This is a genomic window from Nocardiopsis rhodophaea, assembly GCF_039530945.1.
GTDB lineage: Bacteria > Actinomycetota > Actinomycetes > Streptosporangiales > Streptosporangiaceae > Nocardiopsis_C > Nocardiopsis_C rhodophaea.
This window is the reverse complement of record NZ_BAAAPC010000029.1, coordinates 1-57,671: the sequence shown is the minus strand read 5'-3', so window position 1 is coordinate 57,671 and position 57,671 is coordinate 1. Positions and strand designations below refer to the sequence as shown.

Here is a 57,671-nt window from a genome sequence, read left to right as displayed (position 1 = left end):
AGGTGTGGTTGTAGACGACGTCCATCACGACGCGCAGCCCGGCGCGGTTCAGCCCGCTCACCATCTCGCGGAACTCGGTGACGCGCGCGGTGCCGTCGGGGTCGCTGGAGTAGGAGCCCTCCGGGACCGTGTAGTGGACGGGGTCGTATCCCCAGTTGAAGGCGTCGTCCCGGGCGGTGCGCTCGACACAGGCCTGCTGTTCGGCGGAGTCAGGGGGGAAAGACGCCAGGTTGCAGGCGGGGGTCTTCTGCGCGGAACGGTGCTCGGGGACGGAACCGAAATCGAATGCGGGCAGCAGGTGGACGTAGTCGACGCCGTCGTCGGCAAGTGCCCGCAGTTCGGTCATGCCCGCGCTGTCCTCGGCGGCGTCGCCGCTGTGCCGGAACGCGCGATAGGTGCCGCGGTGGGCCTCGGGAACGGTCGTGTCGGAGGCGGAGAAGTCCCGGACGTGCAACTCGTAGATGGTCGCGGCATTCATCGGAGTGGGTGCGGGCTTCCTCAGGGAGTCCCAGCCCCGCGGGGCGAGTTGCGGGGACGCCAGGTCGACGAGCAGGCTGCGTTCGAAGTCGGCGGACAGGGCGAGGCTGTAGGGGTCGGTGACCGTGTTGGTGACGATTGCTCCCGCGGTCGGCGAGTACACCCGCACCTGGAAGGCGTAGTACGTCCCCTTCCAGCGGGCTGGGCCGCGCGCCGACCAGATGCCGGTCGGGGAATCGGTGTCGCGTTTCATCCGCATGGTGCGGACGTCGGCCGAATTCGGACCGTCGTAGAGGAGGAGCTTCACGTCCTGGGCTGTGGGTGCCCACAGCGAGAGGGTGGGGCGGCCGCCGTCCCAGACCGGGCCGAGTGTGGCGTCGGCCGCCGCCGCGTACACGTCGTCCAGCACGCCCGGGATCTGGGCTCCGGTCGCGGCGACGAGGCGCCCGTCGCCGTCGCGCTCGACCACGACGACTTGGCCGCGCAGGGCCTCGGCCACCTCGGACCGGGGGACCCCTGCGCTGTGCGCCGCACCCGTCGTTTGGCGCCGGCCCCCGCCTTCGGCGCCGATACGGAGGGCCGTGCGGGTCGCCAGGTGCGGCCATTTGGCGCGCTGCGTTTCGGTGAGCCCCGTATCGGAGAGCCGTAGCGGGATGGTCCGGTAGTCGCCAGTGAGCCGACCGTTCTCGACGCCGATCGACGCGTTGGCGGAGTGGAGCAGGTCGTAGGAGTGGGCATCGGCCGCGGGGCTCGGCCACGCGATCGTGGTGCGGTCGATCCAGTGCGCCTTGGCCGTGCCGAGGTCGTGGCCGATGGGTTTTCCTTCGGTGGTCGGCTGCGCGGACCCTGGCGGGTGCGCGGCGTTCGCGGTGGATGTGGTCAGGTGTGTCGTCAGCAGCGCAATTGTCAGCAGCGTAATTGTCAGCAGTGCGGTCGTCAGGCCGAGAGGGCGAAGGCGTGCGACGCTCGACGCGCGCCGCGGCCGTGAACAGAGGGACGGCATGGGGGAGGGTCCTCTCGCTCTGCTGTCGGCAGGTTACGCGAACGCTAATGAGCGTCCAGCGATACGCGCAATAGTTTGCAGAGTATTTCTGAAATTTTTCAAATGTTGCTCGGGGCACGGCGTCGAGCACGAGGGCCGTGTGGCGGTGGATGCGGTCACCCTGCAGCGGTCGGCTTGCTGTGGAAAACCGACCGTTCGCCATGCCCGTAGGGCATCGCTGCGGTCGGCCGGAGGGGTGCGGAACATGGTGGACAAGTTCTCTGCCTCGCCGCCGGCGTGCAGGGAGACCGCACGTCACCTGGGTATTCCGGAGTCAACCTCGAATGGCTAATTGAACGAGGATGGCGGAGGATGGCGGAGGAACACCGCTGGTACACGGCGTCGAACCAGTGAAACTCGGGGCTCCCTCGGTGCCGTTCATCGCGGTCATCGAGGCATGTGTACTCCCATCTCTGCGGGAACCCGGCCTCAGCAAACAGGCGATCTGTGAGGCAGCCACCACGGTTAGGCGAACTCGCCGCCCTGGCGCATGGGCCGTGTGTGCTTTTCCGTCTCAGTGGTGCCAGGCGCAACGTCGTGGAGAAGACCACAAGATTCCAGCACACGCGTCGCGCGATAGACCGGGCAATCACCCGTGAAGGTCCCGCCTTCGGCAAGGTCAATGAGGATCGGATCGAAAAGAAATGGCCGTAGGCCAACCTGATGGCGCGTTCTGAAATGGTCGAACGGTCGGCCTTGGGCCCGATCTTCTCGACCGGCGTGGTCCAGGTGAAGGGGCGGGCGCGGTCGTTCCGGCCCCTTGTCGGTCGAGCGCCTGCGGCGGCCGCTAGGGTTCGATCATGGAGTGGAGTTTCCTTTCAGCCGAGGCGCTCACGGCCGCCCTGCGCGCCGGCGAGGTGACCTCGGTGGAACTGACCGACGAGGCGATCGTCCGCATCGAGCGGGACGACAAGGCGATCAACGCGATCTGTGTGTCGGACTTCGACCGTGCGCGGGCCGCCGCGCGCTGGGCCGACGAGGCACGTGCCAGCGGCGAGGAACGGCCGCTGCTTGGTATTCCGGTAACGGTGAAAGAGTCCTACAACGTTGCCGGACTGCCCACAACCTGGGGGATGCCGCAGTACGCGAGCTATCTGCCCGCCGAGGACGCGGTGGCGGTATCGCGATTGAAGGCATCGGGCGCGGTGATTCTCGGCAAGACCAATGTGCCGTTCATGCTGCAAGATTGGCAGAGCTTCAACGAGATCTACGGCACCACCAATAATCCGTGGGACCACGGTCGAACGGCGGGCGGATCCTCCGGTGGATCAGCGGCGGCGCTGGCATCGGGATTCGGCGCGTTGTCTATCGGCTCCGATATCGCGGGTTCACTGCGCAACCCGGCGCATTTCTGCGGTGTCTACGCGCACAAGCCAACGTTCGGGCTGGTGGCGAGCCGCGGGATGGTGCCGCCGCCAGCACCGGCGTTGCCGGTCGAGGGCGACCTCGGCGTCTGCGGTCCGATGGCGCGCACCGCCCGCGACCTCGCGTTGCTGCTGGACGTGATGGCGGGACCGGACGCGCTGACGCTCGGCGTCGGCTACGATCTGACGCTGCCGCCCGCACGCCACCAGCGGCTCTGCGACTTCCGGGTCCTGGTCCTCGACGAGCATCCGCTCATTGCGACCGGGTCCGCTGTGCGGGCAGGGGTGAACCGGGTCGCCGACGCGCTCGTCGACGGCGGGGCCAGCGTCGAACGGCAGAGTCCACTACTGCCCGATATGACCGAAGCCGCCACGCTCTACATGCAGTTGATGGGTTCTAGCCAAGGCGCGCGTATTCCCGCCGAGAAGTACGAGCAGCTGCGGTCCCTCGCCGCCGAGCCGAACGCGGACGACCAGGATCTGAGCGCTGCGCGGCTGCGCGGCATGGTCTTTAGCCACCGCGAGTGGATCGAGGCGGACATCCGCCGTGAACTGCACCGCCGCAGCTGGCGGCAGCTGTTCGCCGACTTCGATGCCGTGGTGTGTCCGATCACGTCAGTTCCCGCGTTTGCGCACGATCACACCCCCGATCTCGCGGAACGACGGATCGACATCGACGGCGTCGAGTACCCGTATATCGACCAGGCCGCCTGGGCCGGTCTGGCCACCATGCCCGGACTGCCTGCGACCGCCATACCTGCCGGCCGGTCACCCGACGGGCTTCCGGTAGGAGTGCAGCTCATCGGTCCGATGTATGAGGACTACACCCCGCTGCGGCTGGCCGAACTGCTTGAGTCGGCAATCGGCGGCTTCCAGGCACCGGCGTAGGGGTGTCCGTTGACGATCGTGTCACCAGGTACATGAAGCCGTGATCGGCCGGGCGGCGGCCGACACCACTCTTGTTCGGTTGCCGGAATTCGCCACTGTATGTTCCTTTCAAAACAACTTCGATGGAATGATTTCCGGAGCGAACGCCGGTCGAGAAGCGTCCTGGTCCGCCTCCTGCGGGCGACCCGGGCGCGGGAGATCCGCCAACCTGCCCAGACCGCGGGGGTGGGCCCGGACGAGGAATGGTCGGCAGCTGTTACCGATGCGGGCCCCGCTCCAGTCGGAGCAGGTGCCGCTTGCGTGGGAGACCGCCGCCGTAGCCGGTGAGGGCGCCGTTGGCGCCGATGACCCGGTGGCACGGGACGATGATCGAGATCGGGTTGCGGCCGTTGGCCATGCCGACCGCGCGGGAGGCGGTCGGGCGGCCGAGCGCCTCGGCGATGTCGCCGTAGCTGGCCGTGTGGCCGTAGGGGATGGTCGTCAGCTCGCGCCACACCCGCAGCTGGAATTCGGTACCGCTGGGCGCCAGCGGAAGGTCGAATTCGCGCAGGTCTCCAGCGAAGTAGGCGTCAAGCTGGTCAATGGTCGCCCGGAAGCTCTCCGGGGCGTGCTTCCAGTCGGCCTGGATCGGGCTCGGCTCAGAGCCGGGTTCCGGAAGCATGTACAGGCCGGTCAGTGCTACGCCGTCGCTGGTCAGCAGCACATCACCGATCGGGGATGGCCGGGTGGTGTAGAGGGTCGGCCCGTCGCCGGGGCGGGCGAACTCCACGGGGGCGACCGGCTCGGGCGCCTCCGTGGCCGGTACGCCCAGGGGCAGCGGGTCCTGGTCGGTCAGTGAGCTCATTGTGTGTCCTTGGTCGTCGGGTGCGGCGGGTGGGGGTGTGCGGATCCCGGGCTGGCGCGCGGTGGTGTCGGATCAGGTGTCAGGTCCGGTGTCCGGGCAGGTCTGAGCTGCGGTCACAGGGCCGCCCGCGCGTTCGATGCCCACAAGTGGTGGCTGGCGTACGAACGCCAGGGACGCCAGGCTTGGGCGGTCGTCGCGGCCGAGCGGCCGTCGCCTGGGTGGCCCAGGCGTTCCAGGGCGTGGCGGACCCCCAGGTCGGTGGGGAGGAAGACATCGGGGTCGCCGAGCGCCCGCATCCGGATGTAGTCGGCGGTCCACGGGCCGATACCGGGCAGTCGGCGCAGTCCCTCGGCGGACGCGTCCCGGTCGGCGCCGGGCCCGAGGTCGATGTCGCCGGACGCGAGCGCGCTCGCCAGAGCGACCAGCGCTTGGGAGCGCCCGCGCGGCATCGGCAGCTCCCGCGGGTCGGCCTCGGCCAGGGTTTCGGCCAGTGGGAACACGTGCGTCAGGCCGCCACCGGGCCCGGACACGGGCACGTCCAGCGGCTTGCCGAAACGTGCGACCAGACGACCCGCGACCGTGCGGGCGGCGGCTACCGATATCTGCTGCCCGATAATCGCGCGCATCGCGAGCTCTTCCGGATCGACGTGGCCGGGGGAGCGTAATCCCGGAGCCGCGGCGACGAGGGGCCCCAGGAAGGTATCGGCTTCCAGCACCTCCGCAACGGCCTGCGGGTCGGCGTCGAGGTCGAGCAGCCTGCGGCAGCGCTGGACGGCGGTGCCGAGGTCGCGCAGTTCTCCCAGGCGCAGCCGACACCAGACGTATCCGGCGCCGTCCCCCGGGGCGAGTTCCGCGATGCCGGTGCCGTGCGGGAGGCGCAGCACGCGCCGGTAGCCGTTCCGCGTCGCCTCCTCCACGCCGGGGACCGCACGGGCGCCCAGGAAGCCGAACGTGTGCTCCAGGTCGTACGGCGCCCGGTAGGGGAGCCGGAGGCTGATCGTGCCCGCCAGCGGGCCGGTGTCCGGGTGGCCGACGGTGAGCGGGCGCGCCGGACCATCGCGGCGGGCGGAGCGTTCGCGCAGCTCTGTAGGTGTACACGCGAAGATCTCGCGGATGGTGTCGTTGAACTGGCGGATGCTCGCGAACCCGGCGGCGAACGCCGCATCGGCCATCGGAAGGGCCGTCGTCTCCAGCAGCACGCGGGCTGTCTGCGCCCGCTGCGCGCGGGCGAGGGCCAGCGGTCCCGCTCCGAGCTCGGTGGTGAGGAGCCGTTGCAGCTGCCGCTCGCTGTATCCAAGGGCCGCCGAGAGCCCGGCGACACCGCCGCGGTCCACGGCGCCGTCGGTGATCATCCGCATGGCGCGGCCCACGACGTCGGCCCGCGCGTTCCACTCCGGTGATCCGGGTGTGGCGTCGGGGCGGCACCGCTTGCAGGCACGGAATCCGGCGCCCTGCGCTGCCGCGGCGGACGGAAAGAAGACGGCGTTCTCCCGCTTAGGCGTTACGGCGGGGCAGCTCGGCCGACAGTAGATGCCGGTGCTGGTCACCCCCACGAAGACCATGCCGTCGAACCGCGCGTCGCCGCTGCGAACCGCCAGGTAGGACTGGTCGTCATCCATCACGGGACCATCCTCGCGCGCTCCGCTTCCGCAGGCTAGCGGATTTCCGACACGTACGTCGGTGGCGTGGGGAGGTGAGGTGCGGCGGCGATGGCGGCAGTATCTCGAACAGCCGGGAAGCAGTGTCTCGGTCAGCGGCGGAGAGCGAACGCGGCGCGTTCTCGGCCGCTAGGAGTCGGCGATGCCGTTGGACTCCGCCTCGGGCCTGGCGACGTCCGTCGCGTGCCGGGAGAGGTAGTCGATGTAGAGCGGGCGCAGCGCCTCCTGGACCTCGGGGTCGCCTTCGGCGGCCAGCGCCTCATGGAACAGTCCGGACGCCTGGGCCACACTGGCGTCGCTGGCGTCCAAGTGGCCGGCGGCGGCCTCGGCCGCGGGGAGGCTCTCCAGCAGGTGCCAGAAGAACCTCACGTCCCACCGGCGCTTGGCCAGTGCGACCGCGCGCTCCCGCAGTTCGGTGGTCGTCAGCTCGTCGATCCGGGGCAGATCATCGGTCATGTCCTTGAGGTACCCGCCCACCCGGTCCGTTCAACAGTGAGTGAGCTGCGTTACTCTGCTCACAAGTTCATCCGACCCGCCCGCGCGCGGCGCACGGCTCACAAGGACGGCGGCACGGCGCGGGACGCCGTGGGACGGTGCGAGCAGGTGAAGAGAGGCTGGCTGGGCATGGGCGCGTCATCAGCTGTACGGGTCGTCGTCGCCAAACCGGGGCTCGACGGTCACGACCGGGGCGTGAAGGTCGTGGCTCGCGCGCTGCGCGACGCCGGTGTCGAGGTCATCTATACGGGCCTGCGGCAGACTCCGGAGATGATCGTGAACGCCGCCCTGCAAGAGGACGCCGACGCGATCGGCCTCTCGGTGCTGTCCGGCGCGCACATGACCATGTTCTCCCGTGTCCTGGAACTGCTGGAGGAGAACGACGCTACCGACATCATGGTCTTCGGTGGCGGCATCATCCCCGACGAGGACATCCCCGAGCTGGAGCGGCTCGGCGTCGCGAAGATCTTCACCCCCGGGGCGACCACGGCCGAGATCAGTGACTGGGTGCGGGACAACATCCGGTCCGCGCACACGGCCGGATAGGGGGAGGCGTCGTCGGGCCGACCGCGGTCGCGGGAGACGGCGCGTCGAGCGCGACACGCCTGGCAGGTGGGGGCTGGGGCGTCCCGCGGGGCGGGGCTCCGGGACGGCATGGCTGGAAGGGCGGGGTCTGGCGGACCGCCGCAGGGCCGGGACTGCGGGCCTGGCTACGTTCCTCGTTACAATTCTGGCTACAAAACTGGCTACAAAATTGGCTACACTGCCCGTCTTGTGACACTTCCCCTTCTTGTGCCGGTTCGCGGTTGGTCCGCTTCTGTCCCGGCCGCCCGGTAGTCGGCCGTGGATTTCGGCATCGACCTCGTCGGCACCGACCTCATGGGCGGTGATGTCGTAAGCAGCCATGTCATAGGAATCCTGCTGGTCGCGGCGGCAGCCGCCGGGTGGATCGACGCGGTCGTGGGCGGCGGCGGGCTGCTTCTCCTCCCCGCGTTGATGGTCGCCTTCCCCAGCGCCCCGATCGCCCCCCTCCTCGGCACCAACAAGCTCGCCGCCATCTTCGGCACCTCCTCGGCCGCGATCACCTACGCCCGCGGTGTGCGGCTGGAGCCCCGGATCGTCTGGCCTACCGCCGGTCTGGCGCTGGCCGGAGCGGGCGGCGGGGCCGCGCTCGCGGGCTCCGTCTCCTCGGACGCGCTGCGCCCCACCGTCATGGTGGTCCTCGCTGTGGTGCTCGTGCTGGTCATCGCGCGGCCCGCGCTGGGCGCCGCGGCCGATCCGACACGCCTGACGCGCTCCCGCGTCGTCACCGCGGTCCTGCTGGCCGGGTGCGGGGTCGGCTTCTACGACGGCCTCATCGGGCCCGGCACGGGGACGTTCCTGATCATCGCCCTGACGACCGTCACCGGCCTGGACTTCGTGAACGCCTCCGCCTCCGCCAAGATCGTGAATACCGCGACCAACGTCGGCGCGCTTGCGGTCTTCGCCTGGAACGGCGACATACTCTGGGTCCTCGGGCTTGGCCTTGCCGTGTGCAACATCGTCGGCGCGCAGGTCGGCGCGCGCATGGCGCTGAGCCGGGGCACCGGGTTCGTCCGGGGCGTGCTGGTGGTCGTCGTGCTCGCTCTGCTGGTGAAGCTCGGCGCCGAACAGTTCGCGTGAGATCGCGTACCGTCGGTGTAGGGGCGATGTGACTCGTCACACGAATTCTCACCGCCGTCCCTGGCAGAAGCGGGTCGGATGGTGCCTCTTGGGGATGGATTGACTGGTCAACACGGCCCCGGTGTCCGATGTCAAGGGCCAGGAGGACTAAGCTTCCGCATGTTGCGGATGGCTTTTTCAACGAACTTCCAACGCGGCAGATCCGGCTAAAGGTTCCCCGGGTTGAGTGACACGACCTCCGCAAGAGACTGCAGCCAGCGAGCAACAAGGACGGACCCTCGTGGACCTTGTCGAGTACCAGGCGAAGGAAATCTTCGCGGAGTATGGGGTCCCGGTACCCCAGGGAAAGGTGGCGAGCACCGCTGCTGAGGCGCGTGCGATCGCCGAGGAATTCGCGGCGGCCGGTAAGCCCCGCGTAGTTGTCAAGGCGCAGGTCAAGACGGGCGGCCGCGGCAAGGCCGGCGGCGTCAAGCTGGCCGATGGTCCCGAGGACGCTCAGGCGAAGGCCGAGCAGATCCTGGGCATGGACATCAAGGGCCACACCGTCCACCGCGTCTACATCGAAGAGGCCAGCGACATCGCTGAGGAGTACTACTTCTCCTTCCTCCTCGACCGCGCTAACCGCACTTTCCTGTCGATCTGCTCCCGCGAAGGCGGCGTGGAGATCGAGGAAGTCGCGGAGACCAACCCCGACGCCGTCGCCAAGGTCGCGATCGACGCCCTGAAGGGCGCTCCGGCCGAGGTCGCCGCCGGGATCGTCAAGCAGGGCAAGCTGCCTGAGGCCGCCGCCGCGGGCGCCGTCGACATCGTCTCCAAGCTCTGGGACGCTTTCGTCGGCAAGGACGCCACGCTCGTCGAGGTCAACCCGCTCATCCTGAGCGGTGACGGCCGCGTGGTCGCCCTGGACGGCAAGGTCACGCTGGACGAGAACGCCGAGTTCCGCCAGGACCTGGAGCGCTTCGAGCTCGCCGCCGAGGGGGACCCCCTTGAGGTCAAGGCGAAGGAGAAGGGCCTCAACTACGTCAAGCTCGACGGCGAGGTCGGCATCATCGGCAACGGCGCTGGGCTGGTCATGTCCACGCTGGACGTCGTGGCCTACGCCGGTGAGCGGCACGGCGGTGTTAAGCCGGCCAACTTCCTTGACATCGGCGGTGGCGCGTCGGCCGAGGTCATGGCCAACGGCCTGGAGATCATCCTGGGCGACCCGGACGTCAGGAGCGTGTTCGTCAACGTGTTCGGCGGCATCACCGCCTGCGACGCGGTGGCCAACGGCATCGTGCAGGCGCTGGAGCTGCTGGAGGGCCGCGGCGACGACGTCAGCAAGCCGCTGGTCGTCCGCCTGGACGGCAACAACGCCGACCTTGGGCGCAAGATCCTGAACGACCGTAACCACCCGGCCGTGCGCCAGGTGGACACCATGGACGGCGCCGCTGCTCAGGCTGCCGAACTGGCCGCGAAGTAGGGGCGGAGAAGAGCGACAATGGCTATTTTTCTGACCAAGGACAGCAAGGTGCTGGTCCAGGGCATGACGGGCTCTGAGGGCACCAAGCACACCCGGCGCATGCTGGGCTCCGGGACCCAGGTCGTCGGTGGCGTGAACCCGCGCAAGGCCGGGCAGAGCGTGGACTTCGACGGCACCGAGGTGCCGGTCTTCGGCTCCGTCGCCGAGGGCATGGAGAAGACCGGGGCCGACGTCACGGTCATCTTCGTCCCGCCGAAGTTCACCAAGGCGGCCGTGATCGAGGCCATCGACGCCGAGATCGGCCTGGCTGTCGTGATCACCGAGGGCATTCCGGTGCACGACACCGCCGCCTTCTGGGCCTACGCCGGTGAGAAGGGCAACAAGACCCGCATCATCGGCCCGAACTGCCCCGGCCTGATCACCCCGGGCCAGTCCAACGCCGGCATCATCCCGGCCGACATCACCAACGCGGGCCGCATCGGCCTGGTGTCGAAGTCGGGCACGCTGACGTACCAGATGATGTACGAGCTGCGTGACATCGGCTTCTCCACCTGTGTGGGCATCGGCGGTGACCCGATCATCGGCACCACGCACATCGACGCCCTCGCGGCGTTCGAGGCCGACCCCGACACCGACGCCATCGTGATGATCGGTGAGATCGGCGGCGACGCCGAGGAGCGGGCCGCGGAGTTCATCAAGGCCAACGTGAGCAAGCCGGTCGTCGGCTACGTGGCGGGCTTCACCGCCCCTGAGGGCAAGACCATGGGCCACGCCGGCGCCATCGTCTCCGGCTCCTCGGGGACCGCGGCCGCGAAGAAGGAGGCCCTGGAGGCCGCCGGAGTCAAGGTCGGCAAGACGCCGAGCGAGACGGCCAAGCTCGCACGGGAGCTGTTCTAGGTCCTACCCCCGATGGGGCGGACGCTGGAGTGGTCCGACCTGTGTTCACGCGTGTGCCCCGCCTCGGGACCCGAGGCGGGGCACACGCGTGTCGGCGGACAGGATCCTTAGGAGAGCGGGCGGACATTGGCCGCCTGAGGCCCCCTGTCGCCTTGGACGACCTCGAACTCCACTCGTTGGTTCTCCTCCAGGGACCTGTATCCGCTGCTCTCTATCGCCGAGTAGTGGACGAACACGTCGTCACCGCCACCGTCGATCGCGATGAAGCCGAATCCCTTGTCAGCGTTGAACCATTTCACGACGCCTTGTGTCATCGATCGATGTCCCTTTCTTCACGGTGGTCGACGGGTCATCGATCCGACGGATGGTGCCCCCCGACAGCTTTGTGACTTTCTGTAGCGAAAATATCACCTGAAGTGCGCATCCTGAGGGTGTGCGCGAGCCGAGTGAAGGTGTGCCGGTGCTGGCGCGTCCGGAACATCGGCGGTCGCCGACACACGTGGTGCGAAGGGTCCCGATCCGGTCATAAGGCTGGCAGCATGGGCCGGGTGAGTGCGCCCGCGGATCCTCCCTCGAAGCCTTCCCGGTCAAAGCGCGGCCCGGCTCGTGGCACAGCCGACAGGTCGGTGCCCGGCCCGCGCGACCCGCGGCCGGTGTACACGGCCGGCGGTATGGCCGCCGCCTGGGCCGCCGGTGCCGGCCTGGTCGTGCTGCTGACGGTCACCGTGATCGGCTGGGCGGCGGCCCCGCACGGGCCGTTCGGCCAGGACATCGATCACGTACTGCGTACAGCGGTGCAGATGTGGTTGGTCGGCCACCTCGTCGGGTTCGGGATCCCCGGCGGTGAGGTCGGGATGCTCCCGCTGGGCCTGGTGGTGCTGCCCGGCCTGGTGCTGTACCGCTCTGGGCGGTGGCTGGCGCGCAGCTGCGAGCTGCCGCGGCTGCGCCACCTGTTCCGGGCCGCCCTGGCCCTCGCCGGACCGTACGCGGCGATCTCAGGGACGATGGCGCTGATCGGGCAGACCGAGGTGGTGCGGCCCAGCGTCGTCCAGGCACTGTTCGCCGGGTTCGCGCTGGCCCTCGTGGCCGGGGGCATGGGCGTGCTGCACCAGCTCCTCAACGACAAGGGCATCCCCAAGCGGCGGCTGCTGGAGGTCGTGCCGGAGCGGCCGCGCTCGCTGCTGGCGGGGACCCTCGGCGCCACCGGCACGCTGCTGCTGTCCGGGGCGCTGCTGGTCGGGATCGCCCTCGCCCTCGACTACGACGAGGCCGCCGCCATCACCGGGCAGCTGGCCCCGGGCATCATCGGTGGAACGCTGCTGGTCCTCCTCCAGCTGCTCTACCTGCCGAACGCCATCATCTTCGGGACCGCCTATGCGGTCGGCCCCGGCTTCGCTCTCGGCACCGGGACGATGGTGGCGCCGACCGGGATCGCGGTCGGTCCGCTGCCGCTGCTCCCCCTGCTGGCGGCACTCCCCGACAACGGGCCCGCCCCCGTGATCTCCCTGGCGGCCCTGGCCGCGCCGTTCATCGCCGGTGGCGTCGGCGGGCTCCTCACCCAGCGCAGCGCCCCCACCCTCGTGGGGGAGGCCGCACCGATGTGGGGATTCGTCTGCGGGGTCGCGACCGGCGCTGTCCTCACCGTGCTGTCGCTGATCGCGGGCGGCTCCCTGGGCGCGGACCGGCTCTCCGACGTCGGTCCGTCCGCCTGGCAGGTGGGACTGATCACGGCGTTGGAGGTGGGGGTCACCGCGGCGATCGCCGCGTGGGTGGCCAACTGGCGCTACCTGCGACGGATGCGGACCGTCGCATCGGCGCACGACAACGCGACGACCCCATCGGCGGACACGGGCGAGGCCGGGGAGGGGCCGGACGCGGACGCCGCCGCGGCCGAGGCGGCGGCCTCCGGCTACGAGCCGATGCTCACGCTGGTCAGAGCCGACCCCGACACCGGCGTCGCGCCGGGGGCCGCCGATGCCCCGGGTCCCCCGGCGGGGGAGCGGGGCGCCGTGGACGGTGCCCCGAAGTCCGGCCGCCGTGTGTCCGGGCGCTCGGCGTGGCGCCCGCGCCTGCCGCGCCTCGGATGGCGGCGTCGTGGCGCCACCGAGGACGGTGACGTCGGCGACGACGCCGAGGAGCTTTACGGGATCACCTACGAAGCGGACCCGGAGTCCACCGCTCCCGAGGACGCAGATCCGCCGCCGCGGGAGCCCGGGCGTTGAGAACCGCACCCGGGGCCGCGGCGGGATCGGTCCAAGCAGGTCCACGCGCCTGCGGCGCCGGTGGGCACGCTGGTCGACCGCGGCCGGCCACGACCGTGCTCAGATCCCGAACTTCGGCAGCGGGACCTGCTCCTCGGGCAGCCCGGTGCGCTGGGCGATGGTGTCGCGCAGGTCCTCCCGCAGCGCCTCGTCGCACTGGCGCTGCGTGCTCACGGTGTGCGCCCGCGACGAGCACTGCTGGTAGGCGTCGACTTCGCTCCAGAACATCAGCATGCCGGTGAGCCACAGGACCGAGAAGGCCACGCCGATCCAGCCCAGCACCACGCTGGGGATGGCCCCCGGGGCGGTGGTGTTCTTCTGTTTCGCCGCCCGGCGCGCCTTGTGCCCCTGGTAGATGCCGAGGATCGAGAGGAGTACCCCCATCGGGACCAGCAGCACCAGCCCGGCGGTGGACAGGATGAGCCCCCACAGGCCGCCTCGCTCCACGGCGGGCGGCTGCCCGTCGGCACGCGGTTCGGTCGGCTCGTTGCTCACAGGGGCTCCTTCGGGGCTTCGTTGCCGTGGTGGCGCTGTGGCGAACGCGTCGACGCACAGCCGAGGGCGCCGCCGGCGGGGGAGAACAGCGCACGGACGGCCCTCACACCTCACCGCGGCAGCAGACCGCACAGTGAGGGTCCTCTTGGAGTAGACGCTACCTCGCCAGATAGGGTGTTCAAGCGGACGGGGCGCGGATTGGCGTCCCCGGTCGCGCCCGCCATCGGGCGTACCCGCACCCCCCGGATGCTGCGCGTTCACACCGCGCCCCCGGGAAACGCAGGACGCGCGTGTTCGGCGCATCGAATTTCTCTACTTGAGGAGGAAGCACTCTGTCGGCGCGAGTAGTCGTCCTCATCTCCGGGACGGGGAGCAACATGGCCGCCCTGCTCGACGCGGCGGCCGATCCGGACTATGGGGCGGAGGTCGTCGCCGTTGGGGCCGACCGTGCGAGCGCGGCCGGAATCGACCTGGCCAAGCAGGCCGGTGTCCCCACGTTCGTCACCCCCTTCCGCGCCTATCCCGACCGCGATCAGTGGAACAGCGCACTGGTGGAAGAGATCGCCCGGTTCGAGCCCGACATCGTCGTCTCGGCCGGATTCATGCGGATCCTCAGTCCCGCGGTGCTGAGCCGGTTCACCGTCATCAACCTGCACCCCGCGCTGCTGCCCTCCTTCCCCGGCGCCCACGCCGTCCGCGACGCGCTCGCCCACGGTGTGAAGGTCGCCGGCGCCACGATCCACTTCGTGGACGAGGGGGTCGACACCGGGCCGATCATCGACCAGGCCGCGGTCCGCGTAAAGCCCGACGACGACGAGCGGTCCCTGCACGAGCGGATCAAGCGAGTAGAGCGAACCATGCTGGTCGACGTTGTCGGCCGCATGGCCCGGGACGGATGGACCGTGGACAAACGACACGTGCGGCTGGGCTCGCCCGAGCCCGGACCGGAGCAAGCACCCGGCTACGTTGCAGAGGAGAACCGGTGAGCCAGCAGGCCGTTCGGCGTGCGTTGATCAGCGTTTACGACAAGACGGGGCTGGAGGAGCTGGGCTACGGCCTGGCCGAGGCCGGCGTGGAGATCGTCTCCACCGGTTCCACCGCCGCCCGCCTCACCGCGGTCGACGTTTCCGTCACCCCGGTGGAGGACGTCACCGGCTTCCCCGAGTGCCTGGACGGCAGAGTCAAGACCCTGCACCCCCGGGTGCACGCCGGGCTGCTCGCCGACCGCTCCAAGGAGGAGCACCGCGCCGCGCTCGACGAACTCGACGTGGAGCCGTTCGACCTGGTCGTGGTCAACCTGTACCCGTTCCGTGAGACCGTCGCCTCGGGCGCCTCCCCCGAGGAGTGCATCGAGAAGATCGACATCGGCGGACCGGCCATGGTCCGCGCGGCAGCCAAAAACCACGGCAGTGTCGCGGTGGTGGTCGACCCGACCCGCTACGACGAGGTTCTGGAGGCCATCCGCGTCGGCGGCTTCACCGCCGAGCAGCGCAAGCGCCTGGCGGCGCAGGCCTTCGCGCACACGGCGAGCTACGACGCCGCCGTGTCGAGCTGGTTCGCCACCGCGTTCGCGCCCGACGACGTGGCCGCGGAGACCGGGTGGCCGGACTTCTACGCCGACTCCTACGAGCGTGTGTCGACGCTGCGCTACGGCGAGAACCCGCACCAGACCGCGGCGCTGTACCGGGGCGATGACCCGGCCGGGCCGGGGCTGGCCGGTGCCGAGCAGCTGCACGGCAAAGAGATGTCCTACAACAACTACGTCGACAGCGACGCCGCTCTCCGCGCCGCCTACGACTTCACCGACCCCTGCGTCGCGATCATCAAGCACGCCAACCCGTGCGGCATCGCGGTGGGCTCCGATATCGCCGAAGCGCACCGCAAGGCGCACGCCTGCGACCCGGTGTCGGCATTCGGCGGCGTCATCGCGACGAACCGCCCGGTGAGCGTGGCCATGGCCGAGCAGGTCGCGGACATCTTCACCGAGGTCGTCGTGGCGCCGGGGTTCGACCCGGGCGCCGTGGAGGTGCTGACCCGCAAGAAGAACATCCGGCTGCTCGCCATCGCCCCGCCGGACCGCTCCGCGCGCCCCGAGACGCGGCAGATCAGCGGCGGTGTTCTGCTGCAGGCCGCCGACACGATCGCGGCCCCGGGAGACGACCCGGTGACGTGGGAGCTGCGGGCCGGTGCCGCCGCCGATGAGGCCACGCTGGCCGATCTGGCCTTCGCCTGGCGTGCGGTGCGGGCGGTGAAGTCCAACGCGATCCTGCTGGCCGCCGACCGCGCCACGGTGGGCGTGGGCATGGGACAGGTCAACCGCGTGGACTCGGCGCGGCTGGCCGTCACGCGGGCGGGTGACCGAGTGCGGGGGGCGGTCGCTGCGAGCGACGCGTTCTTCCCCTTCCCCGACGGCCTGGAGGTACTGACGGACGCCGGTGTGCGGGCCGTCGTCCAGCCGGGCGGGTCGGTCCGCGACGAGGAGGTCATCGCGGCCGCCGAGCGCGCCGGGGTGACCCTGTACTTCACTGGAACCCGGCACTTCTTCCACTGATGCCGCTGAGCGGTGTCACCTGAGGGGGGACAGAAGACCGCGCCCGCCGTCCCACGGGGTCGACCGCGGGCGCGACCAGTGATCGGATCGGGCCTAGGACGGACTGGACCACCACACGGACTGGTGTGGCACAGACAGGTGTGGCACAGGCAGGTGTGGCACAGACAGGTGTGGCACAGGCAGGTGTGGCACAGGCAGGTGTGGCACAGGCAGGTGTGGCACAGCCCGGACTGTGACAACGCGGCAGCCGACCTCACGTCGGGCGGCTGGAGAATCGCACAAGGTAAGGACTCGAACGCTCGTGAGCGCACAGATTCTCGATGGCAAGGCGACCGCCAAGGCGATCAAGGCGGAGCTGAAGGAACGCGTGGCCGCGCTGCGGGCCAAGGGCGTGGTTCCCGGCCTGGGCACGGTCCTGGTGGGCGATGACCCCGGTAGCCACTCGTATGTCAACGGCAAGCACCGCGACTGCGGGCAGGTGGGGATCGAGAGCATCCGCCGCGACCTGCCGGCCACGGCCACGCAGGAGGAGATCGAGGCGGCCGTCGCCGAGCTCAACGCCGACCGGGCGTGCACCGGGTACATCGTCCAGCTGCCGCTGCCCAAGGGCCGCGACGAGAACCGGGTGCTGGGCCTGATCGACCCCGCCAAGGACGCCGACGGGTTGCAGCCCTCCAACCTCGGCAAACTGGTGCTGATGGAGGAGGCCCCGCTGCCCTGCACGCCTCGCGGCATCGTGGAGCTGCTGAACCGCTACGATGTCCCGCTCAAGGGCGCCGAGGTCGTCGTGGTCGGGCGCGGCGTGACCGTGGGCCGCCCGCTGGGCCTGCTGCTCACCCGGCGCAGCGAGAACGCGACCGTGACGCTGTGCCACACCGGAACGCGTGACCTGGCCGAGCACACGCGGCGCGCCGACATCGTGGTGGCGGGGGCCGGGGTTCCTGGTCTGATCACCAAGGACATGGTCAAGCCGGGTGCGGCCGTGCTCGACGTCGGCGTCACCCGCACCGATGGGGGCCTGGCTGGCGATGTGGCGCTGGACGTCGCGGAGGTCGCCGGGTTCGTCTCGCCCAACCCGGGCGGCGTCGGGCCGATGACTAGGGCGATGCTCATGGTCAACGTGGTGGAGGCGGCCGAGCGCCGGATCGGTTGACGCCCCGAGGGGAACGCGGCGGCACGCCGTAGCGACACCCAGCGGGACCGCGCGACACCACGCGACACCACGCGACACCACGCGACACGGAGCGACGCAGCGCGACAAAGGACGAGGCGGCGGACGACCGCCAGGAGCGGCGGCGGGGCGGTTGGCCTCGCCGCCGCCCTGCTGTTGGGGCCGGAGAACGCGGGCGGCGGGGCGCCGGGGGTCACAGCACGCCGGTCACCAGTACCACCACCGAGACCGCGATGAAGATTAGTCCGAAAATGGTGAACGCGTAACCCATGAACGTTCCGCTGGGGTCACCCGCGACATGGAAGCTGGCGGGGGACTCGGGCAGGTAGAGCACCTGGACGGACTGGCCGGGGCGGTAGCGGGGAGGATTGGTGCCGATGGCGGCCCGTTCGTGGATGCCGTGGCCCTCCAGGGTGCGGTAGGCCACGACGGGGTGGTAATAGGTGCGGGGCCCTCCACCTCGCCTCCCGCCTCCGCTGCTCACCCGCGTGACGACGTCGGTGACGTGGCCGGGAACGGCCACACCGCGCGTGCGGTAGACCTTCTCCCGGCGTAGGAAGAAGATTCCGAGCGCGGCGAAGGCGAGCCCGAACAGGCCGAAGGCCGCCGTCAGGATGAGCAGCGTCCCGTCGTCGTTGGCCATGCCGCACGCACCTCTCCGCTCTGCGCTCCGCCCCTGACGCGCTGACCGTATATCGATCCCGCGGCTCTGGAGCACGGCAGGCGGGCGATCCCGCGCCACACGCGTGTCCGTGTGCCGAACCGGTGAGGATTCGACGCGTGCGACGTGGTGGGGGTTCCCCGGTTCCGGCCCTGTCGCCTGCAGGGTTACGGTTCCGCGGGCTCGGTGGTCATCCTGCCTTGCGTTCCCGATCCATGGCGGGCATTGGGCGCACCAGGCCAAGCGCGACGACCTCGTTGGCGAGCCGGGTGCGCCGGTTCGGCCCCTCGGGGATCCGGAACTTCTGATAGAGGCGGAGCAAGTGCTGTTTGACGGCGGCCTCGGTGACCACCAGGTCCTCGGCGATCTCGCGAGCGGTCGCGGGGGAGACGAACGCTTCGTCGGAGAGCGCCGGACGGCACAGCGATGTGAGGACGTCGAGTTCGCGGCGGGTCAGCTCGGGGGTGGCACCCTTGCGGAGCTCGACGTCGGGGTGGAGTTCCTCGCGGGGCAGACCGCCGACTTTGCAGCGTGAACTGCCGAATGTGACGACATCGCCTTCTTCGAGAACCCTGCGCGCGATGGGGCGGCCGTTGACCCTGGTGCCGTTGCGCGAGAGGCCGAGATCGACGACATAGACATAGGGGCCGCGGCGCACCAGCTCCGCGTGGAGCTGGGAGACGCTCGGGTCACTCAGGTGGATATCGGCTCCTTCACCACGTCCGACAGTGGTGACCTCGGCGTTCAGCTGCTGAACGTCCCCGCTTTCCTCGACCCGTATGTAGGGCCCGTCCACGGTTGTTCCTCCCAGTGTGGGGCGCGGTCGATGAGCGGTTTCGCGGCAGGGCGTGACAGAGTGCCTCACGTTGGAGACGGATAGATTGCCGGTCGCTGGTCGAGTGGGGTTCATGGGGGGCTGTCCTCGCTCACCGTGGCGCTCATCTGGTGACTGGTTACCCGGGCACTGTGGGTTCTACGCGCTTACTCTCGGGTTAGACAGCTATCCCGGCAGGTTTACGGCACATCCCGGCAATAGGGTCGGTTCGCCGAGCGCTGACTCTCCGGCCGATACGGTGGGGCGTGAGGTGCGGACGAGCGCGGGCTCATTAGAATGAGGGTCGCTGTAGCCAGTAACGATGTGCGGTCGATCAAGTCTTGCTCGTCCGTTGATCTCCCGAACGTCCCAGTTTCGGTCTGGGAGGGATCGCCGGTGGCCGGTCCGCGCCACGACCCGCTCGGTCGGCCTGTGGGGGTCCGGAATATGTCTGCGTTAGGGCGAGGTTTACGGTGAGCCATAAAACGGTGGAGGACGCTGTCGCACCCCAGTCACGCCCGTCGGAGGAGAAGCCGGGGCGCGGGTCGGATTCGGAGCGGGAGCCCGCTGCGGGCACGGACGGCCCCGCTGGCACGTCCGGCGCTGCCGACACGGCTGGCACTCCCGGCTCCGCCGATACAGCTCACGGCACAGCTCACGGTACAGCACCCACTGTGACCGAAGAGACCCCCGGGTGGCTTGCCCAAGTCCCCTACTTCCTAGTGCTCGCCACGATGTCCGCGGGGATCGTCGTGGTCGCGGCCGCCTACTTCAAGCGCGGACCCGCGCTGATCGCCGGGGCGCTGCTGCTGGCCGCCGCTTTCCGCTATCTCCTGCCCTCGGACCGGATCGGCATGCTGGCGGTCCGCCAGCGCTGGATTGACATCGGCACCACGGTCACGCTCGCGATCCTGCTGATCGTGCTCGCCTGGGTGGCGCCGCAGCTGTCATCGTGAGTGTCTAATAAGCTTGATATCGAGATACCGCAGACGATCGAACGAGAGAGCCGCCCACAGCCCGGCCGGAGCAGGTACAACGACCGGACTGGCAGGCGGTCGAAGGTTTTGCGGCGAGCTCACAAGGCGAGACGTGGGACCGGCCGCCGCTTGCGCGGTGGTCACGGACACGCATACGGCGGTCGCGGCGGCAGCGCCGCGGCCGTGGTGCGCGAGCCCGATTTTCCCCGCGCGCGAGGCCTCCAGCCACAAGACGGCTAGCCGAAACGAAGGGACAGCCACACAGCCATGGCCAAAATCAAGGTTGAGAATCCCGTAGTAGAGCTCGACGGCGACGAGATGACCCGGATCATCTGGTCCTTCATCAAGGACCGGCTGATCCTGCCCTACCTGGACGTCGACCTGAAGTACTACGACCTCGGCGTCGAGGAGCGCGACCGCACCGACGACCAGATCACGGTCGACGCGGCCAACGCGATCAAGCAGTACGGCGTCGGCGTCAAGTGCGCCACCATCACCCCCGACGAGGCCCGCGTCGAGGAGTTCGGTCTGAAGAAGATGTGGCGGTCGCCCAACGGCACCATCCGCAACATCCTCGGGGGCGTCGTCTTCCGCGAGCCGATCATCTGCCAGAACGTGCCGCGCCTGGTCCCGGGCTGGACCCAGCCGATCATCATCGGCCGCCACGCCCACGCCGACCAGTACAAGGCCAGCGACTTCAAGGTGCCCGGCCCCGGCACGGTGACCATCACCTACACGCCCGAGGACGGCGGCGAGCCCATCGAGATGGAGGTCGCCAACTTCCCCGAGGGCGGCGGCGTCGCCATGGGCATGTACAACTTCCGCAAGTCCATCGAGGACTTCGCCCGGGCCAGCTTCGGCTACGGCCTGGACCGCGGCTACCCGGTCTACCTCTCCACCAAGAACACGATCCTCAAGGCCTATGACGGCATGTTCAAGGACGTGTTCGCCGAGATCTACGAGGCCGAGTACAAGGAGAAGTTCGAGGCGGCCGGGATCACCTACGAGCACCGGCTGATCGACGACATGGTCGCCGCCGCGCTCAAGTGGGAGGGCGGCTACGTCTGGGCCTGCAAGAACTACGACGGTGACGTGCAGTCCGACACGGTCGCGCAGGGCTTCGGCTCTCTGGGCCTGATGACGTCGGTGCTGCGCACCGCCGACGGCAGCACGGTCGAGGCCGAGGCCGCGCACGGCACGGTCACCCGGCACTACCGCCAGCACCAGGCCGGCAAGCCCACCTCGACCAACCCGATCGCGTCCATCTTCGCCTGGACCCGCGGCCTGGACCACCGGGGCAAGCTCGACAACACCCCGAAGGTCAACGAGTTCGCCCACGCGCTTGAGGACGTCGTCGTCTCGACCGTCGAGGGCGGCCAGATGACCAAGGACCTCGCGCTGCTGGTCGGTGGCGAGCAGGACTGGCTCACCACCGAGCAGTTCCTCGCCGCGCTGGACGAGAACCTGCAGAAGCGCCTCGCCTGAGTCGGCCCTGCGCCGCGCATTCTCGTTTCCCAGGCCGCTCCGCCGCATCGCGGCGGGGCGGCCTTCGCATTTCGTGGTGTGGTGTGGTTCACATATTGTCGGTCTGTGTGGGACGTTTTGCGAGTGATCGGGGATAACACACCATAAATGCACACTCCGTGCTGGTGTAGACCTTTATACGCGTTTTGGTTATGGTTCGTCACCGTGTGAAGGGAGTGCGGCGAAAGACACGTTGGGAAGATTCGCGCAATTCGCGAATATTGCCCTATCTTGAAGGTGTCTGCCCGAGCGATTTACCTGCCGGGCAGTAGCCTCGATTGTGTCGAGATGAGGTCATCCCAGACCGACGTTCCGCCCCCGCGCCCGCTGGGGGGTAGGCGCGCGAGGCGCGGAACGTCAGGAGAAGGGCCCGTTGTCCCAAGGGCGGCGGGCCCTTTTCATGTCCGGAGCCGGCTCGCCGACCGCGCGAGCGGGTCCCGCATTCCCCCGGAGTAACGCCGAGGGTCCCCCGCGATCCCGCGCGGCAGTGCCCGGCATCGTCCTGATACGCCCCGCCTATCCTTGCCAAATGTTCGATTCCCGGCATGTCAGAGTATTCGCGGAGGTCGTGCGGACCGGTTCCTACACGGCGGCGGCCCGGAACCTCGGATACACCCAACCGGCGATCAGCCAGCAGATGAAAGCCCTGGAGCGTGCGGTGGGAACGCCGCTGTTCACCCGCGTCGGCCGCCGCCTGCGGCTGACCGAGGCCGGTGAGGTGCTCTCCGGCCACGCCGAGGGCATCCTCGACGCCATGTCGGCCGCGCAGGAGCAAATGACCGCGATCGCCCGACTGCGCTCCGGCCACGTGCGCGTCGCCGCGTTCCCCAGCGCCAGCGCGACCCTGGTGCCCCAGACGACGGCGCGGGTCATGGCGGAGCACCCGGGAATCCGCATCGAGCTCCTGGAAGCCGAGCCGCCCGATTCCCTCGACATGCTGGTGCGCGGCGAGTGCGACATCACCCTCGCGTTCGGTTACGACGAGACCCCCGCTCCGCCGGAGGAGCTGGTGGAGGTCCCTCTGCTGGACGATCCCCTGGTGGTGCTCCTGCCCGCGGGGCACCCCCTGACGGAGGAGGGGTCGGTGGAGCTGCGGGCGCTGGCGGGCGAGCGGTGGATCGCGGGCTGCCGCCGTTGCCGGGGCCACTTCGCCCAGGCGTGCCGAGCCGTGGGCTTCACGCCGGACATCGCCTTTACCACCGATGACAACCTCGCGGTCCAGAGCCTGGTCGCGTCCGGTGTGGGCGTCGCGCTCATGCCCCAGATGGTGCTGTCGTTCCTGCGTCACCCGAAGGTGACCGGCCGTCCCCTGACGCCGATGGGGCGCCGCCGGATCTCCGCCTACACGCTGCCCAGCCACCAGCGGATCCCGGCCGCCCGGCTCATGCTCGGCGCCCTGCGGCAGACAGCCGACGCACGCACAGCAGAGGTACAGGCAGCAGACGTTCAGGCAGAAGACGTTCAGGCAGCAGGAGTTCAGGCAGCAGGAGTTCAGGCAGCAGGCGCACGGACAGCAGACGGACAGACAACGGTCGAACGGGGAGCGCCAGAGTCGGTCGGTACCGAATCTGAGCGGCCGCACGTGGATGCCGCTGGTCGTGCGCTGGACCTATAAGTGGATCTTTGGATGCCGCGAAGAAACCCGAACTGGACCTCATGCTTTCGGCAGGCAAAGCTACGGGGTACGAGAGTCGATCACTCGTCGTCGATCCGTGTGTCCACCTCGGTGCCCCTCCGTCGCTCTCCACACGGACAGGATGCGGGCTCAACGGACTCGACGGACTCGACCGCGAGATACGGAGAGGAAGCGGCGATGGCCTCCAGCACCTTCAGCGGCACCACCGCGATGACCCCCCGCCTGGCCGAACTCATCACCGCCGTGGGTGAGGCCGTCCGCATGGAGCGTCCGCCGTCCGAGACGGCACGGCTCGTCGCGGACCGGCTGCGCCCGTTCCTGCTCGACCCGGGCCTGCTCCCGGACGCCTACCGTGTCGGCGACCCCGACCACTACCTCCAGCACGTCATCCACGCCGAGGAGGACGGAAGCTTCTCGGTCGTGGCGCTGGTCTGGCTCCCCGGCCAGCAGACCCCGATCCACGACCACGTGTCGTGGTGCGTCACCGGCGTCCACGAGGGCACCGAACTCGAACGCCGCTACGAACTGCGCGGCGCGGGCGAGACCCTGCACCTGGTCCCCGTCGAGGACGTGGTCAACGCGCGCGGCACCGTCTGCGGCTTCGCCCCGCCCGGCGACATCCACCTGGTGCGCAACGAGGGCGACAGCATGGCGATCTCGCTGCACGTCTACGGTGCCGACATCTCCCGTCTCGGCAGCAGCGTCCGCCGCCAGTACACCTGTCCCGTCAGGGAGAGATGACCGTACGGGCCGGGGACGCCGTCACCGCTCGGGTTCCGGACAGAAAAGACGGCCTTTGGGGGCGCCGCTGCGCCCCCAAAGACCGTCTCGGTTCTCGCGCGGGTGCCGCTGGCCCCGTCGTCCTCAGTCGCGTAGAGCCGACTCCGGGATCTCCCGCCCCTCCTTCATGGCGGTGAACATCTCCCCGGACGCGGCCTCGTCCCACACCACGACCGACCCCACGTGCAGCGTGGGCGTGGAGCCGACCGGAATCGAGGTCGTGGCGGGGTCGTCGCCCATCGCCATGGCCATCCAGCCGAGGTCGGTGAGATGGTCGCCCTCGTCCACCTCGAAGGTCGAGGTGCCATGGGTGACCAGCGGAACCGACCGGAACGGGTTGAACAGGGTTCCGGGAGAGGTGGCCTTGTCGACCAGCTTGCTGAAGAACTCGCGCTGCCGCTCGATCCGGTCCAGGTCCGCGCGGGCCGAAGCGCGGGTGCGCACGTAGCCGAGCGCGGTGGCGCCGTCCATGGTCTGGCATCCGGCCGTGATGTCCAGGCCCGCCTTGGGGTCCTTCATGTCCTCCTTGGGGCACATCTCCACGCCGCCGACCGCGTCGACGATGTCGACGAATCCCGCGAAGCCGATCTCGACATAGTGGTCGATGCGGACGCCGCTTTCCTGCTCGAACGTCCGTACCAGGGTCGACGGGCCGCCGCCGAGGGCCGTACTGAAGGCCGCGTTGATCTTGTTGTCGCCGATACCGGGGATCGTGACGTAGGAGTCGCGCGGCACGCTGATGATGGTCGGCCTCCCACGGTCGGGCACGTAGAGCACCATGATCGTGTCGGTGCGCTTGCCCTCGGCGCGGCCGGTGCGCAGCTCCTGCACGTCCTCGTCGCTGAGGCCTTCGCGGCTGTCGGACCCCACGACCATGTAGGTGGTGCCGGGCTGCTCGGCCGGGCGGCCTTCGTAGTCCTGCAGGGCCTCGACGCGCACGAGCCGCGAGTCGGCCCAGAAGTAGAAGAGCGCGGGCAGGACGACCACCACGACCAGGATCGTGATGAGGATGGTGCGCCGCCGCCGCGCCCGCTGCTCCCGCTCCCTGCGGGACCTCCCGGTGCCGTCGTAAACGCGCCCGCTACCGCCGCGCTCACCACCGCCGCGCCCGCTACCACCGTGGTGGCGGCGCCCGTCGCCTCCGCCACGCCGCGCGCCACCCGGTTCCCGTGAACCGCGCGATCGCCGCACGTCACCGGATCCGGCGGGCCCGCGCGCGGAGCGCTGCTCGGATCGGCGCGGCCGGTAGAGCCTCTCGATCTCGTCGGGTCCGCCACCGCCACTGGGGCGGCGAAATACCCCCGTCCGGTCGTGGTTGCCGGTGGACCCGTTGGAAGGCCGGTTGCGCCCGTTTCCTCGATCAGCCATCGCCGTGGTCGTCCATCCGTTCCGTGCCCGCGTCATTTGCGTCGTTCCTGGCGGGTGTGACTGGCCACATCGTATGTGAGTCCCCCCTTGGCCGCGCCGGAGCGAGAGGGGACAAGAGGGGACAGCGGGGAATCGCGACCGTGGTTCTGGCTGACCCATGAGAACGCGTTTTCGAACCAGATGTCGAGAACTCGCCGGTAACCGCAAAGCGTTCCTGGACGCTGGTCCACATGCGATCGAGGAGGCAGTATGTCTGTCATGACCATGGGGACGTCGGAACCGCAGCAGCGACCGCTCACCGTCGAGGACCTGGAGAGAATGCCCGACGACGGCAGGCGGTACGAGCTGGTCAACGGGAGGCTTGACGTGTCGCCCGCGCCGGTATTCGTTCATTCCCTTGTCGAGGGGCGGTTGCTGTTCCACCTGATGACGGCCGCGCCCAAGGGGCACATCGTGCTCCCAGGCGCGGGAATCAACCTCAATGACGCCGGGACGCACCACCGGATCCCTGACCTACTGGTGACGCGCAAAGGCGATGTGGAGAAGCCGTACCTTACCCGGCCACCGCTGCTGGCGGTCGAGGTTCTTTCACCCGAGAGCGTGTTCCGCGACAACCACACCAAGCGTGCTGAGTACGCCACGTTCGGGATCGAGTCGTACTGGATCTTCAACCCGTCGACCGAGAAGCCGGGCCTGCTCGAACTGCGTCTCACGGACGGTGAGTACCGAGAGGTGACTCAGGTGTTCGGCGAAGAGGTCTTCGCGACCGATGCTCCTTTCCCGATGAAGGTCGTGCCGCAGCACCTCGTCGATGAGGCGCTTGACGACTGGATGGAGTCGGTCGGAGACGAATAGGGGCACCGACCCAGCGCGGAGCCGATGAAGGGACCTCCTCAATGGGGGGAGGTCCCTAACGCGTCCGATAGGCGCCTGACGATGGCAGGGCGGTGTGGAACCGCGGAGCACGGAAGCCCTTGTCGGCGAACGCTGTGGACACGGCCTCTCGAACCCCGTCCACCTTCTCCTCGGCAACCACGGCGATGGCGCTGCCGCCTCGGCCGTGACCGGTCATCTTGGCGCCCCGGGCGCCCGCGTGGACGGCGGCCTCGACAGCGAGGTCGAGTTCGGGGCAGGACACCTCGAACTGGTCGCGCAGGGAGAAGTGGGACGCCGTGAGCACCGCGCCGATCTCGGGGAGGGCGGTGGCGCGCATGAGGCCGACGACGGCGTTGACGCGGTGGATCTCGGTGACGACGTGTTGAACGCGCTTGCGGAGGACCGGGTGCCGGAGGCGGTCGAGTGCCGCGGCCAGGTCCTCGACGTCGCGCAGGGTTTCGACGCCTAACCGCCTCGCGGCGCGGGCGCACTCGGCGTGTCGTGTCGCGTCCAGTCGGGCCGTGTCCCGGGGACGGGGCCGGACGCGGGTGTCGATGATGAGGAGGTGCAGGCCCGCGTCGTTCAACGCGAAGGGGACATTGCGCCCTCCTTCTGTACGGCAGTCCAGGAACAGGGCGCGTCCCTCCGCGCAGCGCAGTGGCGCGGTGTGGTCCATGGTCCCGCTGGGGGAGCCGATGAATTCGGTGGCCGCGCGGCGGGCGATCCCGGCCATAACGCGGCGGTCGCCGGACAGAGCGGTGAGGTGGTGGGAGTCGGCCAGGGCCAGCAGCGTCGCGCAGTGCAGCGCGGCCGACGAGGACAGCCCGGCCCCGACCGGCAGGTCCGAGTCGACCATGATGCGGGCGCCCGCGCTCGCATCGAGGTGTCCGGCGCCCCGGGCGGCCCAGAACACCGCCGCGACGTGTCGGGCCCACCCGGGGACGGAGGCGCGGCCGGCGGCGGTCGCGTCCGTCGCGGCGCTGGTGAACCGGACCGCTTCCCCCGGGCGCTGGACGCTCCGCGCCTCGACCGTCCCGTCCGCGGTCGGCTCCAGGGCCACCGACACACCCCAGGGCAGGGCCATCGGCAGGGCCAGCCCGCCAACGGCGTCGGTGTGCGTGCCCATGAGGTTGGCCTGGCCGGGCGCGCGCCAGATTCCCGCCGGTGGAGTGCCGTAGGCCGCGGTGAAGGCGGCGGACAGCGCGTCGTCGTCGACGCGGGGGCTCACCCGCCAGTCCCCGACCGTCTCCGCGACGTTCCCCCGGCGCGCGGTCGCCAGGGGTTTCAGCAGCCGCCGCAGTGTGTCCACGCCATCCCTCACCTGCTCATCCGCGGGCGCCCGCCCGTGCGTCCCGTGCCTCTCGACGATCCTGGGCCGTGTGGAAGGCCCACGCGTCGGTGACGATATCCCGAAGTTCGGGTATGCGTGGTTCCCACCCCAGCTCGGCCCGGGCGCGCTCGGCGGAGGCGACAAGCACCGGCGGGTCTCCGGCGCGGCGCGGGGCGGGGACCGTCGGGATGGGGTGGCCGGTGATCTCGCGGCAGACCTCGATCACCTCGCGCACCGAGAACCCCGCGCCGTTGCCGAGATTGAACACGCGGTGCGTACCCGGCACGCAGTCTTCCAGCGCGCGCAGGTGAACATCGGCGATGTCGGTGACGTGGATGTAGTCGCGCACACAGCTGCCGTCGGGGGTGGCGTAGTCCTCGCCGTACACCGCGACCGAGTCCCGCAGTCCCCGCGCGACCTGCAGCACGATGGGGATCAGGTGGGTCTCGGTGGCGTGCCGCTCCCCGTGGTGTCCGTGGGCGCCGGCGACATTGAAGTAGCGCAGGCTCACCGCGCCCAGGCGGTGCATCCGGGCATGCTCGGCCAGTGCGGCGTCGATCGCGGCCTTCGAGGCGCCGTAGGGGGTGGTGGGGCGCTCGGGCGCGCTCTCACGGATCGGAACCTCCTCGGGCTCGCCGTAGACGGCGGCCGTCGAGGAGAAGACGATCCGGCGCACGTCCGCGGCGCGGATCGCCTCCAGGAGAGCGAGCGAGGCACCGACGTTGCCGGTCCAGTACAGCTCGGGGCGGCGCACGGACTCCGGGACGACGGAGCGGGCGGCGAAGTGCAGCACGGCGTCGACGCGGCCGTAGCGCCCGACGTCTCCGAGGACCTCGGCCGCGCGGTCCCGGACACAGCCCTCGACGAACGTGCACTCCGCGGGGACGGCGTCGCGGTGACCGGTGGACAGGTCGTCGATGACGACTACCGCGTGTCCGGTTTCGAGTAGGCGTGCCGCCACGACACTGCCGATGTATCCCGCGCCGCCGGTGACCAGAACGCGCACGTTGCCTCCTTTGCCGTCGGTTGTTCCATGCTGCGGGTCCGCGCCGCGTGTGTTGTCCGCGGCCCTCCCGATTCTGGCGCGGAGGGGGCCCTGGCCTCCCGTGCGGCGCGCCGGAGCTTCTCCGGAGCCGCCCCGCGCGGCTACGCTCGCCTCACCTGTCCACGGACGAACGGGGCCGGAGCGGACACCGATGGCATCGCTGCTGAATACGGCCAAGGGCAAGGCCCGGCACTACGGCCACCTGGCCATGGAGACCTACTGGGAGGCGCGGCGTCGGCGGCCCGCTTTCGACCATGCCGTGCGCGCCGTGGAGCGCTATGGCGACCGCCGGGGCAGCGCCTTCGCCGCGTCGGTCACCTACTTCGCCTTCCTGTCCTTCTTCCCGCTGCTGGCGCTCGCGTTCGCGCTGGTCGGCTACCTCGTGGAATTCAATGCCGACCTGCGCCAGTACGTGGAGCTCGCTGTCGAGGAGGTGCTGCCCGGCCTGTCCGAGCAGTTGCCCATCGACGAGATCGCGCGGGCCCGCACCGGGGCGGGGATTATCGGTCTGCTCGGCCTTCTCTACGCGGGCCTCGGGGCGGTCGCGGCGCTGCGTGAGGCGCTGCACCAGATCTGGCTCAAGGACGTTCACGCCGGCCCGAACATCGTGCTGGCCAAGCTCTATGACCTGGTCGTGCTCATCGTGATCGGGTTCGCCCTGCTGGCCACGGTGGTGCTGACCAGCGTCGCGCAGGCCGCCACCACGTGGCTGCTGTCCTGGGTCGGGCTGGAGGACTCGGTCGCCGCCATCGCCGCGACGCGCGTGCTGGGCCTGGCCATCGCCATCGGCGTGAACCTGCTCATCTTCCTGGTGCTGTTCTCCCGCCTGTCGGGGACACGGCGCCCCTGGCGGCTGCTGTGGCGCGGCGCCCTCATGGCCGCCGTCGGGTTCGAGGTGCTCAAGGCCGCCGGGGCGCTGCTGGTCAGCTACACGCTCGGAAACCCCGTCTACGCGTCGTTCGCGGTGGTCGTCGGCCTGCTCGTGTGGATCAACCTCGTGATGCGGCTGGTCGTGTTCTGCGCCGCGTGGACGGCGACCTGGCTGCCGGTTCCGCCTCCCTACCAGGGAAACGTGCCGATGAGGCTGCCGGACGGTGGGTGGAGCGGCTCGGCCGGCGCCGCGGCCGCCGCCGCTGGAGACGGGTGCGTCACGGGGGCGCGGGGCGTGAGCGGACCGGCCCGCGACCTCAGGCCTGTGTGGCGTGCGGAAGGCCCCGCCCGGTCGCGCGCCGTCCTCGGTGTCCTGCGCCGCGCCGCTCTCCCTGTGGCGCTGCTCACCTGCGTCGCCGCCCTCGTCGTGTGGGTTCGCAGGCAGCGGCGGTCGGCACAGAGCACGCGTTGAGGCCGGATCCGGCCATGTGCCGTCGCTGATGCCATCCGACGCGTCGTATCACGTATAGGTCAACTTCCCGGTTTTCGGCCCGGATCTTGGGTAACGTGTAGCCCTGCCTAGGTCATTGGCGGGTCTCGCGGGAATTCGTCGGAAACCTTCGACGCTGTTCCAGTTGACGCGGCGCACGCGTTCCACGGCCGTCTGGTCTCGAATGATGAGACGACGTGGTCCCACCGGGGCGTGATTCGCGGATTTCCGGCAGGTTCACTGGGGCACCTGCAATCCTCGTTCGGGTGGATCCACCCACCCGCTCTTGAGTACGTGAGGTGGCACTGGGCGGCCTTCCGTGGCCTGCGATGCCTTGCCTTTTCAGAGGAGAGTGAATTCGGTCATGAGGCGGACTGACATGCGGGACCCCGCCTCGCTTATGGTGCCTCTGACGTCGGTGCGCCAGCCGGCCGGACAGCGCGGAGGTTGACCGTGGCCATTGAATTCAACGCTTCTGACCGCACGACCATCGGTGCCGAGTGGGAATTGCAGCTCGTCGACCTGAACACCCGGCACCTCCGCCAAGAGGCCCAACAGGTGCTGGGGGCCCTTCCCGACCTGAGCCAGACCTCCAGTCCGCCGCTGCGCCACGAGCTCATGCAGTGCACGGTCGAGGTGGTCACCGGGATCTGCGAGACCGTCGAGGAGATCAAGTCCGACCTGGACGCCAACATCAAGCAGCTCACCTCGGTCCTTGATGACCGCCAGCTCGCTCTCGCCTGCGCGGGCACCCACCCGCTGGACGACTGGCGTGATCAGACGACGTCCCCGGTGCAGCGCTACGGCGAACTGATCGAGGATCTCCAATGGCTCGCCCGGCGCATTCTCACCTTCGGCGTCCACGTGCACGTGGGGGTCCGTTCGGCGGAAAAGGCCGTCCCGACCGTCAACGCACTGTCGAAGTACCTGCCGCACTTTCTCGCGCTGACCGCCTCCAGTCCCTTCTGGAGTGGTCACGACACCGGTCTGGCATCCGCCCGGTCCGTCGTATTCGGCGCGCTTCCCACGGCCGGTCCGCCACCGCTCCTGCCGGACTGGGCCACATTCGAGAATTACATGGAGACGCTGCTGCGGGCGGGCACCATCCGCAGTATCAAGGAAGTGTGGTGGGATGTCCGCCCGCACCCGGATTTCGGCACCATCGAGATCCGGATGTTCGACGGAATTCCCACTCTGCGCGAGGTCGGAATGGCGGCCGCGCTCGCGCAGAGCCTCGTTCGGCTGTTCGACCAGCAGCTCGACCGCGGATACGGGTTGCCCAGCCCACCCTCCTGGGTCGTCAGCGACAACAAATGGCGGGCCACCCGCTACGGGCTGGACGCACGGGTCATCACCGACGAGCACGGCACGACCGTTCCCCTCCGCGATGACCTGTACGAACTCCTGCACGAGCTGGAGCCGGTCGCCGCTCGGCTCGGCTGTGCCGAAGACCTCGATGTCGCCTTCGAGGTCTTGGACAAGGGCGCCCCTTACGAGCGCCAGCGTGCCGTGATCGAACAGGGCGGCACGCTCAACGACGTCGTGGACGCACTGATGGCGGAATTCCGAGCCGGAGCGGACGGTCCCTGGCCGCGCTCCGGGAACGGGGCCGGAGAGCGCGGGGCGGAGCACGGCGAGACCGGCGGAAACGCCGACCGAGATCAACCGTCGAGGAACAGGGGGCCATCGCATGCACGGACGTGACCTGCCAGACCAGCTGACCGCCTTTCTGGCCCGGCACGAGCGCGAATTCGTGGACTTCCGGCGCGACCTGCACATGCACCCGGAGCTCGCCTTCGCCGAGCACCGCACCACCCAGCGGCTGGTGGACCGTCTCCGGCGCGCCGGTCTGGCGCCCAAGGTCTTGCCGCAGGGCACCGGCCTGATCTGCGACATCGGCTCCGACGACGGGCCGACGGTGGCGCTGCGGGCCGACCTCGACGCCCTGCCGCTCACCGACGAGAAGGACGTGTCCTACCGCTCGACCGTGCCGGGCGCCGCCCACGCCTGCGGACACGACGTGCACACCACCGTCGTGCTCGCCACGGGCCTCTTCTTGGCCCAGCAGGCCAGGGCCGGCGCCCTGCCGGGCCGTGTGCGGCTGCTGTTCCAGCCGGCGGAGGAGCTGCCCGGAGGGGCGCGCGAGGTCATCAACGCGGGCGGGATCGACGGCGTCGACCGGATCTTCGCCCTGCACTGCGACCCCCGGCTGCTGTGCGGGCAGGTCGGGCTGCGCGTCGGCCCCATCACCGCCGCCTGCGACCAGCTGATGGTGCGGCTGTCGGGCGCGGGCGGACACACCGCCCGGCCGCACCTCACCACCGACCTGGTCTACGCGCTCGGCAAGGTGGTCACCGAGCTGCCGGCAGCGCTGTCGCGCCGCGTGGACCCGCGCGCCGGCTTCAGCCTGGTGTGGGGACGCATCAGCGCGGGGTCGGCGCCCAACGCGATTCCCGACGACGGTGTCGCCGAGGGCACGGTGCGCTGCCTGGACGACGACGCCTGGCACGCCGCACCCGACATCATCAAGGAACTGGTCGAGTCCGTGGTGGCGGGGTACGGCGCGACGGCCGACCTCGACTACCGTCGGGGCGTCCCACCCACGGTCAACGAGGCCTCCAGCGTGCGGATGCTGCGTGCCGCCTGCGCGCAGACGCTGGGCCCGGAGGCGGTGGCCTCCACGGCGCAGAGCCTGGGCGGTGAGGACTTCGCCTGGTACCTGGAGCACGTGCCCGGCGCGATGGCGCGCCTGGGCACGCACCCGCCGACCTCCAGCGGCCCCATGCTGGATCTGCACCAGGGCGCGTTCGACGTCGACGAGGGCGCCATCTGCACCGGTGTCCAGCTCATGGCCGCCGCCGCGCTGACCGCCCTGTGGGAGTGCGCCCGGCCCGGCAGCGACGACACGGTGGAGGACGCCGCCCTGGCCTGACGGGCCCCTGACGGGCCACTGCCTCCCCAATTCCCCCGATCCCCGCCCCCGCCCAGGGTCACCGAGTACATCGCACCGCCGCACAGGTGCCCGCGTCCGCGCGGCTGGTCCCGCCGGCGGTGGGTGGCCGGTCCGTCGGCCGAGATCAGGTGGCATCCTGAAACGCATGAGCCACCAGTTGACCTTGGACCAGATCCGACGCGCGCCCAAAGCTCTCCTGCACGAGCACCTCGACGGCGGGCTGCGGCCCGCTACGGTCGTCGAACTCGCCGACGCGACCGGCTACTCCGCACTGCCCACGAAGGACCCCGTCGAACTGGGGCAGTGGTTCCGCGACGCCTCCGACTCCGGCTCCCTGGAGCGCTACCTGGAGACGTTCTCGCACACCGTCGGGGTGATGCAGACGCGCGAGTCGCTGATCCGGGTCGCGGCCGAGTGCGCCGAGGACCTCGCGGCCGACGGCGTCGTCTACGCGGAGGTCCGCTACGCCCCCGAGCAGCACCTGGAGGCCGGGCTGACCCTGGAACAGGTCGTGGAGGCCGTGCTGGAGGGCTTCCGGCTGGGCCAGGAGCGCGCCGCCGCGCAGGGACGCACGATCCGGGTGGGCACCCTGCTCACCGCCATGCGGCACGCCGCCCGCTCGCGGGAGATCGCCGAGCTGGTCGTGCGCTACCGCGATGTGGGCGTGGTCGGCTTCGACATCGCCGGCGCTGAGGCCGGTCACCCGCCCACGCGCCACCTCGACGCCTTCGAGTACCTGCGGCGGGAGAACGCCCACTTCACCATCCACGCGGGTGAGGCGTTCGGGCTGCCCTCGATCTGGGAGGCGCTGCAGTGGTGCGGCGCCGACCGGCTGGGGCACGGCGTGCGGATCGTCGACGACATCGAGCAGATGGCCGATGGCGAGACGCGCATGGGGCGGCTGGCCCGCTACGTGCGCGACAAGCGCGTACCGCTGGAGATGTGCCCCAGCTCCAACATCCAGACCGGGGCGGCCAGGTCGATCGCGGACCACCCGATCGGCCTGCTGCGCCGCCTGCGCTTCCGGGTCACGGTCAACACCGATAACCGGCTGCAGGGCGGCACCACACTGTCGGAGGAGTTCGCGCGGCTGTGTGCGGCGTTCGACTACGACTGGGACGACCTGCAGTGGTTCACCGTGAACGCGATGAAGTCGGCGTTCCTGCCCTTCGACGAGCGGCTCGCCCTCATCAACGGGCACATCAAGCCGGGCTTCGCACAGCTGAAGTGGGCCGATTAAGTGGACCGCGGAGTGAAGCCCTTCACCGCGACGCTCCCGCGCGTCCTGGGCTGGGTCTGGATCGGCGCGGTCGTCCTGCTGCTGATCGACCTGCTGGTGAACGGCGGCGACCGCACGGCCGTGATCGCGGCCGCCGTGCTGCTGTGCACGGTGGGCGCCACCTACGTGCTGTGGCTGCGCCCGCGCGTGGTTCCGCAGGAGGACGGCGTGCGCGTGGTGAACCCGCTGCGCGAGACGTTCGTGCCGTGGGCGGCCTTCACCTGGGCCGACGTCACCGACGTGCTGCGGATCCACGTCGGTGACCAGGTCATCCGGTCCTGGCCGCTGCGGGAGACCAAGCGGGCCGCGGTGCGCGATAACGTGCGCCGCGCCGGGTCGGACGGCGGTCCGATCCTGGAGGAGGAGAGCGGCGACCCGCGCGAGCTGCGGCCGGTCAACCTGGTCGCGCGGCAACTGCGCGAGGAGGCGCAGCGGCGGAAGGCCGAGTCGACCGCCGCCGCGGCTGACGCTTCGAGCGGGCCGTCGACGGTCTGGTCGCCCGACGCGCTGGTCGCTCTCGGTGTGCCGGTTCTGCTGCTGGTCGCGGCGCTGCTGGTCGGGTGAGAGCAGCTCGTCAGCGTGATGCGGGAAAGCTCCTTTTCGGGGCTTTCCCGCATTTTTTTGCCCGGGGCGACTTGACCACGACCCCCCGCTACTGGTTAGGTAAGGCATGCCTAAGGGCTACGGGTTCGGAGGTCCGGTGTCAGCGCGGATCGCCGGGCCATCCGAATCCCGGTTCCTCGGGCGTCCGCGGGTCAACTGAATAGCGGGTGCGTCGCCGCACGAATCGCCACTCGTGCGGGTAGCCACCGGAAGGAGTCGCGGGGACTCCGTTCCGGATCTGCCTTCAGGCAGGGCCACCTCGGCGGCGCGCTATATCCGAAGAAACGTACGGTCCGGCTCCAGCGGTGTCTGCGGGGACTCCCGGGAGCCGGGCCGTACGGGGACCTCACCGCCACGGGACGGTCGGCGCTAGTCATCCTCGGCCTCAGGATGCTGCTCGCCACGCGGCGCCGTCCGCCTCCGCGCGCGGGTCCTGCTTCACCACGGAAGAAGAGGGATCGCCGACCCTGGCGCGGATGGGGTCGGCGATCCCGGTTTTCCGGCGGCGGCACGGCGAACCGGCCGCCCCGTGGGCACGCGGGCTAGAGCCGCATCAGGATCGTGTTCAGCAACTCGCCCAGCCGCGGGCTCCGATGGCGCACGGCCTCCAACGCCCGTTCCTGGTCGAAGGGCTCATACACCCCGCCCATCGCGTCGTTGCTGACCATCGCCAGCGCGAGCACTTCGGCACCCATCTCCACGGCCGCGATGGTCTCCAACGCGATGGACTGGCCCACCAGGTCGGCGCCGGAGGCGCGCAGCATCCCCAGCTCCGCGGGGGTCTGGAACTGCGGTCCGGGCACGGTCGCGTACACCCCCTCGGCCAGCGTCGCGTCCGAGGTCCGGGCCAGCTCGCGCAGCCGCTCCGAGTACGCGTTACTCAGGTCCACGAAGTCCGGGCCGGCCAGCGGCGACGTCGCGGTGAGGTTGATGTGATCACGCACCACGATCGGCTGACCCACGGCGAAGTCGGCGCGCAGCGACCCGGCCGATCCGGTGAGGACCACCGTGTCGGCACCCGCCGACACACCAGTGCGCACCGCGTGTGCGACCTGCATCGCGTCGAATCCCTCATACAGGTGGACGCGGCCGAGGAACACGGCGACGCGTTTGGCGCCGACCCACATGCTCCGCACCTTCGTGGAGTGGCCGGCCGCCGTCGGGGCGGCGAACCCCGGAAGGTCCATCACGTCGAGGTCGATGTCCGGTGTCCCCAGATAGTCGGAGGCGTCTGCCCAGCCCGATCCGAGCACGACAACAGCGTCGTAGCCGTCGGCGCCGCTACGAGCCTTCAGCTCCTCCGCCGCTTGGGCCGCCAGCTCCTTCGCGTCGGCGCTCCGCATCATGGGACGATCTTGCGTGGATTCGCTCACATCTCCGGAGCGTACCCCTGCGTAACCGATTTGTGCCGGACCGCAACGCAGCGTGTCTGAGGCGGCTATAAACGCCGCTATGGGCGGTCAGCGACGGCCCTACCATTCGTGGCGGGGCGGCCGCTGGCGCGCCGGTCGTCGGGTTCATGACGTCGGAACCGCCCGCCTCGACACCCCGGTGCGAACTTCACGACCGGGGAGGAGAGGACAATGGAGAGGAGCGACAGGCGAGCGAAGACCCAGGCGAAGGCCCTACAGGGCCGTGGCATGCCCGGTGGCGGGCGGCCGATCGCCTTCAAGGAGTGGAGCAGACGTGACGAAGGTCGTGATCATCGGAGGCGGGCCCGGAGGCTACGAGGCGGCTCTGGTCGCAGCGCAGCTCGGCGCCGAGGTGGCGGTCGTGGACCGCGACGGCATCGGCGGAGCCTGCGTGCTGACGGACTGCGTACCGTCCAAGACCATGATCGCCACGTCCGTGCGCTCCACCTACGTCCGGGAGTCCGCGAAGCTGGGCCTCAACGTGGGCGCCGAGCCGGCGGGGCCGTGCAGCGTCAACGTCGACATCGCCACGGTCAACGCGCGCGTCAAGCGGCTGGCCCAGGCGCAGTCCGACGACACCGCCGCCCGGCTGGTCAAGGAGGGCATCGAGATCATCCCGGGCGAGGGCCGCCTGGTCGACCCGCGCATCGTCGCGGTCGGCGACCAGCGCCTGCGCGCCGATGTCGTCCTCGTCTCGACCGGCGCCCACCCGCGCGAGCTGCCCAACGCCAAACCCGACGGCGACCGCATCCTCACCTGGCGCCAGCTCTACGACCTCGACACGCTGCCCGAGAAGCTCATCGTGGTCGGCTCCGGTGTCACCGGCGCCGAGTTCGCCAACGCCTACCAGGCGCTGGGCTCCGAGGTCACCCTGGTCTCCTCCCGCGACCACGTCATGCCGACGCAGGACGTCGACGCCGCCAAGGTGCTCGAAGGCGTCTTCCGGCGCAGCGGCATGACCGTTCTCGCCAACAGCCGCGCCGAGTCGGTCACCAACACCGGCGACGGCGTCCAGGTGACCTTCTCCGACGGCCGCGAGATCGAGGGCAGCCACTGCCTGATGACCGTCGGCATGATCCCCAACACCGCCAACATCGGGCTGGAGGAGACCGGCGTCCGGCTCGACAAGGGCGGGTTCGTGCAGGTCGACCGGGTCTCACGGACCTCCACCCCGGGCGTGTACGCGGCCGGCGACTGCACCGGCGTGAACATGCTCGCCTCGGTCGCCGCCATGCAGGGCCGCATCGCGATGTGGCACGCGCTGGGCGAGGCCGTCTCCCCGCTGAAGCTCTCGACCGTCGCCTCGACCGTGTTCACCCACCCCGAGCTCGCCGCGGTCGGAGCCAGCGAGGAGGACGTGCGCTCCGGCAAGGTCGACGCGCGCATCGTCACCCTCCCGCTGGACACCAACCCGCGGGCGAAGATGAACAACAGCAAGGACGGGTTTATCAAGCTCATCTGCCGCCAGCACACCGGCATCGTGCTCGGCGGCGTGATCGTCGGCCCCCGGGCCAGCGAACTCATCCTGGGCGTCTCCATCGCGGTGCAGCAGCGCCTCACGGTCGACGAGATCGCCCACACTTTCGCGGTCTACCCGTCGTTGTCCGGCAGCGTCACCGAGGCGGCCCGCTCCCTGATGCAGGCCTCCCCCGAGTAAACAGGCCGCCCCGGAGCCAACCGCAATTACCCGAGTAGCCGGAGCCGTCCCGGGCGGCCGCGCCGGGAAGGGCGCCGAGGGGTGTCCCCCCCGTGCGGAGAGGCGTGCGCGGCGGCGGGAACGCCGAGCCGATGCCGACAAAAAGCCGATGCCGACAAAAAAGGGGGGCCCGGCCAGACGGCCGGGCCCCCCTTTTTCTGTCCCCGTGCCGGGGCGGCGGCGAGCGAGAAGCGCTAGACGAGCTAGAAGTCGCCGAATCCGCCGAAGTCGCCGCCGTCGAAACCTCCGCCGCCGAAGTCGGTCCAGCCTCCGCCGTCGCCGAAGTCGCCGTCCATGCCGCCACCGGCATCGGCGCCTCCGATGTCGCCCGCGGGGGCACCGAAGCCGCCCATCATGGACCCCATCATCGAGCCCATCATCATGCCGGTGAACATGCCCATCATCATGTCGGTGCCGTGATAGCCGCCCGCGTAGGGGGCGTAGGCCGGACCGGCGTCGTAGTAAGGGCGCCGCTGGCCGTCGACCTCGACCATGCGCACGTCGGGGTCGAACCCGGCGAGGACCGCCTGAGCGCAGTTCGCGCAGGCCGTGACCGTGCGGGGGCTGCCGCCGGGCGGCGCCCACATGACGTCCTGCTGCGACGGGCCGTGCTGCGGGTTGAAGAAGCACGGGCCGCGGCGCTCGGGGACCGGTTCGCCGTTCATCCGGGCCCGGGTGGCCGTCATGTAGTAGCGGCCGTCCTCCAGGGCCTTGGTGATCTGCTCGACATCCCCGGGCCGCTGGATGGAGTCGAGCGTGTTCTTGGCCCGGTCGTAGGAGTCCATGGCCCGGGTGTAGTCGGCGCGGGTGGGGTCGTCGACCTTGCCGAGGTCGATCTCCAGGCGGGCGATGTCCTCACCCAGGCACACGACGTCCTCGGTCGCCATCTGCTTGATTTCGGCGAGTTCCTTGGCCTCCCGCGCCTCGCGCTTCTTCTTCGCGCTGTACAGGAAGAACCCGCCGCCGATGACGGCGACGACGAGCAGGCCGACCAGAACCATCCCGTACATGGCCGCGGACTCGGCCGCGTTGGCCTCGCTGTCGGCCTTCTGGATGAAGGCGTTGGCGGCGTCGGTCTGGGTGCCCTGCTCCTTGGCGACGGCCTTGGCGGTGTCCACCGCGCCGCTGTCGAGGACGGTGGAGTCGGCCTCTAGGTCCTTGCCGTCCATGAGGAGGTAGGTGCCGTCGCCGACGGCCTGCTGGACCTGGCCCATGTAGGCGCCGGCCTCGGTGCGGGAGGTGACGCTTTTGTCTTCGAGAACGACGATGTAGACGGGGGTCTCGGCCTTCTCCGCCTGTTGGCTGATGAGCCCGGCTTCGGCGTCGGACATGGTGTCGACGCCCTCATCCACGTAAATGTGGGAGCTCTTCAGCTCGTTGGCGACGTCCCGGACATCGGGGGCATCGGCGGCGCTCGCAGGGGCCGCCGCGAAAGCGGTAAGCCCTGCGGCCAGCAGGGCGGGCAATACCAAGCGGCGCAACATCATGGTTCCTTTCGCCTCCGTCACACGTATCTGACGAACGACGGCGTTCGATGGTTCCCCCGCCGGGTCGCCATGCCCCCAACACTACGGGCGGGCCGCCAGCGAGGCGGCCCGCCCGTAGCGCGCGTCGTGATCGGGTACCGGTGCTTACGACGTCGTCGAGGCCGAGGCCATCGACGCCGGTTCCCGGTCCCCGTCCACGGGTTCCTCCGCGGAGGAGCCGAGGTCGGCGGCGTCAGCGGTGTCGGCCGAGTCGCGGAACTCCGGGGCGACGAACCCGTCGAGGCCACGCGGCTCGTTGTAGCGCCCCAGGTCGATGATGCCCTCACGCTTCGACACGATGGCGGGGACTAGCGCCTGACCGGCGACGTTGGTGGCGGTGCGGCCCATGTCCAGGATCGGGTCGACGGCGAGCAGCAGGCCGACGCCCTCCAGCGGCAGGCCCACGGTCGACAGCGTCAGCGTGAGCATGACCGTGGCGCCGGTGGTGCCCGCGGTGGCGGCGGAGCCGATCACCGAGACGAAGACGATCAGCAGGTAGTCGGTGATCCCCAGGTCGACCCCGAAGAACTGGGCGACGAAGATCGCCGCGACCGCCGGATAGATCGCGGCGCAGCCGTCCATCTTGGTGGTGGCGCCGAAGGGCACGGCGAAGGACGCGTAGTGGCGCGGAACCCCGAAGTTCGTCTCGGCGACGCGCTGGGTGACGGGCATGGTCCCCATCGAGGAGCGCGAGACGAAGCCCAGCTGCACCGCGGGCCACACACCGCTGAAGAACTTCACGGCCGACAGCCCGTGCACGCGGGCGAGCAGGGGGTAGACGACGAACATCACCAGCGCGAGGCCGATGTAGATGGCCAGGGTGAACTTGCCGAGCGCGCCGATGGTCGTCCAGCCGTGGCTGTAGATGGCGTTGCCGAGAAGACCGATGGTGCCCAGGGGCGCCAGCCGGATGACCCACCAGAGCACCTTCAGCACGATCTCCAGCGCGGACTGGTTGAAGGCGAGGAAAGGCTCCGCGGACTTGCCGACCTTGACAGCGGCCACACCGATCGCGATCGCGATGACGATGAGCTGCAGCGCGTTGAAGGAGAGGCTGGTGCTGAGCGCTCCGGCGCCATCTGCGCTGGTGCTGGCGGCCAGGCCGAGGAAGTTGGTCGGAACCAGGCTCTCCAGGAACGCGAGCCAGGAACCGTGGGTGCTCGGGTCCGACGCGGTCGACGGGTCGACGCCGCTGTTCAGGCCCGGGCGGATGACCAGGCCGAGGCTGATGCCGATCGCGACGGCGATCAGCGCGGTGATCGCGAACCAGAGCAGGGTCTGCCCGGCCAGCCGGGCGGCGTTGGAGACGTTGCGCAGGTTGGCGATGGAGGAGATGACGGCCAGCACGATGAGCGGCGGCACGATCGTCATCAGGAGCGAAACGAACGTCGACCCGATGGTGTCGAGGGTGACGGCGAGCCAGTTCGGGTTGTCGACGTCGCCACCCATCTGGCGGGCGACGATTCCGAGGGCGACGCCGAGGATCAGGGCGACGAGAACCTGTAGGGCGAATGGAACACGCCGAAGTGCGGATAGCACTGGGAGACTCCAAGATCAGAGCGATGCCCGGGCGCTCGCGGGGATCCTGCGGCGGCCCGGTGGACGATGGCGCGCGGCCAAAGGCGCGCTGGGGGAAAGGTCGTTCTCAGGAACGACAACACGCTTGGCTGGCGACCCGGCACAGGTCGATGTGCCGTCGCTCGGTCAGGCCCCAAATGTTCGTCACGAACGTGAACAATAGCCAGCACGGCCGCTTTATTCCCAATCGCCCTGGTATCAACCTGATCACGTGTGCGCCGATCATCGGATGTGTAGGGCGATGCGGGCGTTGAGAGACGTGCCCCACACACCGTTCGCCGAGGTCACAGGGGTTGCAGCCGCGTCGGGGCACCCGCGGCGCGAAGCTCCTCGGTGGTGTGGGGGCGGCCATGGCTCGCGCGAGGGGCCAGCGCACCGTGGTGAAAGGCGGCCGGGTCGCGCGGGGGACGGCCCTTCGGACACGCGGCGGCCCGGTGCTCACCGATCCTCGTGTGCTCCGCTGCTGAGTGTCGCGTGGGCACGGGTCCGCCTGAAACGGCGCTGGGCGGGGGGACGCACGTGCGTCCCCCCGCCCAGCCCTGCCTATCTGCTCCGCTGCTTTACCGGAGAAGCCGGAGAAATGAGGTTGGGGTCAGGAGTCCTTGATTTCGCAGATAACGCCGCCGTTGGAGATGGTCTCGCCCGCGGAGAGGCCCAGGCCGGTGACGGTGCCGGACTTGTGGGCGGTCAGGGGCTGCTCCATCTTCATGGCCTCGATGACGACGATCGTGTCGCCCTCCGCGACCTCCTGGCCGTCTTCGGCCACGAGCTTGATGACCGTGCCCTGCATCGGGGAGACCAGAGCATCACCGCTCACCGCCGCCGCGGCGCGGCTGCCGCCGCGGCCGCGCTTGGGGGCCTTCTTGGCGGACTTGCCCGCACCCGCCGCCAGATCGGCGCCCAGCCCGGCCGGCAGGACGACCTCGACGCGCTTGCCGCCGACCTCGACCGTCACCGTGTCGCGCTCGGTGGCCTCGGCCTGCTCGCTCTCGCCCGCATATGGCGGGATCTCGGTGGCGAACTCGGTCTCGATCCACCGGGTGTGGACGGTGAACGCCGTATCGGGGTCGGCGGGGGCGAAGGCCGGGTCACGCACCACGGCCTGGTGGAAGGGCAGCACGGTCGGCATCCCGCCGACCTCGAACTCGGTTAGGGCGCGGCGCGAGCGCTGCAGCGCCTCGGTGCGGCTGCGGCCGGTCACGATGAGCTTGGCGACCATGGAGTCGAACGCCTGCGGCACGGTGAACCCGGTCTCACACCCGGTGTCGACGCGCACCCCCGGGCCGCCGGGCAGGTTGAGCGCGGTGATGGTGCCCGGCGCGGGCATGAAGTTGCGCCCGGCGTCCTCGGCGTTGATCCGGAACTCCAACGAGTGGCCGCGGATCTCGGGGTCCTCATAGCCCAGCTCCTCGCCGTCGGCGACCCGGAACATCTCGCGCACCAGGTCGATGCCGGTGACCTCCTCGCTCACCGGGTGCTCCACCTGCAGGCGGGTGTTGACCTCCAAGAACGAGATCGTGCCGTCCTGGCCCACCAGGAACTCGCACGTGCCGGCGCCCACATACCCGGCCTCGCGCAGGATCGCCTTGGACGAGGAGTACAGCAGCTCCATCTGCTCGGCGCTCAGGAAGGGGGCCGGGGCCTCCTCCACCAGCTTCTGGTGGCGGCGCTGCAGCGAGCAGTCGCGGGTGGAGACCACCACCACGTTGCCGTGCCGGTCGGCCAGGCACTGGGTCTCCACGTGGCGGGGCCGGTCCAGGTAGCGCTCCACGAAGCACTCACCGCGCCCGAAGGCGGTGGTGGCCTCGCGCACCGCCGACTCGAACATGTCGGTGACCTCGTCCAGCGTGCGGGCGACCTTGAGCCCGCGCCCGCCGCCGCCGAAGGCCGCCTTGATCGCGATCGGCAGCCCGTGCTCCTGGGCGAACGCGACGACCTCCTCGGCCCCGGAGACCGGGTCGGGGGTCCCGGCCACCAGCGGGGCGCCCACCTTCTGGGCGATGTGGCGCGCCTGGACCTTGTCACCCAAGGCGTTGATGGCCGCGGGCGGGGGGCCGATCCAGGTCAGCCCGGCGTCGATGACGGCCTGGGCGAAGTCGGCGTTCTCGGCCAGGAACCCGTAGCCGGGGTGGACGGCGTCGGCGCCGGATTCGGCGGCGATCGCCAGGATCTTGTCGATGTTGAGGTAGCTGTCGGCGGGGGTGTGGCCGCCCAGCGCGTACGCCTCGTCGGCGATCTTGGTGTGCAGGGCGTCCAGGTCGGGTTCGGCGTAGATCGCGACGCTGCCGAGTCCGGCGTCGGTGCAGGCGCGCGCGACCCGCACCGCGATCTCGCCCCGGTTGGCGATCAGAACTTTACGCACGGTCGATTTTCCTCCTGGTACGGCGCCGGACCGTATGAGTGTCGCGCCTGGTCGTGAGAAGTCTAGAAAGGGTGCGGGGGATCCGCCCAGATTCAGCGACGATGGTTGTTTCCTACCCTGCCGGTGGCCAGTCGGCCCCGGGGCCGGTCAGGCGGACCTGAAACTGTTCCGCCAGGCGCCGGGCCCGGGGGTGAGGGGGCGGCGGACCAGCCGGGAGCGGTCGCGCCAGGCCGAACGCGCGCCGCGGCCCGACGCGGCGGCCTCGTGCGCCGACCGGGTCGCCCGCGCGCGTGCCGTCAGCACCGTCACCAGGGCGGCGACCTCTTCGTTCGAGGGGTCCCCACGGACCACCCGCAGGTAGGGCGCGGGGCTCCGCGGCTGCTCGGCTGCGTTCGACATCTCCACCCTCCCGTTCCCCGCGTCGGCCGCCGGCGGTGCCGCACGACAGCGGCGCCCGCGGCCAGGCCGCTGGGACCCGTCGCGTTCCTCCATCACAGGGGAATGTTCCCGTGCTTCTTCGGCGGCAGCTGCTGCCGCTTGTTGTCCAGGCTGCGCAGCGCCTTGGCAACGGACACCCGGGTCTCCGACGGCAGGATGACGCCGTCGACGTACCCCCGCTCGGCGGCGGAGTAGGGGTTCAGCAGGGTGTCCTCGTACTCCCGGATCAGCTTGGCGCGCTCGGCCTCCACGTCGTCGGAGGCGGCCAGCGTCCGACGGTGCAGGATGTTGACCGCTCCCTGGGCGCCCATGACCGCGATCTGCGCCGTGGGCCAGGCCAGGTTGATGTCGGCGCCGAGGTGCTTGGAACCCATCACGTCATAGGCGCCGCCGAACGCCTTGCGCGTGATGATGGTGATCAGCGGGACGGTGGCCTCGGAGTAGGCGTAGATCAGCTTGGCACCGTGCCGGATGATGCCGTTCCACTCCTGGTCGGTCCCGGGCAGGAAGCCGGGCACGTCCACGAACGTGAGCACCGGGATGTTGAAGGCGTCGCAGGTGCGGACGAACCGGGCCGCCTTCTCCGAGGCGTCGATGTCCAGGCATCCCGCGAAGCTCATCGGCTGGTTGGCGACCACGCCCACCGGGCGGCCCTCGACGCGGCCGTAGCCCACCACGATGTTGGTGGCGAACTGGGCGTGCACCTCCAAAAACTCGCCGTCGTCCAGCACGTGCTCGATCACCGTGTGGATGTCGTAGGGCTGGTTGGCGGAATCCGGGATGAAGGTGTCGAGTTCGAGGTCGGACTCGGTGATCTCCAGCTCGGCCCCGCCCGCGGCCCCGGTTTCAAGGACGGGCGCGTCCTGGAGGTTGTTGCCCGGGAGGTAGGAGAGCAGCTCCTTGACGTAGTCGAGCGCGTCCTGCTCGTCGGTGCCCATGTAGTGGGCGACACCGGACTTCACGTTGTGCGCCCGCGCGCCGCCCAGGTCCTCCATGGAGACGTCTTCGCCGGTGACGGTCTTGATGACGTCGGGGCCGGTGATGAACATCTGCGAGGTCTGGTCGACCATGACGATGAAGTCGGTGAGCGCGGGGGAGTAGACGTGTCCGCCCGCGGCGGCGCCCATGATCAGCGAGATCTGCGGGATGACGCCGGAGGCGCGGACGTTGCGCTTGAAGATCTCGGCGTACAGGCCGAGCGCGACCACACCCTCCTGGATGCGTGCTCCGCCGCCCTCGTTGATGCCGACGACGGGGCACCCGGTCTTCAGGGCGTGGTCGAGGACCTTGACGATCTTCTCCCCGTAGACCTCTCCGAGGGAGCCGCCGAAGACCGTGACGTCTTGGCTGAAGACGGCGATCGGTCGGCCGTCCACGGTGCCGTAGCCGGTGATGACGCCGTCGCTGTAGGGCCGGTTCTTCTCCAGGCCGAAGTTCGTGGAGCGGTGTCGGGCCAGCGCGTCGAACTCCACGAAGGACCCGGGGTCGAGCAGGGCGTCGACGCGCTCGCGCGCCGTCATCTTGCCCTTCGCGTGCTGTTTCTCGATGGCTCGCTCGGACCCCGCGTGCACGGCCTCGTACCGGCGGCGCTGTAGGTCGGCGAGCTTGCCCGCGGTGGTGTGGATGTCGATCTCGGCCGCGGGTAGCGGTTCAGGGGCTTCGGTCGCCATAACGCCTCACCATAGTCCCGGCGCGGATCTCCGCAGGAACGTGACCCCGGTTACCCGGGGGTAAGTGGGGTTGTGCACACTCCACACGGGAAGCCGTGCGCGGATTCCCAGGTCGCGGCGGCCATTCGCGAGCGCTCGCGTGGGGCGGCGGGGCGGTCCGGTGAGGCGACCGTGACCGGCGAAGGAAAGCCGGAGTGAGCGGGAAAGGAGGCGTACGGGACGGGAAAGGAGGCGTACGGGGTGGGAAAGGAGGTCTACGGGACGGAAAGAGGAGGAGGAAATGAGCCGCCGCTGAGGCGTTCCCGCTGCTTCCCATTCTTGTGTCCGCTTCCTGTCTCCGCTGGTTCCCGTCGCGTGTCCCCGTGCCGTCTTCGCCGTGACCTACCGGTCGGCGGTGCTGCGCGGGCGCGGTCGGACCGTCCCCCGCTTTTCCCCCGCCCGCGACCTCGTCCCGCCGTGACACGCGATGGCAGTGAGCCCCGCAGCCGCGGGGGAAAAAGACCCCTGGAATCCGCCGACACCCCACCCGGCCCCTCAATCCGCTCCGGCCGCTCCCCGAGCTCCAGCCGGACTCGACCGCCCGTGGACCTTCCGTCGAGCTCAGCACCTCTGCCAAAGTGGAGTTATGTGACCCCCGCCTCTCAATGGTTCAGACCAATTTGGGTAGGGTTTCGCACATGACTGCGGTAAGCGCGGAGCGCGACAGTGCTCGCCAGGAGATGCCCGACCAGCTACGCGGCGACGTCCGCCTGCTGGGCGAGATGCTCGGCACCGTTCTCGCGGAGAGCGGTGGAGAAGACCTGCTGGCCGACGTCGAGCGGCTGCGCCGGGCCGTTATCGGCGCCCGGGACGGCTCGGTCACCGGAGAGGAGATCACCCGGCTCGTGGCCTCGTGGCCGCTGGAACGGGCCAAACAGGTGGCGCGGGCCTTCACCGTCTACTTCCACCTCGCCAACCTCGCCGAGGAACACCAGCGCATGCGTGCCCTGCGCGAACGCGATGACGCCGACAACCCGCCGCGGGAGTCGCTGGCCGCCGCCGTCCGCGGGGTGCGGGAGGACTCCGGCGAGGAGCGGCTGCGCGAGTTCGTCGAGGGTATGGAGTTCCACCCGGTCCTGACCGCTCACCCCACCGAGGCGCGGCGCCGCGCGGTCTCCACCGCGATCCTGCGCGTCAGCGGCCACCTGGAGGAGCTGCACGCCGCCCACCCCGGCAGCTCCGCCGAAGCCGAGGCCCACCGCCGCATGCTGGAGGAGATCGACATCCTCTGGCGCACCTCTCAGCTGCGCTACACCAAGCTCGACCCGCTGGACGAGGTCCGCACCGCCATGGCGGCCTTCGAGGAGTCGATCTTCCAGGTCGTCCCGGAGGTGTACCGCGCCCTGGACACCGCCGTCGACCCCACCGACTCCGGCCGCCGCCCCACGCGGGCCAAGGCCTTCGTGCGCTACGGGAGCTGGATCGGCGGCGACCGCGACGGTAACCCCTTCGTCACCCACGAGATCACCCGCGAGGCGATCTCCATCCAGTCCGAGTACGTGCTGCGCGCCCTGGAGAACACCTGCGGTCGCGTCGGGCGGACGCTGACGCTCTACAGCAACCTGACCCCGGCCACATCGGAGCTGAGCGACCTGCTCTCCACCGCCCAGGCCGGCTACCCGCAGGTGATGAGCGGGATCGTGAAGCGGTCGCCCAACGAGCCGCACCGGCAGATGCTGCTGCTCGCCACGGAACGGCTCCGCGCGACCCGCGAGCGCGACGCGGACCTCGCCTACCGGGGGCCGGAGGAATTCCTGAACGACCTGCGCGCCGTCCAGCGGTCGCTGGCCGCCGCCGGAGCGGACCGGCAGGCCAACGGCGAGCTTCAGCACCTCATCTGGCAGGCCGAGACCTTCGGCTTCCACCTGGCCGAGCTGGAGATTCGGCAGCACAGCGAGGTACACGCCCGCGCGCTGGAGGAGGTCCGCGCCGGGGGCGAACTCTCCGAGAAGACCCAGGAGGTGCTCGCCACCCTGCGCGTCGTCTCCTGGATCCAGGACCGGTTCGGCGTGGACGCCTGCCGCCGCTACATCGTCAGCTTCACCCGCTCGGCGGACGACATCGCCGCCGTCTACGAGCTGGCCGCCCACGCCCTCCCCGAGGACCGGATCCCGGTGCTCGACGTGATCCCGCTGTTCGAGACCGGCGCGGACCTGGAGGCGTCGCCGACCGTCCTCGACGGCATGCTGCGGCTGCCCGAGGTGCGCCGCAGGCTGGAGCAGACCGGGCGGCGGATGGAGGTCATGCTCGGCTACAGCGACTCCGCCAAGGACGTCGGGCCCGTCAGCGCGACGCTGCGGCTCTACGACGCCCAGGCCGAACTCGCCGCGTGGGCCGAGCGCAACGACATCAAGCTGACCCTGTTCCACGGGCGCGGCGGCTCCCTGGGCCGCGGCGGCGGTCCGGCGAGCCGTGCGCTGCTCGCCCAGGCCCCGGGCTCGGTGGCCGGACGGTTCAAGGTGACCGAGCAGGGCGAGGTCATCTTTGCCCGCTACGGCCAGAAGGCCATCGCCCGGCGGCACATCGAGCAGGTGGGGCACGCGGTGCTCATGGCGTCCACCCGCACGGTGCAGGAGCGCGCCGCCGAGGCGGCGGCCAAGTACCGGAAGGTGGCCGACGGTATCTCGGCGGCCGCGCACGATGCCTACCGGGAGCTCATCGACACCGACGGGTTCGCCGAGTGGTTCTCCCGGGTCAGCCCGCTGGAGGAGCTTGGAGAGTTGCGCCTCGGATCGCGTCCCGCGCGCCGCGGCGCCGCTCGCGGCCTGGACGACCTGCGCGCTATCCCGTGGGTGTTCGCCTGGACCCAGACGCGGGTCAACCTTCCGGGCTGGTTCGGCCTGGGGACCGGCCTGGCATCGGTGGACGACATCGACGCGCTGCGCTCCGCCTACAACGAGTGGCCGCTGTTCTCCTCACTGCTCGACAACGCCGAGATGAGCCTGGCCAAGACCGACCGGACCATCGCCGAGCGCTACCTGGCCCTCGGCGGCCGTCCCGAGCTGACCAAGCTGGTGCTCGACGAGTACGACCGCACCCGCGAGCGTGTCCTGGCGGTGACGGGGCACACGCGTCTCCTGGAGAACCGACGCGTTCTCTCGCGCGCGGTCGACCTGCGCAACCCCTACGTCGACGCCCTCTCCCACCTGCAGCTGCGCGCCCTGGAAGCCTTGCGCGGGCCGGAGGCCGAGTCGCTCAGCGACGAGGACCACAGCCACCTGGAGCGCCTGTTGCTGCTGTCGGTCAACGGTGTCGCCGCCGGGTTGCAGAACACCGGCTGACGGCCCTGCCGAGGGACCGCGGTGCTCGGTTGTCCCGCCTCCGTTCCACGGGGCGGGACAACCGTGTGTCCGCGGAAGCCCCCGTAGCCGCGAGACGCGGAGATACATTGAGCGCATGACCGGCGAATCTCCCTTTACCGACCTTGACCGCCCACCACTGCGGGAGATCGCGCTGCAACGCGTGCTCGTGCGCCCCGGCGCGTTGTGGACCGAGATCGAGGTGGTGCCTGAGCTGGGGTCCACCAACACCGAGCTGGTCCGTCGCGCGCGGGACGGCGCGCCCGAGGGAACGGTACTGGTCACCGAGCACCAGACCGCGGGGCGCGGGCGTCTGGACCGGACGTTCGAGACCCCGGCGCGCGCCGCGCTCACGTTCTCGGTGCTGGTCCGCCCGGATGTCCCGGTGCGGAGCCTGGGCTGGCTGCCGCTGATCATGGGGGTGGCGGCCGTGCACGGCGTGCGTCGTATCGGGGAACTCCCCGCCTCGTTGAAGTGGCCGAACGACGTCATGTCCCGGGGCGCCGAGGGCGCCGGGGCCGAACGCAAGCTGGCCGGGATCCTCTCCGAAGCGGCCTTCCCCGCCGAGGGGCCGACCGTCGGCGAGCGGCCCGCGGTCGTCATCGGCATGGGGCTCAACGTCCTGCAGCGGCGCGACGAGCTTCCCGTCGAGGCCGCGACGTCCCTCGCGGCCGACGGGGCACCCGTCACCGACCGCGACCCTCTACTGCGGGCGATTCTGCGCGGTTTCGCCGAGCTCTACACCGCGTGGGTCGACCATGGGGGCGACGCCGAGGCGAGCGGACTGGCCGAGGAGTACCGGAGCCGCTGCGGCACGATCGGGCGGCTGGTCCGGGTCCACCTGCCGGGCGAGAGGACCACCGAGGGCAGGGCCACCGGGATCGACGCGGAGGGCCGCCTGCTGGTGCGCACCGGCGCGGGCGGCGAGGAGGCGCTGAGCGCCGGGGACGTCGTGCACGTGCGCCCCGCGGAGGCGTAGGAGGAATAAGCGGCGGCGCCGACTGGGAGCGTGCGCGGCGCGGGGCGGGTGCGGCGGCGCCGGGGGTGGCGCCGTCCCGTCGCGTCCACCTCTTTCCCTCAGCTCGAAAATCGGGTAAAGCGGACATGAACCCACAAGTGCTCGGGATGTCCCCGGCACGCCGACCCGGGTCCTGTGCAAGGATCGCACCCATGGCTACCGCGGACCGCTACCTCGCCGAAGGCGAAGAGCTGGTGTATGTCACCCGCCAACACTGGACGACGGTGCTGGCGGAGTTCTTCGCGCTCATCATCGTCATCGCCGTCGCCGCAGGGCTCCTGTGGATGCTGCCCAAGGGCGAGGACTGGACGCCGTGGGTGACCTACGTGATCGTCCTCGTCGCCGTCATCGCCGCGATCGTGTTCTGGCTCGTGCCCACGCTGAAATGGTGGAGCACCCTCTACATCCTGACCAGCCGGCGGCTGATGTACCGTTACGGCCTGCTGTCCAAGAACGGCCGCGACATGCCCCTGACCCGCGTCAACGACGTCACCTTCAGCATCTCGCTGTGGGAGCGCGTCATGCGCTACGGCAACCTGTCCGTCCAGTCGGCCTCCGAGCAGGAAGGCATGGAGCTGCGCAAGGTCCCCCGGGCGGAGTGGCTGCAGGGCGAGATCTACCGGCAGGTCGAGGAGGCCATCCGGCGCTCGTCCCCGCCCGGCGCCTCCGGCGAGGCGGGGCCGTCCGGCCCGTCCGCGCCGCACGAACCGTGACCTCCGCGGGACGAACGCGCCACGCGGCCGCGCGGGTACCGCCGCGTCCCCCAGCGTCCGGTTTCTTGACGAGCGTGGCTTCCGCGTACTAAACCGACAGTCACATGCACGTGACAGTGCCTTTCCAACCGGCCGGTAGAGGAGAAATCCCCCCGCCCCGTCGCACCGGCCTCGAACACGAGAGAATGTATGCCGTCGCGTCCTGACCCCAAGGAGATCGAAGCCGCCCTGCTCGGAGGTGAAGCGCGGTACACCCGAGCGGAAGCGGTTCGGCTCGCTGGCGCCTCACCCGAGTTCTCCAGCCGCGTCTGGCGGGCGCTGGGCTTCGCCACACGCAGTGAGGACGCCATCGCCTTCACCGACAGCGACGTCGAGGCGTTGCGCGTCACGTCCCGCCTGCTGGAGAACGGCGTCGTCGACGAGGAGGCGGCCATCCGGCTGGCCCGCGCCATGGGCCAGACCATGACTCGCCTCGCGGAGTGGCAGACCAGCATCCTGAGCACCATCCCCATGGAGCGGGAGGGCGACACCGACGGGGGACGTCTGAACACCCTGGCCAGCATCGCCGAGGGCGTGCTGCCCGACGTCGAAGTCCTGCTGCTGCACATCTGGCGGCGCCAACTCGCCGCGTCGGCCGCGCGCCGCGTGGCGTTCATGGAGAGCACGGAGAACGCCGCGCCCACCTACTTCCCGCTCGCGGTGGGCTTCGCCGACCTCGTGTCGTTCACGACGCTGAGCCGGGAGCTCGACGAGATGGGGCTGGCCGAGATCGTCGAGGGCTTCGAGTCCACGGCCACCGACATCGTCGCCTCCGGCGGCGGGCGGGTGGTCAAGACGCTGGGCGACGAGATCCTCTTCGTCGCCAACACCGCGAAGCAGGCGGCGGAGATCGCGCTGCGGCTCAGCGTGGGGGTCACCACCCACATCGACGTCCCCGACGTGCGCGTGGGCGTGGCCTACGGCCCCGTCCTGGCACTGCTCGGCGACGTCTTCGGCACCACGGTGAACCGGTCCAGCCGGCTCACCTCCTTCGCCCGTCCCGGCACCGTCCTGGTCGACGAGGCGCTCGCCGAACTCCTCAAGGACGAGGAGTCCCTGCAGGTCGAGCCGGTCCGCCCGCGGCACGCCCACGGACTGGGCAAGCTGCAGCCCTACGCGCTCCGCCGCACCTTCGAACCGGTCCCTCCACAGGGCTGAGCGTCCTGGAGCGGGACGGATGCGTCGAGCTGACCAAAGTCCTTTCCTCCGGCGCGGTCATCCGGCATGTTGGAGGGCAGCGGCGGGGGTCACCCTGCGCGCGGTAGAGAGTCCTCCGGAGCCAGGTGTGAGGAGCCATCGATGGCGCATGAAGTCAGGGCAGTCGTCTCCCGGAAGCAGGGCGCACCGGTGGGGGTGGAGACCATCGTCGTCCCTGATCCGGGGCCTGGGGAGGCGCTGGTCGCCGTCCAGGCGTGCGGCGTCTGCCACACCGACCTGCACTACCGGCAGGGCGGAATCACCGATGAGTTCCCCTTCCTCCTGGGACACGAGGCGGCGGGTGTCGTTGAGGCGGTGGGGGCCGGGGTCACCGAGGTGGAGCCCGGCGACTTCGTCGTCCTGAACTGGCGCGCCGTATGCGGGCAGTGCCGGGCCTGCCGGCGCGGGCGTGCCCAGTACTGCTTCGCCACGCACAACGCGACGCAGAAAATGACGCTGCCCGACGGCACCGAGCTGTCCCCGGCACTGGGCATCGGCGCCTTCGCCGACAAGACCCTGGTGGCCGCCGGCCAGTGCACCAAGGTCGCTCCCGAAGCCGAAGCCGCCGTCGCCGGACTCCTGGGGTGCGGCGTCATGGCCGGGCTGGGGGCCGCGATCAACACCGGGGGAGTATCCCGGGGCGACTCCGTGGCGGTCATCGGCTGCGGGGGCGTGGGCGACGCCGCGGTCGCCGGAGCACGGTTGGCGGGCGCGGCCACGATCATCGCCGTCGACATCGATGACCGCAAGCTCCAGTGGGCCTCGGAGTTCGGCGCCACCCACACCGTCAACTCCCGCGAGCGCGCTCCGGTCGAGGCGATCCGGGACCTCACCGACGGCAACGGCGCCGATGTCGTCATCGACGCGGTGGGCCGTCCGGAGACCTACCGGCAGGCGTTCTACGCCCGCGACCTCGCCGGGACCGTCGTGCTGGTCGGCGTCCCCACTCCGGAGATGACCATCGAGTTGCCCCTGCTCGACGTGTTCGGCCGCGGCGGCGCGCTGAAGTCGTCCTGGTACGGCGACTGCCTGCCGTCGCGCGACTTCCCGATGCTGGTCGATCTCTACCTGCAGGGCCGCCTCCCGCTGGAGCGGTTCGTGACGGAGCGGATCGGCCTGGACGATGTTGAGGAGGCGTTCGCCAAGATGCACCGCGGCGAGGTGCTGCGTTCGGTGGTGACTTTCTAGATGAACGATACGAATCCGTCAGCCGTCCACAAGCTTGTCACCTCGGGCACCTTCACGCTCGACGGCGGTGAGTGGGATGTCGACAACAACGTGTGGATCGTGGGCAACGACCGCTCGGCCATCGTGATCGACGCCGCACATGACCACGAGGAGATCGCCCGTGCCCTGGGCGACCGCGAGCTGATGGCCATCGTGTGCACGCACGCGCACAACGATCACATCAACGCGGCGGCTGAGCTGGCCGACCTCGCCGACGCTCCGATCCTGCTGCATCCGGACGACGCGCCGCTGTGGCACATGTACTACCCCGACCGCGAGCCCGACGCCCCGCTGCTGCAGGGAGAACTGCTGCGCGCCGGAGATGTCGAGCTGGAGGTGCTGCACACCCCGGGACACGCGCCCGGGGCGGTCTGCCTGCACGCGCCGGACCTGGGCGTGGTCTTCACGGGCGACACCCTGTTCAACGGGGGGCCGGGGGCCACCGGCCGGTCGTACTCCGACTTCCCGCAGATCATCTCCTCGATCAAGGAGCGGCTGCTCCCGCTGCCGGAGGAGACGGTGGTTCACCCGGGGCACGGGGCGTCCACGACCATTGGGGAGGAGGCTCCGCACCTGCAGGAGTGGATCGACCGGGGCTACTGACCTGAGGGGGAGGCCGCGCGCGCGTTCGGGCCTCCGACCACCACCCTCACACCGGTCCGCTGATCTTGGACAGGCCGCTGGCTCCGGAGGGCAGGAACAGCGCGAATGTGGTCGGACGGGTCTGGATGAGCTCGATTCGGGCGCCTTCGGACTCGGCGATGTGCCGGGCCAGCGACAGTCCGAGCCCGGTGCCGTCGCCGCCGCTGACCTCACGGTCGAAGATGCGCCCGGAGATGTGGTCGGGGATGCCCTCGCCTTCGTCGCTCACCTCGATGCGCACCGAGTGGCCGCCGTCGACCGGGCGGACGACGACCGTGCCCTCCCCGTGCTTGAAGGCGTTCTCCACGAGCGTTGCGAGGATCTGCGACAGGTCGCTGGGCACGGTCATGGCGGTCAGCCCGCGCTCGCCGTCCAGCCGCAGTTCGCGGTTCTCCTTGCGGAACACGGGGGTCCACTCCGCCACGAACCGCTCCAGGACGTCGTCGATGTCGACGGCCTCGACCTCGGGGTTCTGGGTTTTGCGGGCGCGGCCGAGCAGGTTTTCGATGGTCTCCACGAGCCGCTCGGCCTGGGCGAGGGCGGCCTCGCCCTCCTCGCGCACGATGTGGGGGTTATCGGCCTCGGCGATGATCTCGTCCAGGCGCATGGTCAGCGCCGTCAGCGGGGTGCGCAGCTGATGCGAGGCATCGGTCGCGAAGTGCCGCTCGGTGGCGATGAGCCCCGCGATGCGTTCGGCGCTGCGGTCCAGCACCTCGGCGACGCGGTCGGCCTCGGGGATGCCGTACCGGTGTCCCCAGGGTGTGGCCACCCCCGAGCCGAGCCGTTCCGCGGTCGCGGCGAGGTCGACCAGGGGGAGGGTAAGCCGCCGCGCCTGGAGCATCGCCAGGCCTCCGGCGAGGCCGATGGCCAGGAGCGACAGAGCAGCGATACCCAGCCAGGCGTTGAGGATGCTCTCCTGTACGGAACTCGAATCGCGCCAGATCGTGACCTCGATGCCCGTCGCCGACACCGCTTCGGCCTTCATCGTGTCCGGGGCGTCCTCCGCCTCCGGATCGATGTCCCAGCCGCCGGCGATGATGGGCGCCCTCGCCCCGGGGATGACGATCTCGATGTGGCGCTTCGGGTAGATGGAGGCGAACTGGTCCCGGTCGATCCGTCCCGTGTCCTCTAGCTGCGAGTCGATGTCCGACGCGATGATGTCGGCCTCCCGCTGCAGCTGCCGGATGTTCTCGTCGTAGATCGACTTGTAGGTCAGCGCACCCAGGGGCAGGCCGAGCAGCATCACCGCGATGACCGTCACCACCAGCGTGGAGAACAGCATCCGCCTGCGCATGTCACTCCTTGTCCGCGCGGCCTGCGGGAGCCCGTGGCGAGCTCATCCGCGGGGTATCGCGGCGCAGGTCGGCTTATTCGCGTTCGAACCGGAAGCCGACACCCCGGACGGTCGTGATGTAGGACGGGTGGTTGGCGTCGTCTCCGAGTTTGCGGCGCAGCCAGGAGATGTGCATGTCCAGTGTCTTCGTTGACCCCCACCAGTTGGTGTCCCACACCTCACGCATGATCTGCTCTCGCGTGACGACCTTCCCAGCGTCGCGCACGAGCACCCGGAGCAGGTCGAACTCCTTGGTGGTGAGTTGCAGTTCGCGGTCTCCGAGCCAGGCGCGGCGGGAGTCGTTGTCAATGCGCACTCCGTGCACGACGGGCACCTCGGCCCCGCCGCGCCGCAGGAGGGCGCGCACGCGGGCCAGTAGCTCCGCGAGTCGGAATGGTTTGGTCACGTAATCGTCGGCACCGGCGTCGAGGCCGACAACCGTATCGACCTCATCGGCACGCGCGGTCAGGATCAGGATCGGTGTGCCGTGGCCTTCGGCGCGCAGGCGCCGAGCTACTTCCAGCCCATCCATTTCGGGTAGGCCGAGGTCGAGGACCATCAGATCGATGTCCCCGCCTCGCGCACGGTCGAGGGTTTCGGTGCCGTTGACGGTCACGTCCACCGAGTACCCCTCGCGACGCAGAGCACGGGCCAGGGGCTCGGAGATCGAGGTATCGTCTTCGGCCAGCAAAACGCAGGTCATGTACCTGATCGTAATTCCAGTCGCGGGGATTTCCCTATTATGCGCGCCGAACGGCTCTCGTGTGGCCGAAAATACCCACCCACGCATAGCCGACATAACCGACGAACCGGGGTACTTGACGATTCCTTGGTCAAACTTTGCCGATAATATACGGACAGAAGGGACTTTGGGTGGGGCCGTCAGCCGGAGCCTCACCCCCGGGCCACGGTCTCCCGCGCGGGCTCCTCGGCCCGCGTAGCGTGGACGGCCGCCTCAGCGGGGAACACCCAGAGGCGGTAGCTCCAGAACCGAAACAGGGTGGCCAGGCCGACGCCGATGAAGTTGCCGGAGATGTTGCGGGCCAGCGGGCTGTCGAGGCCGAGGATGCCGACGGTGGTCCCCACGCAGCCGAGCTGGACCAGCAGGCCAACGCCGTTCCAGGCCTACTCGCGGGCGAGTCCCGTGTGGACGTTGGTGTCAAAGGTCCAGCGTCGGCGGCCGACCAAACACCGCGACGGTGGTCGTGGCGGTGGTCAAACGAGCGGGGCGCCCCTTGCGGGGGCGCCCTTCGGTTTGTGGGAGGCCGGCGGATTTCATCCGACGTGTGTCTCCATGCGGATACATCTGGTGAACGCCACCCACTCCGCCGTGCCGATGGCCAGGTGGCCGAGCTCGGGGTGCTTGGAGTCGCGGATGGCGGCGCCGGTGAGGAGGTCGGCGACCGCGACGCAGTTGTTTTGCGAGGTGGAGTAGGAGGAAGTCCGGAACGTCGGTGGGATCTGGGCGACCTCCACGCAGTTGTCTTGCCCTGTTGAGTAGGAGGACTTGCGAAACTCCAGCGGCATGATCAGGCTCGCATGTCGTGTTCGGCGGCGATGGAACCGACGAGGCCGAGGGAGCCTTGCGGGTCCAGCGCCAGGTTCTGGACGGCATCAAATATCAGCGTATGCCGACCAAAGTAGTCCGTGTCTTCTACGTAGAGTGTCTCGACGCCTGTCGATATGGAAACGATCCCAGGCTCAGGACGTGGGAAGTCGAAGAGGGTGAAGGCCCCATCCATGGCCATGTGGGCGCCGGTCTCGTCTGGTAGTACCAACACGGTCACCTTGTAGTGCGCGGCCATGCCCATGAGAAACCGCAGTTGCTCAGCCATCACTCGGTGGGATCCGACAGGTTTACGCAATGCCGCCTCATCGATTACCGCAGTCAGGTGAGGTCCGCCCGGGGCGTCGAGGATGCTGCGCCGTGCCATCCTGGACTCGACCTTGCGCATGATCTGGTCAGGAGGGACGACCTGGCTCGCTTCGGCGACTGCCGCAGCATAGTCAGGTGTCTGAAGAAGGCCGGGGATCACCACGGCTTCGTAAGTCCTGATCCTGGTCGCCTCAGCTTCGAACTCCGGCAGAGGGCCAGTGAAAAGATCTTGGTATTGATGCCAATCGCTGCGCCCACGCGCTTCCTTCGTCAGGCTGAGAAGGTGCTCGCGCTCGTCGCCTACCACGCCGTAGATGTCCAGCAGTGCCGCGACCTCGTCGCGTTTCGGGAACTTCCACTCGTTCCGTTCCGCTCGCGTGACCTTGGTGGCCGAAGACCAGTTCAGCCGCTTGGCCACTTCGGCGGCGGACAGTCCGCTGTGCGTACGCAATCTCTTGAGGGCTGCTGACAGGCGGCGGCGACGCACGCTGGGCGAGTGTCCCTCGGCCACGGGTTCCCCTTTCTCGGCGCGGGCGTGCCTCGATCGTAGTAGTGGCCCCACGCATGGGTGTATTTAGTTCAAACACAAGAACATCTTGTTATTGAGTTCGAACTCAATCATACTAGAGGTGGCCGAGCACCCTGTGTGGTGCTTCCCTCACGGCAAGGAGCTACCTCCATGTCTGCCACCCAGTACGCGACCCCCGACGTGTCAATCACGGTCGTCCAGGTCATCAAGGGCGGCGAGCCTGACGACGACGGCGTATCCCTGGCCGGACTCAGGTCCCCCCTCAAGCCCACGCTGAACGCCCGACACTGCGCTTGCGGATGCGCGCCCATGCCCTACTCGTTGTGGGAAGCTCTTGAGCGCTACGACGTGTACTCCGACCACACCGACCTGTGGGTCCGGACCCTCAGCCCGGGCGACACCACGCCCCTCCCCGACGGTGCTTCCGTCATCGGGACGTGGACCGTCTCCTGCTCGGTCTCCTGAGACTGAGCAGCGTGGAGTTGCTTCGGTTCGGTAGACGCCTGTGAGCTTGGGTTTTACGCGGCCTCTGCCAGGTCGGACAGACTGCTGTCGGCTGCTGCGGCGTGACGACGTTCATACTCGGCCGGACTGAGCTGGCCGT

The 57,671-nt window shown here is 69.7% G+C and carries 49 protein-coding genes and 1 pseudogene (1 of these 50 running past the window's edge); 27 read left to right on the top strand and 23 right to left on the bottom strand.

The features are described 5' to 3' along the window. Window positions 1-1,480: the 5' portion of a pullulanase-type alpha-1,6-glucosidase gene (pulA, locus tag ABD259_RS24150; protein WP_344165476.1), read on the bottom strand. The gene continues 1,415 nt to the left of window position 1, outside the view; the window shows 1,480 of its 2,895 coding nt (coding positions 1-1,480); it begins with the start codon at window positions 1,478-1,480; its stop codon lies beyond the left edge, outside the window. An 839-nt stretch (window positions 1,481-2,319) separates the two neighbouring features. Here pulA and ABD259_RS24145 point away from each other — a divergent pair. After that, complete coding sequence (locus ABD259_RS24145) at window positions 2,320-3,771, top strand: amidase (protein WP_344165473.1); 1,452 nt, start codon at window positions 2,320-2,322, stop codon at window positions 3,769-3,771. A gap of 256 nt (window positions 3,772-4,027) precedes the next feature. On the opposite strand, the gene ABD259_RS24140 is transcribed toward ABD259_RS24145, so the two are convergent. The 3 genes from ABD259_RS24140 to ABD259_RS24130 all read right to left on the bottom strand — a co-directional run bounded on the left by ABD259_RS24140 (window position 4,028) and on the right by ABD259_RS24130 (window position 6,729). Continuing rightward, window positions 4,028-4,615, bottom strand: a complete 588-nt coding sequence (locus tag ABD259_RS24140; RefSeq protein ID WP_344108237.1) for a methylated-DNA--[protein]-cysteine S-methyltransferase — start codon at window positions 4,613-4,615, stop codon at window positions 4,028-4,030. Between the two features lie 113 nt (window positions 4,616-4,728). Then, window positions 4,729-6,234, bottom strand: a complete 1,506-nt coding sequence (locus ABD259_RS24135; RefSeq protein ID WP_344108235.1) for an AlkA N-terminal domain-containing protein — start codon at window positions 6,232-6,234, stop codon at window positions 4,729-4,731. A gap of 168 nt (window positions 6,235-6,402) precedes the next feature. Then, window positions 6,403-6,729 carry a hypothetical protein gene (locus ABD259_RS24130; protein WP_344108233.1) on the bottom strand — a complete coding sequence of 109 codons (327 nt, stop codon included), beginning with the start codon at window positions 6,727-6,729 and terminating at the stop codon, window positions 6,403-6,405. A 168-nt stretch (window positions 6,730-6,897) separates the two neighbouring features. On the opposite strand from ABD259_RS24130, the gene icmB reads away from it, so the two are divergent. The 4 genes from icmB (at window position 6,898) to sucD (ending at window position 10,789) form a co-directional block, all read left to right on the top strand. After that, window positions 6,898-7,314 carry a coenzyme B12-dependent isobutyryl CoA mutase small subunit gene (gene icmB, locus ABD259_RS24125; protein WP_344108255.1) on the top strand — a complete coding sequence of 139 codons (417 nt, stop codon included), beginning with the start codon at window positions 6,898-6,900 and terminating at the stop codon, window positions 7,312-7,314. A 333-nt stretch (window positions 7,315-7,647) separates the two neighbouring features. Continuing rightward, on the top strand, window positions 7,648-8,430 hold the full coding sequence (locus ABD259_RS24120) for a TSUP family transporter (protein ID WP_344108253.1): 783 nt from the start codon (window positions 7,648-7,650) through the stop codon (window positions 8,428-8,430). Window positions 8,431-8,710: 280 nt separating this feature from the next. Next, window positions 8,711-9,892 (top strand): ADP-forming succinate--CoA ligase subunit beta, encoded by a 1,182-nt coding sequence (sucC, locus tag ABD259_RS24115; protein WP_344108231.1) that lies wholly within the window; start codon window positions 8,711-8,713, stop codon window positions 9,890-9,892. Window positions 9,893-9,910: 18 nt separating this feature from the next. Further along, entirely contained in the window at window positions 9,911-10,789 is an 879-nt protein-coding gene (gene sucD / locus ABD259_RS24110) for a succinate--CoA ligase subunit alpha (protein ID WP_344108229.1), read from the top strand. Between the two features lie 107 nt (window positions 10,790-10,896). On the opposite strand, the gene ABD259_RS24105 is transcribed toward sucD, so the two are convergent. Next, window positions 10,897-11,103 carry a cold-shock protein gene (locus ABD259_RS24105; protein WP_344108227.1) on the bottom strand — a complete coding sequence of 69 codons (207 nt, stop codon included), beginning with the start codon at window positions 11,101-11,103 and terminating at the stop codon, window positions 10,897-10,899. Window positions 11,104-11,460: 357 nt separating this feature from the next. Here ABD259_RS24105 and ABD259_RS24100 point away from each other — a divergent pair, with 357 nt between their 5' ends. Next, entirely contained in the window at window positions 11,461-13,011 is a 1,551-nt protein-coding gene (locus tag ABD259_RS24100; RefSeq protein WP_344108225.1) for a cell division protein PerM, read from the top strand. A 99-nt stretch (window positions 13,012-13,110) separates the two neighbouring features. Here the strand turns inward: ABD259_RS24100 and ABD259_RS24095 are convergent, their stop codons facing one another. Then, window positions 13,111-13,545, bottom strand: coding sequence for a DUF4190 domain-containing protein (locus ABD259_RS24095; RefSeq protein WP_344108223.1), 435 nt, complete (start codon window positions 13,543-13,545; stop codon window positions 13,111-13,113). Between the two features lie 332 nt (window positions 13,546-13,877). Between ABD259_RS24095 and purN the strand changes: the two genes are divergently transcribed. The 3 genes from purN (at window position 13,878) to ABD259_RS24080 (ending at window position 17,249) form a co-directional block, all read left to right on the top strand. Then, window positions 13,878-14,531 (top strand): phosphoribosylglycinamide formyltransferase, encoded by a 654-nt coding sequence (gene purN / locus ABD259_RS24090; protein ID WP_344108251.1) that lies wholly within the window; start codon window positions 13,878-13,880, stop codon window positions 14,529-14,531. Beyond that, the gene (gene purH, locus ABD259_RS24085; protein WP_344165470.1) at window positions 14,528-16,096 is read left to right on the top strand and encodes a bifunctional phosphoribosylaminoimidazolecarboxamide formyltransferase/IMP cyclohydrolase; all 1,569 of its coding nucleotides are present in this window, start codon (window positions 14,528-14,530) and stop codon (window positions 16,094-16,096) included. The genes purN and purH overlap by 4 nt, the downstream gene beginning before the upstream one ends. Before the next feature lie 301 nt (window positions 16,097-16,397). Then, window positions 16,398-17,249: a bifunctional methylenetetrahydrofolate dehydrogenase/methenyltetrahydrofolate cyclohydrolase gene (locus ABD259_RS24080; RefSeq protein WP_344108219.1), complete on the top strand. Its 852-nt coding sequence runs from the start codon at window positions 16,398-16,400 to the stop codon at window positions 17,247-17,249. A 211-nt stretch (window positions 17,250-17,460) separates the two neighbouring features. On the opposite strand, the gene ABD259_RS24075 is transcribed toward ABD259_RS24080, so the two are convergent. After that, on the bottom strand, window positions 17,461-17,910 hold the full coding sequence (locus ABD259_RS24075; RefSeq protein WP_344108217.1) for a DUF3592 domain-containing protein: 450 nt from the start codon (window positions 17,908-17,910) through the stop codon (window positions 17,461-17,463). A 208-nt stretch (window positions 17,911-18,118) separates the two neighbouring features. Beyond that, the gene (locus ABD259_RS24070; RefSeq protein ID WP_344108215.1) at window positions 18,119-18,724 is read right to left on the bottom strand and encodes an FHA domain-containing protein; all 606 of its coding nucleotides are present in this window, start codon (window positions 18,722-18,724) and stop codon (window positions 18,119-18,121) included. A 506-nt stretch (window positions 18,725-19,230) separates the two neighbouring features. Here ABD259_RS24070 and ABD259_RS25995 point away from each other — a divergent pair. The 4 genes from ABD259_RS25995 (at window position 19,231) to ABD259_RS24050 (ending at window position 23,620) form a co-directional block, all read left to right on the top strand. Further along, the gene (locus ABD259_RS25995; RefSeq protein WP_412759473.1) at window positions 19,231-19,698 is read left to right on the top strand and encodes a DUF3017 domain-containing protein; all 468 of its coding nucleotides are present in this window, start codon (window positions 19,231-19,233) and stop codon (window positions 19,696-19,698) included. Window positions 19,699-19,986: 288 nt separating this feature from the next. Then, entirely contained in the window at window positions 19,987-21,204 is a 1,218-nt protein-coding gene (locus ABD259_RS24060; protein WP_344108211.1) for an NADP-dependent isocitrate dehydrogenase, read from the top strand. 568 nt (window positions 21,205-21,772) lie between these two features. Next, the gene (locus ABD259_RS24055; RefSeq protein ID WP_344165467.1) at window positions 21,773-22,858 is read left to right on the top strand and encodes a LysR family transcriptional regulator; all 1,086 of its coding nucleotides are present in this window, start codon (window positions 21,773-21,775) and stop codon (window positions 22,856-22,858) included. A gap of 198 nt (window positions 22,859-23,056) precedes the next feature. Beyond that, entirely contained in the window at window positions 23,057-23,620 is a 564-nt protein-coding gene (locus ABD259_RS24050) for a cysteine dioxygenase family protein (RefSeq protein ID WP_344108207.1), read from the top strand. 123 nt (window positions 23,621-23,743) lie between these two features. Here ABD259_RS24050 and ABD259_RS24045 read toward each other — a convergent pair whose 3' ends face one another. Continuing rightward, the gene (locus ABD259_RS24045) at window positions 23,744-25,027 is read right to left on the bottom strand and encodes an LCP family protein (RefSeq protein WP_344165464.1); all 1,284 of its coding nucleotides are present in this window, start codon (window positions 25,025-25,027) and stop codon (window positions 23,744-23,746) included. 249 nt (window positions 25,028-25,276) lie between these two features. Between ABD259_RS24045 and ABD259_RS24040 the strand changes: the two genes are divergently transcribed. Further along, window positions 25,277-25,882 (top strand): Uma2 family endonuclease, encoded by a 606-nt coding sequence (locus tag ABD259_RS24040; RefSeq protein WP_344102229.1) that lies wholly within the window; start codon window positions 25,277-25,279, stop codon window positions 25,880-25,882. A gap of 55 nt (window positions 25,883-25,937) precedes the next feature. Here ABD259_RS24040 and ABD259_RS24035 read toward each other — a convergent pair whose 3' ends face one another. Together ABD259_RS24035 and galE are read right to left on the bottom strand one after the other, a co-directional pair. After that, window positions 25,938-27,212, bottom strand: coding sequence for a galactokinase (locus tag ABD259_RS24035; RefSeq protein ID WP_344165460.1), 1,275 nt, complete (start codon window positions 27,210-27,212; stop codon window positions 25,938-25,940). Window positions 27,213-27,228: 16 nt separating this feature from the next. Then, window positions 27,229-28,239, bottom strand: a complete 1,011-nt coding sequence (gene galE, locus ABD259_RS24030) for a UDP-glucose 4-epimerase GalE (protein ID WP_344165457.1) — start codon at window positions 28,237-28,239, stop codon at window positions 27,229-27,231. Between the two features lie 190 nt (window positions 28,240-28,429). On the opposite strand from galE, the gene ABD259_RS24025 reads away from it, so the two are divergent. The 5 genes from ABD259_RS24025 (at window position 28,430) to ABD259_RS24005 (ending at window position 34,434) form a co-directional block, all read left to right on the top strand. After that, entirely contained in the window at window positions 28,430-29,620 is a 1,191-nt protein-coding gene (locus ABD259_RS24025; protein ID WP_344102223.1) for a YihY/virulence factor BrkB family protein, read from the top strand. Window positions 29,621-30,091: 471 nt separating this feature from the next. Then, window positions 30,092-31,342, top strand: a complete 1,251-nt coding sequence (locus tag ABD259_RS24020) for a glutamate--cysteine ligase (RefSeq protein ID WP_344102221.1) — start codon at window positions 30,092-30,094, stop codon at window positions 31,340-31,342. After that, complete coding sequence (locus ABD259_RS24015; protein ID WP_344102219.1) at window positions 31,329-32,570, top strand: M20 family metallopeptidase; 1,242 nt, start codon at window positions 31,329-31,331, stop codon at window positions 32,568-32,570. The genes ABD259_RS24020 and ABD259_RS24015 overlap by 14 nt, the downstream gene beginning before the upstream one ends. Before the next feature lie 166 nt (window positions 32,571-32,736). After that, the gene (locus tag ABD259_RS24010; protein WP_344102217.1) at window positions 32,737-33,831 is read left to right on the top strand and encodes an adenosine deaminase; all 1,095 of its coding nucleotides are present in this window, start codon (window positions 32,737-32,739) and stop codon (window positions 33,829-33,831) included. Window positions 33,832-33,843: 12 nt separating this feature from the next. Then, window positions 33,844-34,434: a PH domain-containing protein gene (locus ABD259_RS24005; protein WP_344165454.1), complete on the top strand. Its 591-nt coding sequence runs from the start codon at window positions 33,844-33,846 to the stop codon at window positions 34,432-34,434. 581 nt (window positions 34,435-35,015) lie between these two features. On the opposite strand, the gene ABD259_RS24000 is transcribed toward ABD259_RS24005, so the two are convergent. Then, entirely contained in the window at window positions 35,016-35,819 is an 804-nt protein-coding gene (locus ABD259_RS24000) for a purine-nucleoside phosphorylase (protein ID WP_344102273.1), read from the bottom strand. Between the two features lie 340 nt (window positions 35,820-36,159). Between ABD259_RS24000 and ABD259_RS23995 the strand changes: the two genes are divergently transcribed. Further along, window positions 36,160-37,542, top strand: coding sequence for an NAD(P)H-quinone dehydrogenase (locus tag ABD259_RS23995; RefSeq protein WP_344102213.1), 1,383 nt, complete (start codon window positions 36,160-36,162; stop codon window positions 37,540-37,542). A gap of 242 nt (window positions 37,543-37,784) precedes the next feature. Here ABD259_RS23995 and ABD259_RS23990 read toward each other — a convergent pair whose 3' ends face one another. The 6 genes from ABD259_RS23990 to ABD259_RS23970 all read right to left on the bottom strand — a co-directional run bounded on the left by ABD259_RS23990 (window position 37,785) and on the right by ABD259_RS23970 (window position 45,155). Continuing rightward, on the bottom strand, window positions 37,785-39,065 hold the full coding sequence (locus tag ABD259_RS23990; RefSeq protein ID WP_344102211.1) for a chemotaxis protein CheA: 1,281 nt from the start codon (window positions 39,063-39,065) through the stop codon (window positions 37,785-37,787). A gap of 147 nt (window positions 39,066-39,212) precedes the next feature. Next, window positions 39,213-40,646 carry a dicarboxylate/amino acid:cation symporter gene (locus tag ABD259_RS23985; RefSeq protein ID WP_344102209.1) on the bottom strand — a complete coding sequence of 478 codons (1,434 nt, stop codon included), beginning with the start codon at window positions 40,644-40,646 and terminating at the stop codon, window positions 39,213-39,215. A 106-nt stretch (window positions 40,647-40,752) separates the two neighbouring features. Beyond that, window positions 40,753-40,911 (bottom strand): putative leader peptide, encoded by a 159-nt coding sequence (locus tag ABD259_RS25990; RefSeq protein WP_412759368.1) that lies wholly within the window; start codon window positions 40,909-40,911, stop codon window positions 40,753-40,755. A gap of 366 nt (window positions 40,912-41,277) precedes the next feature. Further along, window positions 41,278-43,047 carry an ATP-binding protein gene (locus ABD259_RS23980; protein WP_344165451.1) on the bottom strand — a complete coding sequence of 590 codons (1,770 nt, stop codon included), beginning with the start codon at window positions 43,045-43,047 and terminating at the stop codon, window positions 41,278-41,280. Window positions 43,048-43,194: 147 nt separating this feature from the next. Beyond that, window positions 43,195-43,446: an acyl-CoA carboxylase subunit epsilon gene (locus tag ABD259_RS23975; RefSeq protein WP_344102205.1), complete on the bottom strand. Its 252-nt coding sequence runs from the start codon at window positions 43,444-43,446 to the stop codon at window positions 43,195-43,197. Window positions 43,447-43,538: 92 nt separating this feature from the next. Then, window positions 43,539-45,155: an acyl-CoA carboxylase subunit beta gene (locus ABD259_RS23970; protein ID WP_344165448.1), complete on the bottom strand. Its 1,617-nt coding sequence runs from the start codon at window positions 45,153-45,155 to the stop codon at window positions 43,539-43,541. 761 nt (window positions 45,156-45,916) lie between these two features. Between ABD259_RS23970 and ABD259_RS23965 the strand changes: the two genes are divergently transcribed. The 6 genes from ABD259_RS23965 (at window position 45,917) to ABD259_RS23940 (ending at window position 53,290) form a co-directional block, all read left to right on the top strand. Continuing rightward, on the top strand, window positions 45,917-48,475 hold the full coding sequence (locus tag ABD259_RS23965; protein WP_425573568.1) for a phosphoenolpyruvate carboxylase: 2,559 nt from the start codon (window positions 45,917-45,919) through the stop codon (window positions 48,473-48,475). A gap of 115 nt (window positions 48,476-48,590) precedes the next feature. Continuing rightward, a complete protein-coding gene (locus ABD259_RS23960) occupies window positions 48,591-49,472 on the top strand; it encodes a biotin--[acetyl-CoA-carboxylase] ligase (protein ID WP_344165445.1) in 882 nt (293 codons plus the stop codon). 191 nt (window positions 49,473-49,663) lie between these two features. Next, entirely contained in the window at window positions 49,664-50,224 is a 561-nt protein-coding gene (locus tag ABD259_RS23955) for a PH domain-containing protein (RefSeq protein ID WP_344165442.1), read from the top strand. A gap of 189 nt (window positions 50,225-50,413) precedes the next feature. Further along, complete coding sequence (locus ABD259_RS23950; protein ID WP_344102196.1) at window positions 50,414-51,421, top strand: adenylate/guanylate cyclase domain-containing protein; 1,008 nt, start codon at window positions 50,414-50,416, stop codon at window positions 51,419-51,421. Window positions 51,422-51,562: 141 nt separating this feature from the next. Continuing rightward, window positions 51,563-52,648 carry an S-(hydroxymethyl)mycothiol dehydrogenase gene (locus tag ABD259_RS23945; RefSeq protein ID WP_344102194.1) on the top strand — a complete coding sequence of 362 codons (1,086 nt, stop codon included), beginning with the start codon at window positions 51,563-51,565 and terminating at the stop codon, window positions 52,646-52,648. Beyond that, a complete protein-coding gene (locus ABD259_RS23940; RefSeq protein ID WP_344102192.1) occupies window positions 52,649-53,290 on the top strand; it encodes an MBL fold metallo-hydrolase in 642 nt (213 codons plus the stop codon). It begins immediately after the preceding gene. 46 nt (window positions 53,291-53,336) lie between these two features. On the opposite strand, the gene ABD259_RS23935 is transcribed toward ABD259_RS23940, so the two are convergent. The 5 genes and pseudogenes from ABD259_RS23935 to ABD259_RS23915 form a co-directional block, all read right to left on the bottom strand. After that, complete coding sequence (locus ABD259_RS23935) at window positions 53,337-54,623, bottom strand: ATP-binding protein (protein WP_344102189.1); 1,287 nt, start codon at window positions 54,621-54,623, stop codon at window positions 53,337-53,339. Between the two features lie 73 nt (window positions 54,624-54,696). Then, entirely contained in the window at window positions 54,697-55,365 is a 669-nt protein-coding gene (locus tag ABD259_RS23930) for a response regulator transcription factor (protein WP_344102187.1), read from the bottom strand. A 191-nt stretch (window positions 55,366-55,556) separates the two neighbouring features. Continuing rightward, window positions 55,557-55,844: pseudogene (locus ABD259_RS23925) on the bottom strand (GtrA family protein); the annotation flags it as partial. 93 nt (window positions 55,845-55,937) lie between these two features. Further along, window positions 55,938-56,189: a DUF397 domain-containing protein gene (locus tag ABD259_RS23920; protein ID WP_344102185.1), complete on the bottom strand. Its 252-nt coding sequence runs from the start codon at window positions 56,187-56,189 to the stop codon at window positions 55,938-55,940. 2 nt (window positions 56,190-56,191) lie between these two features. Next, the gene (locus ABD259_RS23915; protein WP_344102183.1) at window positions 56,192-57,049 is read right to left on the bottom strand and encodes a helix-turn-helix domain-containing protein; all 858 of its coding nucleotides are present in this window, start codon (window positions 57,047-57,049) and stop codon (window positions 56,192-56,194) included. A gap of 168 nt (window positions 57,050-57,217) precedes the next feature. Between ABD259_RS23915 and ABD259_RS23910 the strand changes: the two genes are divergently transcribed. Next, on the top strand, window positions 57,218-57,532 hold the full coding sequence (locus ABD259_RS23910; RefSeq protein WP_344102181.1) for a hypothetical protein: 315 nt from the start codon (window positions 57,218-57,220) through the stop codon (window positions 57,530-57,532). The last annotated feature ends 139 nt before the right edge of the window (window positions 57,533-57,671 follow it).

Coding starts and splice junctions, on each gene's coding strand:
- ABD259_RS24040 (WP_344102229.1), top strand. CDS start 25,277: ATGTCTGTCATGACCATGGGGACGTCGGAACCGCAGCAGCGACCGCTC.
- ABD259_RS23940 (WP_344102192.1), top strand. CDS start 52,649: ATGAACGATACGAATCCGTCAGCCGTCCACAAGCTTGTCACCTCGGGC.
- sucD (WP_344108229.1), top strand. CDS start 9,911: ATGGCTATTTTTCTGACCAAGGACAGCAAGGTGCTGGTCCAGGGCATG.
- ABD259_RS24010 (WP_344102217.1), top strand. CDS start 32,737: ATGAGCCACCAGTTGACCTTGGACCAGATCCGACGCGCGCCCAAAGCT.
- ABD259_RS24055 (WP_344165467.1), top strand. CDS start 21,773: ATGTTCGATTCCCGGCATGTCAGAGTATTCGCGGAGGTCGTGCGGACC.
- ABD259_RS24050 (WP_344108207.1), top strand. CDS start 23,057: ATGGCCTCCAGCACCTTCAGCGGCACCACCGCGATGACCCCCCGCCTG.
- ABD259_RS24000 (WP_344102273.1), bottom strand. CDS start 35,819: ATGATGCGGAGCGCCGACGCGAAGGAGCTGGCGGCCCAAGCGGCGGAG.
- ABD259_RS24120 (WP_344108253.1), top strand. CDS start 7,648: ATGGGCGGTGATGTCGTAAGCAGCCATGTCATAGGAATCCTGCTGGTC.
- ABD259_RS24135 (WP_344108235.1), bottom strand. CDS start 6,234: ATGGATGACGACCAGTCCTACCTGGCGGTTCGCAGCGGCGACGCGCGG.
- ABD259_RS24015 (WP_344102219.1), top strand. CDS start 31,329: ATGCACGGACGTGACCTGCCAGACCAGCTGACCGCCTTTCTGGCCCGG.
- ABD259_RS23960 (WP_344165445.1), top strand. CDS start 48,591: ATGACCGGCGAATCTCCCTTTACCGACCTTGACCGCCCACCACTGCGG.
- ABD259_RS24025 (WP_344102223.1), top strand. CDS start 28,430: ATGGCATCGCTGCTGAATACGGCCAAGGGCAAGGCCCGGCACTACGGC.
- icmB (WP_344108255.1), top strand. CDS start 6,898: ATGGGCGCGTCATCAGCTGTACGGGTCGTCGTCGCCAAACCGGGGCTC.
- ABD259_RS23965 (WP_425573568.1), top strand. CDS start 45,917: ATGCTCGGCACCGTTCTCGCGGAGAGCGGTGGAGAAGACCTGCTGGCC.
- ABD259_RS24075 (WP_344108217.1), bottom strand. CDS start 17,910: ATGGCCAACGACGACGGGACGCTGCTCATCCTGACGGCGGCCTTCGGC.
- ABD259_RS24045 (WP_344165464.1), bottom strand. CDS start 25,027: ATGGCTGATCGAGGAAACGGGCGCAACCGGCCTTCCAACGGGTCCACC.
- ABD259_RS23945 (WP_344102194.1), top strand. CDS start 51,563: ATGGCGCATGAAGTCAGGGCAGTCGTCTCCCGGAAGCAGGGCGCACCG.
- ABD259_RS24105 (WP_344108227.1), bottom strand. CDS start 11,103: ATGACACAAGGCGTCGTGAAATGGTTCAACGCTGACAAGGGATTCGGC.
- ABD259_RS23935 (WP_344102189.1), bottom strand. CDS start 54,623: ATGCGCAGGCGGATGCTGTTCTCCACGCTGGTGGTGACGGTCATCGCG.
- ABD259_RS24060 (WP_344108211.1), top strand. CDS start 19,987: ATGGCCAAAATCAAGGTTGAGAATCCCGTAGTAGAGCTCGACGGCGAC.
- ABD259_RS23970 (WP_344165448.1), bottom strand. CDS start 45,155: ATGGCGACCGAAGCCCCTGAACCGCTACCCGCGGCCGAGATCGACATC.
- ABD259_RS23975 (WP_344102205.1), bottom strand. CDS start 43,446: ATGTCGAACGCAGCCGAGCAGCCGCGGAGCCCCGCGCCCTACCTGCGG.
- ABD259_RS23910 (WP_344102181.1), top strand. CDS start 57,218: ATGTCTGCCACCCAGTACGCGACCCCCGACGTGTCAATCACGGTCGTC.
- ABD259_RS24140 (WP_344108237.1), bottom strand. CDS start 4,615: ATGAGCTCACTGACCGACCAGGACCCGCTGCCCCTGGGCGTACCGGCC.
- ABD259_RS24145 (WP_344165473.1), top strand. CDS start 2,320: ATGGAGTGGAGTTTCCTTTCAGCCGAGGCGCTCACGGCCGCCCTGCGC.
- ABD259_RS23950 (WP_344102196.1), top strand. CDS start 50,414: ATGCCGTCGCGTCCTGACCCCAAGGAGATCGAAGCCGCCCTGCTCGGA.
- ABD259_RS24130 (WP_344108233.1), bottom strand. CDS start 6,729: ATGACCGATGATCTGCCCCGGATCGACGAGCTGACGACCACCGAACTG.
- ABD259_RS23920 (WP_344102185.1), bottom strand. CDS start 56,189: ATGCCGCTGGAGTTTCGCAAGTCCTCCTACTCAACAGGGCAAGACAAC.
- ABD259_RS23990 (WP_344102211.1), bottom strand. CDS start 39,065: ATGTTGCGCCGCTTGGTATTGCCCGCCCTGCTGGCCGCAGGGCTTACC.
- ABD259_RS23955 (WP_344165442.1), top strand. CDS start 49,664: ATGGCTACCGCGGACCGCTACCTCGCCGAAGGCGAAGAGCTGGTGTAT.
- ABD259_RS24100 (WP_344108225.1), top strand. CDS start 11,461: ATGGCCGCCGCCTGGGCCGCCGGTGCCGGCCTGGTCGTGCTGCTGACG.
- ABD259_RS23930 (WP_344102187.1), bottom strand. CDS start 55,365: ATGACCTGCGTTTTGCTGGCCGAAGACGATACCTCGATCTCCGAGCCC.
- ABD259_RS25990 (WP_412759368.1), bottom strand. CDS start 40,911: ATGATCGGCGCACACGTGATCAGGTTGATACCAGGGCGATTGGGAATA.